A 57,671-nucleotide genomic window follows, 5' to 3' on the forward strand; every position below is an offset into this window, starting at 1 on the left:
CCCCGACGTGGGAGGACCTGATGGAGGCCGCCGTCGCCGCCATGGACGTCGCCCTGGCCGACCCCGAGCTGATCAAGTCGGTCTGCGCCGCCCCGTATCTGACGCGCGAGCGGCGTCGAAACTAAATAGAGGCCGTATTACCCATGTCCCCGGTCTATACAATGGCGAATGAGGGGGGGTGCCTCGATGAGCCTTCGCTTTCTTGATACATCCGCCTTGATGATCCCCCTCATCCGGCCCTTCGGGCCACCTTCCCCCACCAGGGGGGAAGGGGAAACATGTCGATCCTTGCCAGCGCGAGTCATGCATGAGTTCCATCGTCGAGTTGCTGGAGAAGGCCCGACAGGTCCTGGAGGCCCGGGACGTCGTCGAGATCGACCGCGAGTTGGAGGCGCTGGAGGGGCTGCGGACGCAGCTCGGCCGCAAGGGGGGCTCGATCCCGGCCGACCTGCTCGTCGGCCACGTCATGAAGATCGTGCCGGGCGACGAGCCGATGATCCGCGTCGACGCGGTCGACGCCCTGGCGCGACGGCTCGACTCGGCGCGCAAGGAGGAGCTGAAGGTCGAGTCCCGCCCCGCCGACGGCCGCGCCCTGGGCCTCTACGGCACCAAGCGAAAGGGCTCGTCGGCGCGACCCTATCGCACCTTGATCCGGGGCGTCGACCCGATCGACGGCCGTTGCGACTGCCCCGACTACCTCAAGAACGCGCTCGGCGTCTGCAAACACGTCCTGGCCGTGCTGGAGCACATCCACGCCAGGCCCCGGCTGCTCGCGAAGGCGGCCCGGGAACAGACCGAGTCCGCGCCGTCCGAGGGCCTCGCCTGGGACCCGATCCGCCCGCTCGTCGGCCGGGGCGACTCGCTCGACCGGGTGATCTACGAGAACGCGGCGAAGCTTCCGCGCGACTCCCAGGGGAAGGGCGACGTCCGCTACCTGTTCCGGGAAGAGTCCCCCGGCCGGGCCGTGCTCCGCAACGCCTACCCGGAGGCCCCCGAGAAGCGGCTGAATCTGGTGGAGTCGCTGCTGAAGGCCGTTCCCGCCGGCCCCGAGGCCCCGCGGTTCGACCCGGCCTTGCTCGCCGTCCTCACCCGCGAGAAGGCCCGGCTGGACCGCGTCGTCGGCGCCGCGGTCTGGCCGTCGGAGCTGAAATCCGCCTTCCGGACCCTGTCCCGTCCACTCTATCCGTACCAGAAGGAGGGCGTGGAGCGGTTCCTGCGAACCACCCGGATGCTCCTGGCCGACGACATGGGCCTTGGCAAGACGGCGCAGGCGATCGCGTGCTGCACGATCCTGAAGCGGCTGGGCCGGGTGCGGCGCGGGCTCATCATCACCCCCGCGAGCCTCAAGCCCCAGTGGGCCCGCGAATGGGCGCAGTTCACCGACCTGCCGATCCGGGTCGTCGAGGGCTCGGCCGCCGAGCGCCAGGCGCTCTACGCGCCACGGGCCGACGGCTTCCTCATCATCAACTATGAACAACTGCTGCGCGACCTGGACCTGGCGAAGGGCTGGGCCCCGGAGCTGGTGGTGCTCGACGAGGCGCAGCGGATCAAGAACTGGCAGACGAAGACGGCGCTCTCGGTGAAGGGGCTCGACCCGAAGTACCGCCTGGTGCTCACCGGCACGCCGATGGAGAACCGGGTGGAGGAGCTGGCGTCGGTCGTCGAGTGGGTCGACGACGACGCCCTGGAGCCGAAGTGGCGGCTCCCCTCCGTCCACGCGATCCGGGCCGAGGGCCGCAAGGAGACGACCGGCGTCCGCAACCTGGAGACGCTCCGCGAGCGCCTCGCCCCGTGCATGCTCCGCCGGATCCGCAAGGAGGTGCTCGGCCAGCTGCCGCCGAGGACCGACGTCCGGGTGCCGATCGAGATGACCGAGGCCCAGCGTCAGGAGCACGACGCGCTCAACCCGCCGATCGCGCAGCTCCTCGCCCGCGCCGCCAGGCGGCCGCTCCGGCAGCCCGAGTTCCTGCGGCTGATGAGCCTGATGACGGCCCAGCGGGTCGTCTCGAACGGCCTGGCGCAGCTCCGTTTCGACGACGTCTGGCCGTCGATCCGCCGCCGCAAGGCGGACGAGGCGACGCTCCAGAGCCTGGCCTCGCCCAAGCTCGTCGAGCTTCGCCAACTCGTCCGTCAGCTCGTGGTCGACCAGGGGCGGAAGATCGTGGTGTTCAGCCAGTGGCGGCGGATGCTCCACCTGGCGCACTGGGCCGTGGGGGACCTGCTGGCCGAGGCCGGCGCCCGCGCCGGCTTCTTCACCGGGGCCGAGGACTCGCGCAAGCGGACGCGGAACGTCGAGGAGTTCCACGACGACCCCGCCTTCCGCATCCTCTTCGCCACCGACGCCGGCGGCGTCGGCCTGAACCTCCAGCGCGCGGCCAACGGCGTCGTCAACCTGGAACTCCCCTGGAACCCCGCCGTGCTGGAGCAGCGAATCGGCCGGATCCACCGGATGGGCCAGGAATCCCCCATCGACGTCTACAACCTCGTCTCGGAGCAGGGGATCGAATCCCGCATCGCCGACCTCGTGGGCTCCAAGCAGGCGCTCTTCAAGGGGCTGTTCGACGGCGAGAGCGACGTGATCCACTTCGATCAGGCCGGCTCGTTCCTGAGCCGCGCCCAGAAGCTCTACGAGGCCGAGGCGGCCGACGCCGGACGCATCGACGGCGGCGGCGATGGGGAGATCGAGGCGTTCGACCCGTCCGACCTGGAGATCGCCGACGACGCGCCCGACCCCTTCGACGAGCTGGCCCGCGCGGCCGAGGACGTCGAGGGGCCCCCCGAGCCGGCCGACGCAACCGCGCCCTCGCCCGCGCCCGAATCGGAGCCGGCCGGGCCCGTCGCCTCGGAGCGCTGCGCCGCGACGCCGATGGCGGACGACGAGGTCCGCCGCCTCTTCTCGCAACTCCGGGTCAGTCGGAACGACGGCGGCGGGATCGTCATCGAGGCCCCCGCCGAGGCGGCGGAGACCCTTGGGGCCCTGTTCGAGGGCATGGCCGCGATGCTCCGGGCCTCGGCCCCGCCGAAGTGACGACGGAGCGGCGGCCGCTTGCGGCGGGATGGCGCGCGCGGCATCCTGATACCCAAGAACATCCGGCCTCGGCCGAGGCCGACCTCCCTCGCCTTACCAGGAGTCGTGCGCCGATGAAGCGACGTGATTTTCTGAGCCGGTCGGCCCTCGTGGGGGTTTCCGGGAAGTTCCTGAGCGGCGGCGCCCCGGCGATCGCCAGGGCCTCCGAGGAGTCGCCGAACTCCAAGGTCCGCTTCGCGTGCATCGGCGTCGGCGGCAAGGGGACCAGCGACACCGACGACGCCGGCAAGTACGGCGAGATCGCCGCCCTCTGCGACATCGACGAGAAGACCCTGGAGCGGATGGGGGCGAAGTACCCCAACGCCAAGCGGTACATCGACTACCGCACGATGCTGGAGGAGATGGGCGACAAGATCGACGCCGTCACCGTCAGCACCCCGGACCACTCGCACGCCCCGGCCGCCGTCATGGCCATGCGGATGGGCAAGCACGCCTTCGTCCAGAAGCCGCTCACCTGGTCCATCGAGGAGGCCCGGCTGCTCCGCAACCTGGCCGCCGAGAAGAAGCTCTGCACCCAGATGGGCAACCAGGGGACCGCCGAGAGCGGCCTCCGCGAAGGGGCCGAGCTGCTCCGCCACGGCGCCATCGGTCGCATCAAGGAGATCCACGTCTGGACCAACCGGCCGGTCTGGCCGCAGGGCATCGCCGGCTTCAAGGACTATCCCGGCATCCCCAACCACGTCCACTGGTATGAGTTCCTCGGCCCCGCCCACGACCGCGCCTATCACGCCGGATACCACCCGTTCAACTGGCGCGGCTGGCTCGACTTCGGCACCGGCGCCCTGGGCGACATGGCCTGCCACACCATCAACGTCGCCGCCAAGGGCCTCGACCTGTTCGACCCGATCGGGGCCGAAGTCGTCGACACCTCCGGCATCGTCGACAACCAGACCTACCCGACCTGGTCCATCATCAAGACCCACTTCGGCGAGCGCGAAGGCCGCGCGCCGCTGAGCCTCACCTGGTACGACGGCGGCAACAACCTGCCGAAGGAGAAGCGCGCCTACCGCGAGCTGCTCCACGGCGAGGACCCCAGCGGCAGCGGCCTCCTGATCGTCGGCGACAAGGGCTCGTTCTTCTCCAAGAACGACTACGGCGCGGAGTACACGCTCCTGCCCAAGGACAAGTTCGGCCCGGACTACAAGAAGCCCGAGGTCCAGTTCGAGAAGTCCCCCGGCCACTTCAAGGAGTTCGTCGAGGCCATCCAGGCCGGCGACCCGAAAAAGGCCCACTCCAACTTCGACTACGCCGGCCGGCTCACCGAGACCGTCCTGCTGGGCGTCGTGGCCCTCAAGGTCGGCTCCCGCATCGAGTGGGACGCCGAGGCCATGAAGGTCAAGGGAAACGCCGACGCCGACCAGTACATCCGCCGCGACTACCGCAAGGGCTTCTCGATCCACGCCTGAGCCGTCAGTTCGGATCGACCGAGGACCAAACCAGGGCCGCCGACGCCACCCGCGTCGGCGGCCCTCATCCTTTGCGATACTCCAGCCCGGGCTGATCCGCCCCGTCGCCGAGCCAGATCCACCAGAACCACCGGCTCACGACGAGGCGGCAGTCCGTCTGGTTGATCCCGGTCCGCCTCCCGGTCGAGGCGTCGCGGACGGGCATCCCCAGGCCGTGCAGGACGAGCCCCTCGCCCTCGAAACTCCAGCGGCTCCTCAGCTTGGTGGCCGCGGCCTCCCCCTCCCACGTCACCTCGCGCGTGTACGTCCCACCGGGATGGAGCGTGAGCCTGTCCGGCTCGGCCGACCTCCAGGCGATGTATGTCCCGGGCAACTCCGCCTCTTCCACTAACGCGAAGGCCGATGTCAGCAAGCCCAGCCCCGCGAAATACGCCAGGGGCGCCGACGCGACCAGCACGGCGAGCCGGTACAACCCTCGCCTCGACCTCGACCCCTCGGGCCGAGCCTCCCCTTCGCCATCGTTCATGACGCCCCCCTCGCCGTCGACGCATCCGACCCTGCCGACGACCCACGACCGGCCGAGGATCGAGGATCGATCCGTCCAGGTCTGATCCGAGGGCGGCGTCGGAACCAGCGGGGACCGGGCCGCCGGGTCGAATCGACCGAACGGTCGTCTGCGATCGGCGATCGCAGCCCATACTTCTGATAAGGGATGCTCCGCGCGGAGCCGAGCGGCCGGTGGATGGGACAACCTCGCGACTAGCCACGACCGCCAGCGAAAGCGCGCCGAACGAACCCAATCCGCGGGCCGAAATTCAGAACTCAAACCATTAACTTAATCAACCTTATGTCGAATGGCTTCGTTTTCGGGCCCCGCGAACGAAGCCAATCTCGGCCCCCTAGCGACGGCGGTCCGGGTGGACGCGCGAGCCTCGCCCCGGTTCGACGGGCGATGGCTCCTCATGACGAGCGGGCCATGGACCAAAGATGGCGAAAGCGCGCCGAATGAAGCCAATCCCGGAGGCCTGCAATCGACGCCAAGATATTCCTTAATAACGACTTAGGCCGATTGGCTTCGTTTCCGGCCCGGCGCGAACGAACCCGATCCGCTTCACTCGGGGTCGTGGCGACGATAGAAGGCGATCGCCTCCTGGACGGTGTCGAAGACGTCCCAGAAGTCGTCCATCCGCATCTCGTCGACGAGGCGGCGGATGGCGGGGCTGGGGTGGGCGAGGACGACGTCCCCCCGGCTCTTGCGGATCAGCCGGGTGAGGGTCACCAGCAGGCCGAGCAGCCCGGCACCGGTCTCGTGGACGTTGCTCATCTCCATCACGAAGTTCCGCTCGCCGAGGTCGAGCCGGTCCTCGACGTCGCGCGCGGCGTCGACGTGCCTGGGGTCGTTCATGAGCCGGGCGAAGTTGCTCAGGATGGTGACGTCGCCGTCGAGCCGGATGTTGATCGCCATGACGGGGGCCTCCGCGGTCGCCGGGTCGATCGATCAGCGCCGCTGCTTGAAGACGTAGCCGTAGGGGACCGGCCAGGCGACCTCGCGGCCGGCCTCCTGCATCGCCTTCAACGCCCAGTATGGCTCGCGGAGCAGCTCGCGGCCAAGCAGGACGAGGTCGGCGTCCCCCTCGGCGACGATCCGCTCGGCCTGCTCGCGCTCGGCGATCAGGCCCACGGCCCCGGTCGCGATCCCCGCCTCGCGGCGGATCTGCCGGGCGAACGGCACCTGATAGCCCGGGCCGATCGGGATCTTGACGTGGGGCACGAGCGCGCCCGACGAGCAGTCGATCAGGTCCACGCCCAGCGCCTTCAGCCCCTTCGCCAGCTCGACCGACTGGTCGACGTCCCAGCCCCCCTCGGCCCAGTCGGTCGCGGAGATCCGGACGAACAGCGGCATGGAGTCGGGGATGATCCCGCGGATCCGCTCGGCCACCCGGCGGACCAGCCGCGTGCGGTTCTCCAGCGACCCGCCGTACCGGTCGGTCCGCTTGTTGCTGAGCGGGGAGAGGAACTCGTGGAGCAGGTAGCCGTGGGCCGAATGGATCTCGATGAGCTGGAAGCCGGCGTCCAGGGAGCGGCGGGCGGCGACCTCGAAGGCGTGGACCACGCCGTCGATCTCGGCCTCGGTCAGCTCATGGGGGACGGGGCTCTGGTCGTCGAAGGGGATCGGGCTGGGGCCGACGACCGGCCAGCCCCCCCGGGCCGGGTCGTGGATCGCCTTGCCGCCGCGCCAGGGGACGTCGCAGCTGGCCTTGCGGCCGGCGTGGGCGAGCTGGATGCCGGCCGCGGCCCCCTGCGAGGTCACGAACCGGACGATCCGGGCGAGGGGCTCGACGTGGCGGTCGTCCCAGATCCCCATGTCGCCGGGGCTGATGCGGCCGTCGGGCGTCACGGCGGTCGCCTCGACGATCACCAGGCCCACGCCCCCCGACGCGCGGGTGCCCAGGTGGGTGAGATGCCAGTCGTTCGCCAGGCCGTCCTCGGACGAGTACTGGCACATGGGCGACATCACGATCCGGTTGCGGAGCGTGAGGCCCCGGATCGGGTGGGGGTCGTAGAGCGAGGCGGGGGGTGTGGTCACGTTCGGTATTCCTCGGGGAGTCTGCGGTTTCGGTCCGACGGGCGGCCGTGGCCCCGGACTCATTCTAGGCGGGCGAGCAACAGACCAGCCCGGGAACCTTGCCCGAAGGCCCCAGGACCCCTACAAATGCTTCAGGGGGTTCGCGGCGCGGGCCCGAGATGATCCAGGTACGGCGGAAGGAGCGGTCGAGATGGCGACGGCCACGTTCGGGGCGGGATGTTTCTGGGGCGTCGAGGAAGCCTTCCGGCGCCTCCCCGGGGTCCTCGAAGCGACCTCGGGCTACATGGGGGGCGACGTCGAGAAGCCCACCTACCAGCAGGTCTGCACCGGCCGGACCAACCACGCGGAGGTCGTCCAGGTGGAGTACGACCCTGCCCAGATCCCCTACGCCCGGCTCCTGGAGGCGTTCTGGAAGATCCACGACCCGACGACCCTCAACCGGCAGGGGCCGGACCGCGGCACCCAGTACCGCTCGGCCGTCTTCACCCACGACGACGAGCAGGCCCGCGAGGCGTCCGAGATGAAGCGCAAGCTCGACGAATCCGGCGGTTTCGGCCGGCCGATCGTGACCGAGATCACCCCGGCCGGGACGTTCTGGCGCGCCGAGGAATACCATCAGCGTTACGTCCAGAAGAACGGCGGGGCGGGCTGCCACATCTGAACCCGGCACCCCGCCCGTCGGGGAGATCGGACTCGACCCGCCCGACCCGCCGTTTCGCCCCAACCCGTCTAGGCCGACCCCCGCCGATCCGAGTAGGATGGCGGGGCCTGACACGGGAGGGAGCGACGTGGGACCCATGAGTTCGACCGGACGGATGGTCAGCCGCTACCTGATCGCGTTCCCGACCGTCGCCGCGGCGGTCGGCGTGACGTACGCGACGTGGCCGCTCTGCCAGCTGTCCCCCTGGGCCTTCTTCTTCGGGGCCGTGATGGCGACCGGCTGGTTCGGCGGCTTCGGGCCGTGCGCGCTGGCGACGGCGCTCTCGGCGGTCGCGGGGACCTATTTCTTCCTCCCGCCGTTTAACTCGTTCGAGGTCGGGCCGTCCGAGATGGGGTCGATCCTGGTCTTCGCGACGGTCTCGGCCCTGATCGGCCTCTGCGCGGCGGCCCGGTTCGCCTTCGAAGAGCGGGAGCGTGCGCTCCGCCAGCGCTTCGAGTGGATGGCGGAAAGCCTGGCCGACGCGATCCTCACGGTCGACGTCGAGGGCCGGGCGGCGTTCCTCAACCCGGCCGCCGAGAGGCTCACCGGATGGTCCCGGGGGGAGGCCCGGGGGATGCCGCTCCGCGAGGTCTTCGACCCGCGGCCCGGCCCGGAAGGCGGGGCCGACTTCGCCCCGCCGCGCGGCGAGGAGGCCGGCCCGCGTGACTTCCAAGGAATCCTGACCGCCCGCGACGGCGAGGCCCGCCCCGTGGAAGGGAGCGTCGCGCCGATCCGCGACGGCTCGCGGCGGGTCGGCGCGGTGCTCAGCTTCCGGGACGTCGCCGCCCGGCTCCAGGCCGAGGCCGCCCTGCACGAGTCCGAGGAGCTGAATCGGAAGCTCATCGACGGCAGCGTGGACCTGCTGGAGATGCTCGACCTGCAAGGCCGCCTGCTCTCGATGAACGACCACGGCCGCCGGCTGATGGAGGTGGACGATTTCGGGCCGCTCCGGGGCCGGGACTGGGCCTCGACCTGGCCCGAGGCCGTGAGGGCGACGGCCCAGGAGGCCGTCCGCAAGGCCGCGAAGGGCGAGCGCGCGCGGTTCGAGGGCCCGTGCCCCACGCTCCGGGGCGAGCCCAAGGATTGGGAGGTCGACCTCGCCCCGATCCTCGCGGCCGACGGCGCCCCCGAGCGGATCTACGTCATCCGCCGCGACGTGACGGAGCGGAGGCGCGCCCAGCAAGAGCTGCTGGCCGGCGAGGCCCGCTATCGGACGCTCTTCGAGTCGATCGACGAGGGCTTCTGCGTCATCGAGATGGTCTACGACGAGGCCGGAGAGCCGGTCGACTACGTCTTCCTGGAGACGAACCCCGCGTTCGAGACCCACACCGGGCTGGTCGGCGCCCGGGGCCGCCGGATGCGCGAGATGGTCCCCGGCCACGACGACCACTGGTTCCAGACCTACCACCGGGTGACGGCCGAGCGACGGCCGATCCGGTTCGTCGCCACGGCCGAGCAGATGGGCGGGAGCTGGTTCGACCTGTACGCCCTGCCGCTCGAGGGCCGCAAGGTCGCGGTGCTCTTCAAGAACATCACGGACAAGGTCCGGGCCGAGCAGGAGCGCGAGCGGCTGCTCCTCGACCTGAAGACCGAGAAGGGCCGGCTGGCCTCGGTGATCGAGAACGCCCCGGCGTTCATCTGCTCCCTCCGGGGGCCGGACCACGTCTTCGAGCTGGCCAACCGCCTCTATCAGGAGATGACGGGGGGGCGCGAACTGGTCGGCCGGTCGGTGCGCGAGGCGTTCCCGGACCTGGAAGGCCAGGGCTTCTTCGAGCTGCTGGATCAGGTGTACCGCACCGGCGAGCCGTTCCTCGGCAAGGAGATGCCCATCCGGTTCGGCCGCGACGGATCGGCCGGGGCGGAGACCCGGATCCTCAACTTCGTGTACCAGGCGGTCCACGACCCGGAGGGCGAGGTCTCGGGCATCTTCGTCCACGGCGTGGACGTGACCGAGACGGTGTCCGCCCGCGAGGCCGTGCGCGACAGCGAGGCCCGCTTCCGCCAGCTCGCCGACGCCATGCCCCAGGCGGTCTGGTCCGCCAAGGCCGACGGCACGATCGACTACTTCAACCGCAAGTGGCGCGAGTACGGCAGCTACCCCGAGGGCGTCCTGGGCGACGCCCGATGGGCTCGGCTGATCCACCCCGACGACCGCGAGCGGGCGCACGCCGCCTGGCTGGAATCCCTGCGCACGGGCCGTCCGTTCGAGATCGAGTACCGACTCCTGCGGGCGTCCGACGGCGCCTACCGCTGGCACCTGGGCCGCGCCCTGCCGGTGGAGGACTCGCGGGCCCGGATCGTCCGCTGGTTCGGGACCAACACCGACGTGGACGACGTGAAGCGGCTCTCCGAGGCGCTCAAGCAGGCCGACCGCCGCAAGGACGAGTTCCTGGCGACGCTCGCCCACGAGCTGCGCGGCCCGCTTGCCCCGCTCCGCAACGGCCTGCAGATCCTCCGCCTGAGCCAGGCCGAGGCGGCGGGCGCGGCGGGGACCCTCGACATGATGTCGCGGCAAGTCGGCCACATGGTCCACCTGATCGACGACCTGATGGACGTGGCCCGCGTGGGGAGCGGCAAGATCAGCCTCCGCAAGCAACCGGTGACGCTCCAGGGGATCGCCGCCGCGGCCGTGGAGTCCGTGCGTCAGGCGGCGGAGGCCGCCGGCCACACGCTGACGGTCGCGCTGCCGGACGAGCCGCTCCCGCTCGACGCCGACCCGACGCGGCTGAATCAGGTGCTGGCCAACCTGCTCAACAACGCCGTCAAGTACACGGAGCGCGGCGGCCGGATCGGCCTGGAGGCGCGCCGCGAGGGGGGGGAGGCCGTCGTGATCGTCCGCGACACCGGGGTCGGCATCGCCCCCGAGATGCTCCCGCGGATCTTCGACATGTTCACCCAGGTCGACGGCTCGCTCGACCGCTCGCAGGGGGGGCTGGGGATCGGCCTGACGATCGTCAAGAGCCTGGTCGAGCTGCACGGCGGCCGGATCGAGGCCCGCAGCGAGGGCGCCGGTCGCGGGAGCGAATTCGTGATCCGCCTCCCGCTCGCCGGCGGCGCCGAGGCCGAGCCCGGCGAAGAGGCCCCCGAGGACGACGACCGGTCGGCCGCCGGCGCGATCCGCGTCCTCGTGGTGGACGACAACCGCGACTCGGCGAACTCGCTCTCCCGGCTGCTCGCCCTCGACGGCCACGACGTCCACACGGCCTACGAGGGCGTCCAGGCGCTCGCCGAGGCCGCCGCGTTCCCGCCCGACGTCATCCTGCTCGACCTCGGCCTCCCCGACCGCAACGGCTTCGAGGTCGCCGCCGAACTCCGCGCCGCGCCGGACTTCCGCGACACCATGATCGTCGCCCTCACCGGCTGGGGACAGCCCGAGGACCGCCGTCGCTCCCGCGAGGCCGGCTTCGACCACCACCTGGTCAAGCCCGTCGAGATCGAAGCCCTGCGCTCCATCCTCGCCGCCGTCGCCGAGGCCGACCGTCGCGGCCGCGGCGACGCCGTCGCCGCCCGCGAGGGCTGAGACGGCCCCGCCCGGGGGCGCCGGGTCAGGTGTTGACCAGCCGCGACTCGCCCCGCACCATCTGGCCCGTCATGGTCGCGAAGTGCAGGTGCACGGCGCACTTCATGGCGAACTGGAACAGGTAGCGCGGCGGCCTGCGCGCGGCGATCAGCCTGCGGAGCGACCTCGCGTAGGCCTTGCGGAACGGCCGGGTCCGGGGGTCGAGCCAGACCCGGGCGAGCAGCCAGACGCCGGCGAGGGTCGTCAGCGTCTGGACCTTGAGGTACGACAGCGGCCGGTTCCGGCGCAGCCAGTTCATGCGGGCGCTGCCGAGTTGCAGGCGGCCCTCGATGAACAGGGACTCGAACCGCTCGAAGTAGTTCTCGGCGTCGTACAGCCGGTCCATCAGGTCGAGCCAGCCGTCCCGCATCGTCTCGACCGACATGAGCAGGGGGACGACGTTGGTGGCGACGTTCGGGTCGTCGGCCGCCGCGTTGTTGAGCCGGCCCTCGGCCTCCAGGCGGTCGTACAGCGGCGTCTTGGGGATCGCCGAGAGCATCCCCGCCATCGCGAACAGGATCCGATTCTCCTGGAGGAACCGGAACTGGCGGTCGAAGATCGTCGCGTCGTCGTTGTCGAACCCGACGATCATCCCGGCGTAGACCTCCAGCCCCGCGTCCTGGACCTTCTTCACCCGCGCCGCCATCCCGCCCCGGACGTTCTGGAACTTCTTGGTCTCGCGGAGGGCCTCCTCGTCGGGGCTCTCGATGCCGATGAACACGGCGATCAGGCCGGCCTCGGTCATCAGCCGCATCAGCTCCTCGTCCTCGGCCAGGTCGAGCGACGCCTCGGTGTACAGGGCGATCGGGTAGCCGTTGGCCTGCTGCCACGCGATGATGGCGCGGAGGATCGTCTTGGCCGCCTTCTTGTTGCCGATGAAGTTGTCGTCCACCAGGAAGATCAGCCGGACGCCCAGGCGGTACTGGGCGTCGATTTCGGCCACGACCATCTCCGGCGTCTTGATCCGGGGCCGGCGTCCGAAGATGACGATGATGTCGCAGAACTCGCACTGGAACGGGCACCCGCGCGAGGTCTGGACGCAGCCGGTGGCGTACTCGCGGAACTTCACGAGGTCGTACCGCGGCATCGGGACGCGGGCCATGTCCGTCTTGTCCGCCTGCTCGTAGCGGGACTTGTGCTCGCCGGCGGCCCACTCTTCGAGGAAGCGGGGCCAGGTCTCCTCCGCCTCGCCGACGAAGACGACGTCGACCAGCCCGTCGAAGGCGTCCTCCACCACGCTGACCCAGGGCCCGCCGACGACCGTGAAGATCCCCCGGGCCTGCAGCTCCTCCAGGATCTCGCGCATCCGCTCGCGCTGGACGGTCATCCCGGTCAGGCCGACGATGTCGAACGTGGCCAGGGCGTCGAAGTCGATTTCCTCGATGTTCTCATCGACCAGCACCACCTCGTGCTCGGGGGGGGTCAGCCCGGCGAGCACCGGCAGGGCCAGGACCGGCATGTTGGACTTCCGCCCCACCAGGGACATCGCGTGGTTCAGCCCCCAGAACGAGGTCTCGAACCGGGGGTTGAGCAGGCAGATCCGTGCCATGGAGGTCTCCGATCGGGGGTGGGGCGGGGGGGGCCACGGGACGAAACCCGGAGGAGAAGCGGAGTATGACAAATCCCGCCGTCTCGGGAATGCCGATCCGGACGCCTTCCCCGTGGGCCCCCTCCTCAGCCCGCCTCGCCCGACGCCGGCCCCCGAGGCCCCTGGCGGACCTCGCGCAGCAGGTACGTCGTCTTGTCCTGCGACTCGTAGTACGTCCGCATGATCAGCTCGGACTGGATGCCCAGCAGGATGCTCAGGCAGCCGGCGAGGAACAGCATGACGGCCAGCGAGGGGAGGGGGGTCTCCACGAACGTCTTGGGCGGCAGGTCGGCCGCCCAGAACAGGGCCGGCCAGGGGAACACATATTTGAAGTAGAGCATGGCCGCGACGCAGAAGAAACCCCCGGCGAACGACCAGAGCCCGAATCGGCCGTAGAAGTGGATCGGCCGCTGGGCGTACTTCTGGAGGAACCGGATGAGGATCAGGTCGAGCACGACGTTGAACGTCCGGCCCAGGCCGTACTTGGTCTTCCCCGCGGTCCGGGCGCGGTGGTTGACCACCTGCTCCGTGACCTTCGCCCCCTGCCACGCGGCGAAGATCGGGATGAACCGGTGCATCTCGCCGTAGAGCCGGACCCCGGCCAGCACGCGGCGGCGGTACGCCTTCAGCGTGCAGCCGTAATCGTGCAGCGGGATGCCCGACAGCCGGGCGACCAGCCGGTTGGCGATCTTCGAGGGGATCTTGCGGCTCAGGAGCGCGTCCTGCCGGTCCTTCCGCCAGCCCGAGACCACGTCGTAGCCCTTCTCGAGGGTCTCCAGCAGCTTGGGGATGTCGGCCGGGTCGTTCTGGCGGTCGCCGTCCATGGGGACGAGCACCTCGCCGCGCGCCAGGTCCAGGGCCGCCGAGAGCGCCGCGGTCTGGCCGCAGTTCCGCCAGAGGAACGCCGCGCGGACGTGTTCGGGGTCGCGCGCGTGGATGGCTTCGAGCTTCGCCGCGGTGCCGTCGGTCGAGCCGTCGTCGACGAAGATCAGCTCATACCGCCAGGGGGAGAGCCGGAGCACGGCGTCCAGTTCCTCGTACAGCGGGCCGACGTTGTCGACCTCGTTGTAGACGGGGATCAGGACCGAGAGGTCGACCGCCGCGCCGGGCTCGGCCGGTCCGGGCTTGGGGGGTTGTCGGAGGGTCGTCATGAGCGGACTTCGACGCCCCCGCGCTTGCCGATGATGAACTGCTCCAGGAACCGCCGGCTGATCACCAGCGAGTCCTGTCGGGCTTCCAGCGAGCCCTCGAAAGCCCGGTCCTCGACCTCGATGGCGACGTGGCCGTCGTACCCCGTATCCGCCAACGCGGCGAAGAACGCGCCCCAGCGGACGTCGCCCTGGCCGGGGAGCTTGGGGGAGTGCCAGGTCTTGGGGTGCGCGAAGACCCCCACGTCGTCCAGCCGGGCCTTGTCGATGCGGACGTCCTTGGCGTGGACGTGGAAGATCCGGTCCTTGAACTCGGCCAGCGGGGCGAGGTAGTCCATGTGCTGGAGGATGAAGTGCGAGGGGTCGAAGTTGAGCCCGAAGTTGGGGCTGGGGATGTCGGCGAACATCCGCCGCCAGACCGCCGGCGAGACCGCCAGGTTCTTGCCGCCGGGCCACTCGTCGGCCCCGAACGACATCGGGCAGTTCTCGATCCCGACCTTCACCCCCTTCGCGTCGGCGTGGTCGAGGATCGGCCGCCAGACCTCCAGGAATCGCGGCCAGTTGTCGTCGATCGACTTGGTCCAGTCCCGGCCGACGAACGTGTTCGCCCGGCCGACCCCGAGCGCCGCGGCCAGGTCGATGACCTTCCGGATGTGCGCCTGGGCGGTCTCGGCCTCCTCGGCGACGGGCGAGAGCGGGTTCGGATAGTAGCCGACGCCGGAGATGGCGACGCCGTACTTCTCCAGCAGGTCGTGCACCGACTTGATCGCGCCGGCCGAGAGGTCGGTGGCGTCCAGGTGAGTGACGCCCGCGTACCGCCGCTCCGCCTTCCCCGGCGGCCAGCACATCAGCTCCACGCTGGCGAACCCCGCCTTCGCGGCGAAGGCCAGCACCTGCTCCAGCGAGTACTCCGGCAGGATGGCCGACACGAATCCCAGTTGCATGATCGGACGCCTCGACAGGACCGACGTTCCCACGGTTTCGACCGTCCCAGCCTACCGCGCGGGGGGCGGCGAATCACCAGGGGCCGATGGAAGCCGGGCCGCGATTCGCCCGACGTGGCGAGGCGTTCTCGGATCAAAGGCCCTCCCTCGCCGCCGAATCCATTCATGATCGATCGATGGTATTGACATTCCGAAAGAGCCATTTAAATCGCGACGGGCGTCTGCCATGATCCTGGGACTCCGTCCACGACAACCACTCGCAGGAGCCCGCCGCATGCCGCGTCCGCTCGCAGTCCTCGTCGCCCTGGGAATCTCCGCCTTCGCCCCGGCGGCACACGCCGGGTTCCTCGGAGCCCAGATGACCGTCACCTATGAATACCCGGACCTGGGGACGTTCTACAGCGAAGCCTCGTTCGCGCCGAGCACGTTCACGGTGACGGACGGCCCCGGGTTCGAGACGGTCGGCACGGTGGAAGGCGCCACGACCCTTCCCGTCCAGTTCACGGACTCGACCCTCACGATCACGCTGAACACGAGGCTCACCGATCCCACCTGGCTCGTCGCGGCCTTCAACGGCGTCGTCTTCAGCAGTTCGGCCCCGCTGGGCGTCGTCGGCGCAACGGTCGAAGCCTCGACGACGCTCGCGGGCTTCGACGACTCGCGCGTGTCCTTCACGGCCGCCGACATCCGGATCGACTGGAACGGCCTGACCTATCAGGACGGCGATCAGGTGATGATCCGCTTCGCCTTCGCCCCCGCCGTGCCCGAGCCGGCCGGCGTCTGCTCGCTGGCCCTGGGCTGTATCGGCGGCCTCGCCGCGGCCCGATTCCGCCGCCGTCGCGCCGCCTGAGGTCCGCGAGGGCCAGCCGGTGGCGTCGGGCCGAGGCATCGGCTCTAATCACGAAGGGCGACGACTCACGGGATCGCCGGCGACCTCTCCGCCGACGGCCGTGTCGGTCGTGAAAGCGAGGACTCGCCATGCTGGACCTCTTCGACCGGGACGCTCGCAGCAATCGCCGATCGTTCCTCCGCATCGGCGGGGCGGCCGCGATCGGGGCGGGGGGGGTGAGCCTGTCGGACCTGGCCTCGCTTCGGGCCAGGGCCGAGACGATCCCGGGGGTGCTGACGGGGAAGTCGGTCATCTTCCTCTTCCTGCACGGCGGGCCCAGCCAGTTCGAGACCTTCGACCCGAAGATGGGGATGCCGTCGGGAATCCGCAGCGCCACCGGGGAGTTGCCCACGACCATCCCGGGGGTGACGTTCGGACAGTCGTTCCCCGGCCTGGCCGCGCGGGCCGATCGCCTGAACATCGTCCGCTCCTACGTCCCGGGCGACGCCAACCACGACCTCAAGCCGCTGGTGGGCCGCGACAGCTTCGGGTCGAACCTCGGCTCGGTCTACTCGCGGGTCGCCGGGGCCAACGACCCGGCCACCGGGATGCCGACGAACGTCGTCCTCTTCCCCCGCGCCGTGGACGACTCGACGCGGCCGGTCACCACGAGCTTCGGCCGGTTCAACGCCACCGGCCCGCTCTCCGCGGCCCACGCCCCGTTCGACCCCAGCCAGGGGGGCGACTCCGCCGGCTCGATGAGCCTGGCGTTCCCGCGCGAGCGGCTCGACGACCGCCGGGCGCTGCTCGCGTCGCTCGACGGGCTCGCGCGTCGGCTCGACCGCGACCGGGCGCTCGCGGGTGTCGATGGGATGTGGGACCAGGCCTGCCGCCTGCTCTCCGGCGGGCTGGCCGAGGCGTTCGACCTCGGTCGCGAGGACCCCCGGACCGTGGCCCGATACGACACCGCGCCGCTGGTCCGGCCCGACGCCATCGACAAGAAGTGGAAGAACCACAAGAACTACGCCGACAACGCCAAGTCGCTCGGCAAGCTCCTGCTGCTGGCCCGCCGCCTCTGCGAGCGCGGCTGCGGGTTCGTCACGGTGACGACCAACTTTGTGTGGGACATGCACGCCGACGAGAACAACGCCACGATGGAGGAGGGGATGCGCTACATGGGCCCCCCGCTGGACCACGCGCTCTCGGCGTTCCTCGACGACCTCCACGCCCGGGGCCTGGACGAGAAGATCCTGCTCGTCGCCTGCGGCGAGATGGGTCGCTCGCCCCGGATCAACGGCCAGGGGGGCCGCGACCACTGGGGGAACCTCGGCCCCTTGCTGCTCGCCGGCGGCGGCCTGCCCACCGGCCAGGTCATCGGCCTCTCCAACCGCGACGGCTCCGCCCCGCAGTCCCAGGCCGTGACCTCCCGCCACCTGATCGCCACGATCATGCACACGCTCTTCGACGTCGGCCAGCTCCGGCTCGTCCCCAGCCTGCCCCGCGAATTCTCCGAGACGATGATCGGCTGGGAGCCGATCCCGGGCCTGACCTCGTGAGGTGAGCCGCGGGGGTCGTCCTCGATCCGGCTCAGAACTTCAGCATCCCCAGCACCATGCCCACGCCCAGACCGGAGAGGTGGGCCATGTTGGCGACGGGGCCGAGCGCGCCGGTCATGCAGAAAACCAGCCAGCCGAGGAGGATCAGCGTGTTGGTGGGGTCCATGCGAAGCCCCTCCTCGGGGTGGTTCTCGCCCATCATCCAGACGTAGCCGAAGAGGGCGTAGTTGACCCCGGAGAGGCCGCCGAACACGACGTTCATCGCCCCGTCGGGGTCGCCGCGGAGGTGCTCCAGGTAGAAATACTCCGCGAAGTTGGAGAGGATCGCCGAGCCGACGACCATCGCCAGGAACTTGCCCGAGCCCCGGCGCACCTCGATCGGCGTCCCGAGCAGCAGCATCATCCAGCAGTTGAAGGCGACGTGCAGCAGGCCGAAGTGGAGGAAGATCGGCGTGATCAGCCGCCAGACCTGGCCGGCGAGGATCGGCGCGTCGAGGAACGCCAGGTAAGCCTCGGTCCGGTTCTGGGTGAGCGAGTTCTGGAGCAGGAACACGACGACCGCGATCGCGACGAGGACAGCCGTGACCGGGCGGCGGCGGAAGGTGGGGGCGGTCCACAACTCGCCGGCGTCGCGGTCGTTCTTGCGGAACTCGCGGTCGAGCTTCGCCTGCCGCTTGCGGGCCTCGCGGGCCGCCTGCGCGTTGGCCCGGAACTTCGGGTCGCCCGGCGCCGCGAGGTAGCCCGCCAGCTCCTCGCGGCATCGGGGGACGTGGTCCTCGTCGATGATCCAGACGGCCCAGCCGCCGTCGGGACGCCGATCGAACCGGGACTTCACGCCGAGGCCCAGCAGGTGGTCCTCCAGCACGGCGGGGTCGAGGTCCTTGGGCAGTTCGCCGATCTGGCGCAAGGCAGCGTCCTTCCGTCGTCGAGCGTTCGGTGAGGGCCGAGAGGGGGCCCATTATCGCACGCCCGCCGGCGTCGTCCCACCCCGTTCCGCGCTACTCGCGGCGGCGTTGGCGGGCGACCGCGGGCGCGTTACGATCGAGGGAACGCCCCCAGGCAGCCCGTCGTCGCGGAGATCCACCGGCCATGCCCAACACGCCGTCGTCGTACCGACTGGTGATCTTCGACGCGATCGACGACCCCAGGGAGCTGCGCGAGCTGATCTGCAAGACCACCGGCGCGCACCCGACCGACGCCGTCCAGTGGCTGGCGAAGACGCCCGGCACCTGGCCCTGGCCGCTCGACGAGCCGACGGCCAAGGCGCTCCTGGACGGCCTCTACGAGTTCGGCGTGGCGGCCGAGGCCCGGCGGGTCGACCAGTTCCCCGACCTCGGCCCCCCCCGGACCATCCATCGCGCCGCCTGCCTGGAAGAGGGGCTCCGGATCGAGGGCCTCCGCGGCGAGCCGACCCACTGGGTCCCCTGGGACCGGATCGAGCTGATCTGCGCCGGGAGGATCGGCGGCGAGGAGCCCGGGGGCTCGCCCCAGCCGAAATGGCCCTCGGCCGTGGTCTCGGGGGTGCGGGCGCTGGCCCTGCGCAAGCCCCGGCCGCTGAACCTCCGCACCGCGAAGACGCCCCGCGAGCCGGTCTCCGAGGTCCTGGTGGTGCGCCGCGACCCCCGGGTCACCTTCCGGTTCGTCGAGAACGAGATGAACTACGCCTACCTGGACGACCGCCTCCGGGGATCCGCCGCCGAGAACTTCCCGATCTTCCTGGCCGACCTCTGCGGCAAGGCGGCCTCCGCCTATCAGAGCGACTCCACGCGGTCGCTGCGGGAGGCCCGCGACCCCGGCGAGCACGACTTCCCCAGCTCGCAGGCGCTCCTGGAGCACGCGACCTTGCAGCTGCTGTGGAGCTGGTATCGCCGCGACCGTCAGGCCTGGCGGGAGCAGGCGTTGGGGGGCGAGGCGGAAGCCGACGAGGAGTCGCCCTGAGGGGCCGAAAGTCGGGGTTGCGCCCGTCCTTCCCAAAATTCGGGCTTACTGCTAGACTTGGTCCTCAGCCATGGCTATCGGCTCGCGCGTCTGAGTCCCGCCGGGGCCCGCCCCGCCGCCCGCCGCGAGGTGGGCCGGCTCGACCGGTTCGGGAGGCGTTCGCGACGGATTCCAACAGGTCCTGCAACCGGGGCGCCGCCGACTTCGAGCCGGCCGGGCGCGCGTCCGAGGCCGCATCGCGAGGAGACGATCGATCGTGTCACAGAAAGACCGCTACCTGTTCACCAGCGAATCCGTGTCGATGGGCCATCCCGACAAGATGGCCGACCAGATCTCCGACGGGATCCTGGACGCCATCCTGGAGCAGGACCCCCACGCCCGGGTCGCCTGCGAGTCGCTCCTGACGACCGGCCTGGTGGTCCTGGCGGGCGAGATCACCACCAAGGCGATGGTCGACTACCCGACGATCGTCCGCCAGGTCGTCCGCGACATCGGCTACACCTCCAGCGAGCAGGGCTTCGACGGCACCACCTGCGCCGTCATGGTGGCCCTGGGCAAGCAGTCGCCCGACATCGCCATGGGCGTGAACGAGGACGCCGAGAAGGGCAAGGACGTCGGCGCCGGCGACCAGGGGATGATGTTCGGCTTCGCCTGCAACGAGACGCCGGAGCTGATGCCCCTGCCGATCGCCCTGGCGCACCGGATCATCAACAAGATCACCGAGGTCCGCCAGAACGGCACGATCCCCTGGCTCCGCCCCGACGCCAAGAGCCAGGTCTCGGTCGAGTACGACGGGTTCAAGCCGATCCGGGTCGACACCGTGGTCGTCTCCACCCAGCACGACCCGGGCGTGACCCACGACGAGATCTGCAAGCTGGTCCAGGCCGAGGTCATCGACCCGTGCATCCCGACCGAGCTGATCTCGGGCAAGATCACCTACCACATCAACCCGACCGGCAACTTCGTGATCGGCGGCCCGCACGGCGACTCGGGCGTGACCGGGCGGAAGATCATCGTCGACACCTACGGCGGCATGGGCCGCCACGGCGGCGGCGCCTTCAGCGGCAAGGATCCCACAAAGGTCGACCGCTCGGCCGCCTACATGGCCCGCTACGTGGCCAAGAACATCGTCGCCGCCGGCCTGGCCGAGCGTTGCGAGATCCAGCTCGCCTACGCCATCGGCGTCTCCGAGCCGGTCAGCGTCCACGTCGACACCTTCGGCACCGGCACGATCGCCGACTCGCAGATCGCCGACCTGGTCCGCAAGACCTTCCCGCTGACCCCGGCGGGCATCATCAAGCACCTCGACCTGAAGCGGCCGATCTACCGGAAGACCGCCAGCGGCGGCCACTTCGGCCGGACCGAGGCCGACTTCACCTGGGAGAAGACCGACAAGGCCGACGCGCTCCGCAAGGCCGCCGAGGCTCTCGCGCCCGTCGCCGCCGGCGTCTGAGCCGGGTCGACCCCACGACGCCGATCGGGGGCCGCCCGCCGCGGCCCCCGATCGCCGCCCCAGAAGCACGCCAGGACCTCTCACGATGACCCCCCTCGAACTGGAAGCCGCCGCCGCGCGGGCCTTCGCGGCCGAGTACGGCGAGCCCGCCGAGGTCGCCGCCCGCGCCCCCGGCCGCGTCGAGCTGCTGGGCAACCACACCGACTACAACGGCGGCCTCGTCCTGGCCGCCGCCGTCGACCGCTACACGGCCGTCGTCGGCCGCGCCCGCCCCGGGCGCGAGGGCCGCGTCTACGCCGCCAACTTCGAAGGCTCCGCCCGCTTCCCCCTGGCCGACATCACCCGGGGCGCCGTCGGCACCTGGCCCAACTACGTCAAGGGCGTGGCCTGGGCCATGCAAGAGGCGCTCGGGGCCGAGCTGACCCAGGGCTTCGAGATCGCCGTGGCCGGCGAGGTCCCCCTGGGCGCGGGCCTCTCCTCGTCCGCCAGCCTCCAGGCCTCGGTCGCCTTCTTCCTGCTCCAGGCCGGCGTGGCCCCCGGCAAGACGATCGACGAGTACGTCGGCGAGCACTCCGACGCCGCCCGCATGGACCTCGCCATGGTCCTCCGGCGCTCCGAGAACGCGTTCGTCGGCGTCTCCTCGGGCCTGCTGGACCAGTTCTCCAGCCTCTTCGGCCGCGAGGACCACGCCCTGTTCCTGGACTGCCAGTCGCTCGAATTCGCCCGCGTCCCCCTGGGCTCGCCCGGCCCGGCGATCGTCGTCTGCGACTCCAAGACCTCGCGCCGCCTGGCCGACGGCATGTACAACCGCCGGTTCGCCGAGTGCAACGCCGTCGTCGACCATTTCAAGGCGAAGCGGGGCGACGACGTGAAGCTCCTGCGCGACGTGTCCCTCGCCGAACTGGAAGCCGACTGGGACGCCCTCGACCCGACCTGCCGCAAGCGGGCCCGGCACGTCCTGACCGAGAACGAGCGGGTCCGTCGGGGCGTCGCCGCGCTCCGGGCCGGCGACCTCGCGGGCTTCGGCAAGCTGATCTCCGCCTCGCACGCCTCCAGCCGCGACGACTTCGAGAACAGCTCCCCGGCGCTCGACGCCCTGGTCGAGGCGGCCGAGGAATCCCCCGGGTTCCTGGGCGGCAAGCTCTCGGGTGCGGGCTGGGCCGGCTGCACGGTGAACCTGGTCGAGGCCGACAAGGCCGACGCCTTCGCCGAGGCCGTCCGCCGCGGCTACTTCGAGCGCCAGAACCTGGAGCCGGAGGTCCACGTCTGCCGCGCCGCCGAAGGGGCGTCGAGCCGGCCGCTCGAAGCCTGAACGATCGACCTCGGCCGGGTTCACTCGACGGACACGGAGGCTCGCATGAACCCGGCGCTGCTCGCGAACCTGATCGCCCTGGTCCACTTCGCCTGGGTGGCGTTCCTGGTGCTCGGCCTGCTGGCGATCCTCCTGGGGATCGCCTTCCGCTGGGGCTGGGTGCGCAACAGGTGGTTCCGGCTGATCCATCTGGGGATGATCGCGATCGTCGTCGGCGAGGCGATGGCCGGCGTGCCGTGCCCGCTGACCATCTGGGAGCACCGCCTCCGCGTCTCCGCCGGCCAGACCACGTTCGAAGGCGACTTCATCGCCTACTGGGTCCACCGCCTCATCTTCTTCGAAGCGGAACCCTGGGTCTTCACGGTCGTCTACGTCCTGTTCGGGCTCGCCGTGCTGGGCACGTGGATCGTCGCCCCGCCGCGCTGGAGGGTGCAGGATGCAGCGTAGGCTGACGCAGGTCGGCGGGTGGCTGCTCCCGTTCTTCGAGGCATCGGCCGTCGGGCTGATCGCGGGGATCGGAGACGTCAATCGGTCGTCTTCGGCACCCATCGAGGACTTCGCATTCGTCGCTTGCGTCGTCTTCCTCGGCGCACGACACGCGGGCCGGGCCTGGGTTTGCTGGGCCCCCCTCGGTGCGAGCTTCTACCTCGTCCACCTGGCGGCCATCGCCCGCGGCTATCAGCCACCCTACGTCGAACCGGACGCGATGGCGGCGCGGGCGTGCCTGACGAACTTCTTCCCGGTCACGTTCCTCCTCGTCGTGGGCGTCCTGCTGCGCGCCGGTCTGTCGGCATGTGGTTGGTTCCGCCCTCGTGACGGCTCGCTCGTCCGCGTCTTCCCTCGGACGTCCCGGGGTTGACTCGCTTACGTCGCCGGAGTCGCGGTCCTGATCGCGACGTTGCGCTGGGTGTCGTTCGACAGGGAGACGGTCTACGCGCCCGGGTTTGATCAGGCCCGCTTCGACCGGATCGGGATGGGGACGCCCGCCGTCGAGGTCGAGGAGGCGCTCGGCCCGCCGCTGACCAAATATCCCGCCGGTGACGACGGCGTCGAGGTGTGGCTTTACACCAGGCAAGCCACCGCGACGAGCGACTACTGGAGGCGGTGGGTCGTCTTCAAGGAAGGCAGGGTCGACGACCTTATGAACGATTACTGGTATGATTGACCGGCGCGCCCACGACGGAGCCCCTGAACCATGGTCGATGCGCCCCGCGATGTGTTCACGATCGGCTACGGCGGTCGACCTCCCGAGGAGTTCGTCGGCCTGCTGAAAGCCCACGGCGTGGTGACGGTGGCCGACGTCCGCCTGCGGCCCGATCGGGCGAGCATGGGGGCCTACACGAAGGCGAAGACGGCCGACAAGGGGATCGAGAAGCTCCTGGCCGACGCCGGGATCGGCTACCGCTCGCTCCCGGAGCTGGGGAACGTCTTTCTGGACATGGACGACTGGACGGCGGTTTACGGCGAGTTGATCGAGACGGCGGGGGACCTGCTGACGCGGCGGCTGGTCACGCTGCCGAGGCCGTTCTGCCTGCTCTGCGCCGAGAAGCGGGTGGCGGAGTGCCACCGCGGACCCATCGCCGCGTACCTGGCGGCACGCGGCGGATGGCGCATCGAGCATATCGAGTGATCCGGCCCCGCGCGGGCCTCAGCCCTGCGGGGTGTGGCGGATGATGGTGCCTTCCTGGAGGAAGACGACGGTCTGGGCGATGCCCGTGGCGTGGTCGGCGACGCGTTCCAGGTTGCGGGCGGAGTTGAGCAGCAGCAGCCAGCCGTCGAGCTGGTCGGCGTGGGCGGCGAGCTGTTCCTTGAGCTGGCGACGCACGGCGCGGTAGCTCTCGTCGATCGCCTGGTCGCCGGCGATGACCTCGCGGGCCTTGGCGGCGTCGATCTCGGCGAGGGCGACGTAGGACGCCCGGACGTGGGCGTGGACGGCGCGGGCGAGTTCCTTGAGCGAGTCCGGGGCGACGATGTCGGGGAACTTGCGGCCGAGCTTGCGGACCCGACGCGCCACGCGGAGGGCCAGGTCGGCGATCCGCTCCCAGTCGCGGTTGACCTTCAGGACGGTGGCCATCCGCCGCAGGTCGGACGCGACGGGCTCGAAGAGGGCGAGGATCCGCAGGCACTCCTGCTCGATCTGGACCTCCCTGCGGTCGGTCTCCTCCTCCTCCTCCTTCACCTCGGCGATCAGGTCGATGCGGCCCTCGCAGACGGCCTGCACGCTCTTCTCCAGCGAGCCGACGACGGCCTCGCCCATCGCCAGCAGCTCGGCCCAGACGGCGTCCTGCTCGCGGAACGCGTGACGGGGCACGCCGCCCGTCGCGGATCGCCCCTCCTGAGATCGGCTCGGCATGAATCGCCCTCCTGGTGAAAGAGATCCGCGGGGCGGGACCAAGCCTCGGCGCGGCGTAAGCGGTGTCGCCATCTTCTGATTCCATTCTTTTCGCGGGGAGGGGCGCTTGCAAGGCGGATTCCCAGGCTACCTCGCCAGAGCCGGGCCGGCGGCCGCGAAATCCGCCGTCGCGGTCGATGGGGCCTTGACGCCGACCCGCCCGCAATTACTATGCAACGAAGTACTACAATCCGTAGTATTACACCCGTCCGGATCCCTGGCGAGAGGAGCTCGATGGTGGGTCGCGTCTCGATCGACGAGCTGGGGGAGCTTCAGAAGGCGGTGATGGAGTCCGTCTGGGAGCTGGGGGAGGGGACCGTGCAGCAGGTGCGCGACCGGCTCGACCGCAAGCCGCCGCCGGCCTACACGACGATCCTCTCGGTGATGCAGAAGCTGGAGAAGGCGGGGTGGCTGAGCCACCGGCCGGAGGGGAGGAGCTATGTCTACGTCCCGACCCGGAGCCGGGACGAGGCCGGCTCGTCCACGCTCCGGACGTTCATCGAACGGGTCTTCGGGGGCGACCCCTTGCTCCTGTTCCAGCGCCTGCTGGACGACAAGGAGCTGAGCGAGCGGGAACTGTCGGAAATCAGGCGGATGATCGACCAGAAACGGCGGGAGGAGGGGCGTCATGGTTGAGCTGGAAGCGATGCGATCGGCCGAGACCCTGATCTGGACCTTCGCCTGGCAGGCGTCGGCCTTCCTGGCCCTGGGCCTCGCCGCGAGCTTCGCGCTGCGAGGCCGCCCCGCGCGGGGGCACCAGGCCCTGCTGCTGGCGATGCTCGCGGCGGTCGCCGCGCCCACTTTGACGCAGGCCGGCCGGCGGCTCGGCTGGGGCCTCTGGAATGCGACGACGCCGACGGCCGTGAGGTCGACGGCCGCGCGAAGCCCCGTCGAGCCGGGCCCCGGGCCGATGCCCGCGGCCTCGCCCGAGCCGCGGTGGGTCGGCGCCCCCGTCCCGCCTTCGAGGACGGCGCCGACCCTCGCTCTCGCATCCGCGAACGACGCTCCCGTCGCGCGGGTCTCGGCGTGGTCGTTCCCCTGGCGGACGGCCTTCCTGACGGCCTGGGCGGTCGTCAGCGGCCTGCTCGGCGTCCGCCTGGCCGCGTCGTTCTGGAGGGGCTGGTCGCTGGCTCGGGGGGCGACCGTCGTGGAGGACGACTCCCGTCGGGCCGGGCTCGAAGCGGCGGCCCGCGGGCTGAGGCTGCACGTCAACCCGGCGGTCGGCCGATCGCCGGCCGTGCGCTGCCCCGCGGTCTGGTGCTGGGGCCGCCGACCGCTGCTCCTCCTTCCGGAAGGGCAGGGGAGTGAGCCCGTCGCGATCGATTGGGTCGCCGTCTTTCGCCACGAGCTGGCGCACTGGCGGCGCCGCGACCACCTCTCGTCGCTCGCGAGCGAGCTGCTCGTCTGCGTCCTTCCCTGGAATCCGCTGGCGTGGGGGGCCCGCGCCCGGCTGGCGCAGCTGGCCGAGCTGGCCTGCGACGATTGGGTCCTGGCCGCCGGGACGCCCGCGTCGGACTACGCGGCGACGCTCCTCGGCCTCACGCCGCAGCGGCTCTCGCCCGCGCTGGCCGCCGTGTCGGGCGGGAACGGGCTCCGAGGCCGCATCGTCCGCATCCTGTCCGACCGCCGCCGCGAGCCCGCCGCCGGCCGGCGTTGGACCGCCGCCGCATGCCTCGCCATGATCCTGGCCGCGTCGCTCGCCGCGCTCGCCCAGGCCCGGCCGAACGCGAAATCCGACGAGCCGCCGAAGGCGGCCGCGGCGCCCGGGCCGGGGCCCGACCTCACGCACGCCCGCGGCCAGGTCCTCGACCCGGACGGCAAGCCGGTGGGGAGGGCGAAGGTGTTCTGGATCGGCAATCGCAAGCCGCGACTGCCGTACGTCGCCTTGCCGCGCGGCGACCGCGACGCGCTCCCCCGGATCGAGACGATCGCGCTGGCCGAGACGGACGGCGAAGGGGGCTTCCAGCTCTCCGCCCCGTTCCGCGCGGAGGACTTCGTGAAGTACAACGGCGTCGAGGTCCAGATGGTCGTCGTCGCGCCGGGGCACGGGATCCTGAGCGAGAAGATCGCGGCGAAGGACCTGGACCGGGAATTGACGTTCAAGCTCGCGCGTCAGGAGGTGATCCGGGGCCGCCTGCTCACCCCCGGCGGCATGCCCGCCGCCGGCGTCCGGGTCCTACTCAACGGCTATCACAACGACGAGACGAAACAGGGGCTGTTCGTCGGCAGGGAGGCGCAGGGCGAGCCGACCCCCGACTTCTGGCCGCGACCGACGGAGACGGACGCCGACGGGCGGTTCACGGTCGAAGGGGTGCCGGTCGGGGTCTACGCCACGATCGCGTTCCATCATCCCGACTACGCCGTCGACGAGGTGACGGTCAACACGATCCCGGAGCGGACGCTCTCCCCGTCGATCAAGGGCTTCGAGATCGTCCCGGTCGAGCCGACGTTCACCCACGCCCTGGAGCCGGCCCGGCCGGTCGAGGGCCGGGTGACCGACAAGGCGTCCGGGGCGCCGCTGGCCGGGATCCTGGTGGAGATGATCCCGATGCGTCGGCACGGCGGCCAGGTGTTCACGACTCGCACCGACGCCGACGGCCGCTACCGCGTCTCCGGCCATTCGACGGACGGGACCTACTTCATCACCGCGTTCCCGCCGGCCGACTCGGGCTACCTCTCGCTCTCGGACCGGCGCGAGGGCTGGCCCGCCGGGGCGAGCACGATGACGGTCGACCTGCCGCTGGACGCCGGCCGTCTGGTCTCCGGCCGCGTCGTCGACCTGGAGGGGAAGCGGCCGGTCGCGGGGGCCGCCGTGATGTATCAGCCCGAACCCAGGAATCCGAACAACACCCGAGACTATGACCTGCGGAACTCGGTCGTCGCCGACGCCGACGGCCGGTTCCGGATCACGGCCTTGAAGGGCCGGGGATTCCTGGCCGTCGAGGGGAACTCCGACGTCTACGCCCGCAGGTCGAGGAAGTCGGCCTCTCGCGACGAAGCGATCCATCCCCACGGCCTCGTCGAGATCGACGTCCCGGAGCAGGGCGAGCCGGCCCCTGCGGAGATCGTCCTCCGGAGGGGCAAGCCGCTGGAGGCCCGGCTCCTCGGCCCCGACGGCCTCCCGGTCGATCGCGTCACGGCGATGTACGACGGGATCGACGCGGCCCTCGTCGACGTCTGGAACCAGGGACGTCCCTTCACCGGGGGGACGTTCCGCATCGCCGCCGCCGACCCGGAGAGGATCTATCGCGTCCTCTTCCTGAACGTCGAGCGCCGGCTCGGGGCCGTCGCCGAGCTGAAGGCCGATCCGTCCGGCAAGCCGCTGGAGGTCCGGCTCCTGCCGACCGCCACGATCAAGGGGAAGGTCGCGACGGCCGACGGCCACGTGATGGAAGGAGCTGGCGCGTCGATCCGGCTCCTCCTCCGATCGGAACGCAAGGAGTACACGCGTGACGAGTTGTTCGAACCGAGCGTCGCGCAGCACTACTCCAATTTCCTCGGGCAGGACGACTTCTACTTCCACGACCGCCAGCCCGGCCCCGACGGGAGCTTCTCGTTCGAGGCGATGATCCCGGGCGTGGGCTACAACGTCTCGGGCGGGCTCGGCGATCGTGAGGTGAGCGAGCTGGTGTGGGACCTGAAGCCGGGCGAGGTCCGCGACCTGGGGACGCTCACCCCGAAGGAGGTGGCCCGATGAGGAAGGCGCGATCTCCGTTCGACGACCCCCGGTCCGCGTGGGAGCCCTACCGGCCGACGCCCGAGGAACCCTGGAACGTCGCCAGGGTCGCCCACCTCCACCGACGGGCCGGCTTCGCGGCGACCTGGGGCCAGGTCGAGCGCGACGTGGCCGAGGGGCCGGAGCCCTCGATCCGCCGCGTGCTCGACGGCGAGGCCCGCGGGCCCGACGGCAGCGAGTCGTCGGAGTTCGAGTCGATCGTCGACACGATGGAGCAGTCGTTCCGCCGGCGTCCCTCGATGGAGCGGGTGTCGCTCCTCTGGGTCTATCGCCTCGTCTTCTCGCCGCACCCGCTGGAAGAAGTCATGACGCTCGCCTGGCACTCGCACTACGCGACGAGCCAGGCCAAGGTGCAGTCGCCCGAGGCGATGCTCGACCAGAACCGCACGCTCCGAGCCCACTGGCGCGCGAGGATGAGCGTGCTGCATTCGGCGATGCTGTCCGACGCCGCGATGCTCTCGTGGCTGGACGGGATCGGCAGCACGAAAGCCGCGCCCAACGAGAACCTGGCGAGGGAGTTCCTGGAGCTGTTCGCCCTGGGCGCGGGGAACTACGCCGAGGCCGACGTCCGCGAGACGGCCCGGGCGTTCACCGGATGGAGTCGCGTCGATTACAGCCCGTTGCGGGCCGTCCAGGAGGCGGGCGACATGGACGACGGCCCGAAGACGATTCTCGGCGAGTCCGGCGCCTGGCGGCAGGAGGACGTCGTGCGGATCGCCGTGCGACGGCCGGCCGCCGCGGAGCACATCGCCCGGCGACTCTACCGGACGTTCGTCGCGGACGTCGAGGAGCCGTCCCGCGAGTTGATCGCCCCGCTGGCCGACCTGATGCGCGTCGAGGGCGACGTGGACGTGGCGAAGGGGATCGAGACGATCCTCCGCTCCCGGATGTTCCACTCGGACGCGTGCCGAGGGCGCTGCATCAAGAGCCCGGCGACGCTGGCGGTCGGTGCGGTCCGCGTCTGCGAGGCGTTCCGGCCGCCGGTGAACCTCTCCGAGTTGGAGAACCACCTCGCCCGGATGGGCCAGCGCCTGTTCCATCCCCCCGGCGTCGCGGGGTGGCGGGGCGGGATCGGCTGGCTCGGCGACTCGACCGTCGTGGCCCGGGCGAATTTCGCCGCCTGGCTGACCGGGCCGGGCGCGGGGCTCGCCGCCGGCCATTTCCGCGACCTCGCCGACCGCCGGGGATGGACGACGCCGGAGGCCCGTTTCGAGGGGTTCGCGGCGCTCCTCCTCGCCACGCCCCTCGACCCGGAGGCCCGGGCGCGCGTCATCGCCGCGGACGACCCGGCCGGGATCGTCCGGCGGCTCCTCGCCTCGCCCGAAGGGCAGCTCGGATGAATCGAACAGGCCCCATTCCCGGACCGGAGGCTTCGCCATGCGTTCACGTCGAGCGTTCCTGAAAGAGTCGGGTCTCGCCTGCGCGGTCGGCGGGACCGTCCCGTCGTTCTGGGGCCGGGCCGCGGCCGCGGCCGAGGCCCGTCGCGACGGGACGATCCTCGTCGTCGTCGAGCTGACCGGCGGCAACGACGGGCTGAACACGGTCGTCCCGCACGGCGACGACGCCTATCGCAAAAATCGTCCGACCCTCGCCGTGAGTCCGGACAAGGTCCTCAAGCTGGACGACCGGGTCGGCCTCAATGACGCGCTCAAGGACCTGCTCCCGTCCTGGGAGCGCGGCGAGTTGGCGGTGGTGCAGCAGGTCGGCTATCCGGACCCCAATCGCTCGCACTTCGAATCCATGGCGATCTGGCAGGGGGGCCGGCCGGGGCCGGCCTTGCCGACGGGATGGCTGGGTCGGGCCGCCGACGCCCACCCCGCGCTGGCCGCGCTGCACGTCGGACCAGCCGAGACGCCCCTCGGCGTGCGCGGAATCCGGGCCGTCCCCCGGTCGATCGCCGGGCTGGCCGACTTGCGGCTGGAACCGGAGGCCGAGCTCAACCTCACCATGGGGGCGGCCGGCGACCCGGCGCTGGACGCCGTCCGCGCCCGGTTCCGGGGTGCCGACGGCTTGATCGCGAGGCTCGGCGGACTGGCTCGTGAGGCGAAGCCCGCCGAAGAGCCGTTCGAGACGCGCCTGGAGGCCGTCCGTCGCCTGATCGTCGCCGACTCCTCGGCCCGGGTCTACTACACCTCGCTCGACGGATTCGACACCCACGCCGCGCAGCTCTACACGCACCGAAACCTGCTGGCGACGCTCGGGAAAGGGGTCGCGGGCCTGCTGGCCGGGCTCCGGGAGCGGGGCCTGGCCGAGCGGACGGCTGTGATGATCTTCTCGGAGTTCGGCCGACGGCTCAAAGAGAACGGCAGCGGGGGGACCGACCATGGTGCGGCCGGGCCGGTGGTGCTCGTGGGCCCGGGCGTGAAGGGGGGGCTGCACGGCCCCCATCCGGACCTGGGGCGGCTGGATGAGGCGGGGGATCCGCTGTTCGGGGTCGACTTCCGCGACGTGTACGCGGCCGTCCTGCGCGACTGGTTGGGGGTCGACCCGGCCCCGATCCTCGGGGAGCGGCCGGCGACGCCCGGCCTGTTTTCCTGATCGCGAAGGCCCGGCCTCGGCTCAGCAGAAGGGCTTCAGCGCGCGACGCATGGAGGTGGCGTCGGGGAACCGTTCGTCGGGATCCCGGGCCAGGCAGCGGCCGACGACGGCGGCGAGGCCGGGGGGGACGTCGTTGCGACGCTCGAGAATCGGGACGGGGTGCTCCTCCAAGAGCATCTTGATCAGGTCGCCGCCCCCTTCGGGCTCGTCGTAGATGTACTGGCTGGTGAGCAGGTAATACAGCGTGGCGGCGGTGGCATACAGGTCGGCCTGGGGGCGGACCGTCTTGAAGTCGGTCATCTGCTCGGGGGGCATGAACGGGATGGTCCCGCGCATCTCGCCGGAGAACGTCAGGCCCGAGAGTCCGACGCTGCGGAAGCTCTTGGCGAGGCCGAAGTCGGAGATCTTGGCGACCGAGCCCTCGTTGGTCTGGCCGATCAGGATGTTCTCGGGCTTGATGTCGCGGTGGACGAAGCCGCCGTTGTGGGCGTGCTCCAGCCCCTTGAGGATCTGGCAGGCCAGCCGGCAGGCCTGATCGGTGGGGTAGCGGCCGGGGTCCATCTTGGCGAGGGCTTCGAGGTTCGAGCCGGAGACGTACTCCATCGCGAACCAGAACTGGCCCCGCGACATCCCCTGCTCGTACCACTCCACGATGTTCGGGTGCCGGAGCTGGCTGATGACCGACATCTCGCGCTGGAAGCGCTCGATGGCGGCGCGGGTGGTGGCGACCTCAGGGGTGATGAGCTTGAGGGCGACCATCCGGCCGCTGCTGTTGTGGCGGGCCTGATAGACCACGCCCATCGCACCGCGGCCCAGCTCGCGGATCGTGGAGTAGTGCGGGACCGGCTGGGGGAGGGCGGCCGCCTCGGTGCGGCAGGCCGAGCACCACCATTCGATGGGCTCATGCGGGTTCGCCCCGACCACGTTGTTAATCGTGAGGTTCAGCGGCGCCGGGCTCCGGCAGCCGGCGCAGAGGATCGGGTCACGCGCCGGGATGGCGACGCTCGACGAGGGCGCGGGGCCCTTCTTGGCCGCTTGGCCCGGCTCCACCAGGACCCGGAAGACGCTCTGGCCCGCCGCGATCAGGTCTCCGGAGGCGAGCCGCGCCCGATCGATCCGGGTGCTGTTGACGAACGTCCCGTTCGTGCTGTCCAGGTCACGAAGCTCGCACTGCGGGGGGTTGATCTCGATCAGGAAGTGGTCTCGCGAGAGGGCCGGGTCGTTGATCGGGCAATGGACGAACTGGGATCTCCCCACGATGAACGTGTCGTGGCGGTCGAAGACGAAGGTCCGGCCGGACCTCGGGCCTTTCACGACCTCCAGGATCACGCGTGTGGTGGAATTACGTGAGATCATCGACGGCCCTTCGGAGCCCCGAGAAGTGCAAGTCGTCGGCACGGCCTCGACCTCCCATCCCCATGAAGGGGCGCGGACCCGAGGCGTCAGGAGTCGACCGAGCGAGCGACTCCGCCCGTCCGACCACGCTCCGCGCCCGGCCGAGTCCACGTCGCCCGCCCGATATCGGGGCGGCCGCTTCCCAGGAAACCCTTGAAAAATCGGCCCTCTTTCATAGTATCCCGGCGTCGAGATTCCGAGCCTCGTCCCGCTTATTTTCTCAACCCAGGCAAGCATTCATCGACCCGGCGAACGGGGGCGACCCTGGGGGTTCCGAAGGGTTGCCCCCCTGACTGAAGCGAGCAAGCTCCGCCCGGCGACGGGAGCGGGATCAGGGGACGGCCGGGAGGGTGGAGGCGTCCGGGGCCCGTCCGCCCTCGTCGGGGGCCTCCGACGCGCGGGCGCCGCCCTCGGAGGGGCCGAAGGTGAAGCTCTTGATCAGGGCCTCGACCTGGTCCCGGAACGGGACGTGGGGGTCGCGGGTGGTCATCGCCGTGACGATCAGGGTCTGGTTCCGGGTGAACTGGACGATGTAGCGGTCCAGGTAGATGCGGTTGCCCCGGACGACCGGCGCGTCGCCGGCGGGCTTGAGCGCGGCTTCGATCCGGTAGACCTTGCGGTTCAGCGGCCCCCACACCTCCTCCTTCAGCCAGCCGGAGTCGCCCATGAGGACCTCCTGGCCCTGGGACCGCCACTGCTCCACGAGCGCCTTGCGCTGCTCCTGGGGGTCGGCGACGAGGCGGTCGCGCGCGGCGTCGCCGGACTTGGCCGCGAGGGCCACCGAGACCACGTCCTGGCCGTCGAACCGGCGATCGACCAGGTCGACGCCCCCCTCGGGGTAGGCCCGGGCGATCCGCAGGCCCTGGGGATGGGCCAGGTGGAACCGGCCCTCGGGGTCGTCGTAAGTCACCCAGGTGTGGGCCTCGTCCTGGGGAGGGGCCCCGGGAGCCACCAGGGGGAGGGACGCCTCGGGGCCGATCTCGGACGGGCCGACGCGACGGGCGACGATCAGCTCGCGGGTCTGGGTTTGATTAAGCCGGTCGGTCTCGTCGTCGGGGAGGGGGGTGGTCATGACTTCCGCCATCCGGATCTCGGAGATCCAGCCCTCGGCGTCGACCACGCCCGCCTGACCCTTGGGCTGGGGGGCGCCGGGCTGGGCCGGCTTGGGGGTGGGGAAGGTGAAATGCACCCGGGCGTTCAGGGCGATCGGCCCTTCGATCAGGTTGAGCTGCCCCTTGATCCCGAAGACGGCCGTCATCGTACCGGCCTCTGGGGCCGTCGTGCGGACGTCCACCAGCTCGGCGTCGATCTGGTAGTCTTCCTCCAGGGGCGTCTCGCCGAGCAGGGCCGCCGTCGAGCTGCGGGGGACCGGCCAGACGTCGCCCACGCGGCGGGGAGTCGTCGGCAGCAGGGTCGCGAGCTGGGGCAGGAAGGGGTTCTTGACGATCCGGTCGAACTCGATCTGGCGGAGGACCCGGCCGTCGGTCAGGTTGTACAGCTCGACGGCCTTGCCGGGCTGGAGGCGATACCAGAGGCTTAACTGCTCCAGGAGCCTCGGGTTCTGAAACTCGCGGCGCATCGGCAGCGTCGTCGAGACCACCGCCCGGTCGTAGCGCCGGACGACGTCGGTGGCCACCCGGCTCGGGTTGGACTTCATGACCCGCTCGGTGTAGATCGTCTGGAGCGACGTCTCGGCCCGGTCGGGGGCGCCCTGCGGCTTCTCGCGGACGACCTTGACCTTCTCGCGGACGCCGACCTGATACTGCGTCAGCCACTCCGGATGGGCGGGATCGGGGGTCTCGATGTAACGCTCGGCGAAGCGGTAGCGGAGGCTCAGGGGTTGGACCTCGCCCCGCGACGCGTCCTCCACGACCGCATCGTCGACGGCCGGCGGGTCGGCCGGCGGCGTCTGGGCGGACGAGGGCCGCGACGCGGCCCCGGCGGCCAGCAGCAACCAGGCGAGCCCCAGGCGGGCCCAGAGTCCCAGGCCGACCCCCGACCCGACCCGCAACGGCCCTCGACTTCGCGAATCGCCCATCATGCCGGCGCCCCTCCAGGTTGAAATTCCGGGTGTCGTCGGGGTCGCTTCCCCGGTTCCACCATAGCTTTCCGGCCGGGCTCGGGGGAACCCCCGCCGCCCTTTTCGGGCTCAGCGGCCGACGGGGAGCGGCGGATCGTTCCACTGGAGCGAGCCGACGATCGTCTCATCCTCGCTCCCGAAGGCCCCGGCGTCGGAATCGACCAGCGTGAACGTGGCCAGCAGCTGGTCGCCGGCGGGGCTGGCGATCAGGTAGTAGTACCAGAGGAGCCCCAGGTCGTTGTACCGGCCCTGCACCCCCAGCTTGTAGCGGAAGCCCCCGTCGCCCTCGCCTTCGACCTCGCCGGCCCCCAGGAACTGGCCGAACCGTTCCTTGAGAGCCCGCCGCACGTCCTCGCGGAACGACTCCACGTCCTGATGCTTCCCCTTGCCGGCCGGCGGCCCGTAGGCGAGGTTGCACTGGGCCGTGACCCGGCCCTTCTCGTACCGCTTCAGGACCACCAGCTTCTTGTCGTCCCAGTACGTGTGCCAGCTCCGATCGTGGAGCAGGTTGTAGCGACCGTCGGGCGCGATCAGCTGGAGCAGGAGCCGGCCCGACGTCAGCTCGGGCGAGAGCGACGCCAGGGCGGCGTCGGCCAGCTCCGGCGGGACGCCGGTCGAAGCGCGTCGGACGACGGTCAGGGTGCTCTTGAGGTCCAGGCCCGCCTCGACCGCCCCCGGCAGTCGGCTCTCGGTCCGATTCAACTCCAGGCCGTCGACCAGCCCGGCCTTGCGGTCGAAGGTCAGCCAGCCGTCGCAGGTCAGCGTCCCCTCGGCCCCCATCACCGAGCCCTTCACCTCCCCCTTGATCGTGATCCGGACACGCTGCTCGTCGGACGATTCGATCTGGGCTTCGACCGTCGTGGAGGCGATCGCGTCATAGCCGGTGAGCGCCCAGAGGGCCGACTTGCGGACGGGCCAGGGCTTCGCCTTCGCCGTCGGGCCTTCCGGCAGGAGGTCCGCCAGGCAGAGGGAATCGCCGAGCCCCTCCACCAGCTCCAGCTCGCCCCGAGTCAGCGAGCCGGCGGGGCTGGCCACCGTCACCGAGCCGTCGAGGTCGCGACGCTCGGCGATCAGCAGGGCCAGCTCCGGGCGCAGCTCCAGGGCGATCGGCCGGATCTCGCCGTTGATCGCCGAGGCCGCCTGCCGGACCAGCCGGACCGCCCTCCGCTTCGGCCCCTTGAGGGTCCGCTCCCAGTAGACGACCCGAGTCTGGATGTCGACGTCCAACGGCTTGGGCATCTTGGCGTCGGGCGTCATGGCGTCCGGAGGGAGGGGAGGGCGGTACAAACCGCTCGCCTTCAGCTCGATCCGGGCCGCGGTGACCGCGTCGGGCGAGACGGACTCCGCGATCGTGATCGCCCCCTCCTCGGCCGCGATCGCCCCCCCGGCCCAGGTCGACAAGGCCATCACCACGCCGAGGAGGCCCCCGACCGGCGCCGGCATCCTGATCGTCGCTCGTCCGCGCAGGTCCATTTTCGACCTCCCCCGGCGGGCGGCCGTCGCCCGTCCCGGATAATTCTCGACCGATCCATGAAGGCTCCGACCGGCGAAACCCGCGACCATTATGTGAGGCGGCCCCGACCTGTCAATTTCGGCCGAACGACGGCGACGACCGCGGACCGGCCTCACGCGAAGGGAGCCGCAAGCGAGCAATCTCGCGTCGAACTCGAAATGAGGGAACCACTTCCCATTTCCTGCGTCTGAATTCATGCAATCGTCCGTAATCATCCTGGGCCTCGCGAGCCTCGCCCGCTTTCCCAGGAACAACTGCGAACTCGACGTCCCGTTCCCGAGTCCGTCCCGGTGAACGAAGGCCCTCGACCAGATCTCTGCACAAAAACGACGAGAATCGGCCCAGGAATTGCTGAGGGCGGGGTCATGACCCTTCCTGCTCCGGGAAGCCGGAATGATCTCGGATTTATTTTTCGTCGATAACGACGAGCAACGCGAAAATTTCGATCCTTATCCGCCGAATGGACGTATCTAGGTTTGTGGTGAAACCGAATTCCACGAAATTTCGGGAATGATCGCTTCCACAAGCTGGGCATCTTCGCCCATCTCCGCCCCGCGAGGGGTGCCGTCTCCGAGGGGACGGCCGACGGATCGGGAGCGGGGCGGCGAGCGGCCGGGAAGTTCACACGGCGTTTTCCGGAAGTTCCAAGGCCCCCGATCCGGGGCCTCGAGCGGGGAGGTGGACGATGGGACGGGCCTACTGCCACCCCGCGATGAAGCAGCTCAAGGATCAGCAGACGCGATTCGCGCCGAAGGAGAAGCGGCTCGAGCAGGTTGAGCGGGCCGAACAGCTCCTGGGCGAGATCGACCGCAATAAACTGTACCCCTACGACTACCTCTGCTTCCGGATCACCGGGTTCCGCCCCGACAACGGGTCGGTCCTGATGCTGGAAGGGGACGAGGCGCGACGCGACCTCCGGCAGTTCGTGGAGGACCTCTCGGCGACCGTCCGACAGCCGGTCGAGCAGGCGACCGAGCCGGTGCTCACGGTCGACGAGGTGAGCAAGAAGTACAACGTCTCCACGCGTACGGTGACGCGGTGGCGGCGGCAGGGCCTGGTGGCGCGTCGTTTCGTGATCGACGGGCGGGCCAAAGTCGGGTTCTTGGAATCCAGCCTGCAACGGTTCGTGGCCGAGCATCGCGGCCAGGTGGAACGGGGCTCGAGATTTCGACAACTGACCGACGCGGAGAGGGATGAGATCATCCGCCGCGCCCGTCGCATGTCGCAATTTCGATCGGGCGAGGTCGGCCTGATCGAGATCGCGCGGAGGATCGCTACGAAAATGGCACGCTCGACCGAGACGGTGAGATTGACCCTCAAGGCGTACGATCGCGAACACCCCGACCGGGCGATCTTCGGCCCCTCCACGACGCCGCTCGACGACGACGCGAAGGCCCAGATCTATCTCCGGCACCGCATGGGCGTCTCCGCCGAGAACCTGGCGATCGAGTACGGCCGCACGCGATCCAGCGTCTATCGCCTCATCAACGAGGTGCGCGCCAAGCGACTCCTCGAAACCAAGCTGGAATTCATCGGCAACGACTCGTTCGACGATCCCAAGTCCAAGTCCGTCATCATGGCCCCGCTCCCCGCGCCGGCCGACGGCAAGGCCCCGCGCCGGCCCAAGGCCCCCAAGGGGCTGCCGCCGTACCTGGCCAGCCTGTATGAAGTGCCGCTCCTCGACCGCGAGCAGGAAGCCCACCTGTTCCGCCAGATGAACTACCTGAAGTCCCAGGCCGTCAAGCTCCGCGAGCAGCTCGACCCGGCCAAGGCCAAGACCGCCGCCCTCGACAAGATCGAGGCCCTGCAAGAGCAGGCCCTGGCGGTCAAGAACCAGATCATCCGCGCCAACCTTCGGCTCGTCGTCTCCATCGCCAAGCGGCACGTCGGCCCCTCGAACAACTTCTTCGAGCTGGTCTCCGACGGCAACATGAGCCTCATCCGCGCCGTGGAGAAGTTCGACTACGCCCGCGGCAACAAGTTCAGCACGTACGCCTCCTGGGCGATCATGAAGAACTACGCCCGGACCATCCCCGAGGAGAACTACCGCCGCGACCGGTTCGTCACCGGCCACGAGGAGATGTTCGAGGCCGCGGCCGACAATCGGATCGACGAACACGAATACGAAAGCGCCCTCAAGCGCATGCAGGAGGCCATCCGGGGCATGCTCGACCGCCTGGACGATCGCGAGAAGCTGATCATCACCAGCCGGTTCGGCCTCGGCGGCGCCTCCGAGCGGACCCTCGAACAGCTCGGCCGCGAGCTGGGCATCACCAAGGAACGCGTCCGCCAGATCGAGTCGCGGGGCGTCGACAAGCTCCGACGCATCGCCGGCGAGCAGAAGCTCGACCTTCCGATGCTCTGATTCGACCGCCCCGGAGACCCGCGCCGAAGAAACGACGGCCGGACCCGGATCGAGCCCCAGGCTCCTGTGCGTCCGGCCGTCGCTGTTCATCCGCGGCGACCGCCCCTCAGGACGCCCGGCGCGTCGGCCGACGGCGAGAAACCTGATAGCCGACGCCGAACGCCCCGGCGACCGCCAGCAGGATCACGGAGGAAGGCTCCGACACGGCGACGAACTGACCGGTCAGGTTGCCGCCGTTGAACGCGCCGGTCCCCTGGATCTTGCCGCCGTTGTTCTTGTAGACGGTGTTGCCCGAGCCGTTGATGATGTCGATGATCCCATTGTTCGGGACCGGGGGCGGGTAGACGGGGGCCGGAGGCGTGGGCGGCGTCGGAGGCGTCGGCGGGGGCGGGGGAGGCGTCAGGCTGTCCACCACCTCGTAGACGATGTCGGAGATCGTCCAGGCCGCCAGGGCCCCCGTGAAGGCCCCGGCCCAGCCCGCGATCCAGCCCCCCACCCCCGCGCCGATCACCAGTTCCGCCCCCCGGACGACCCAGCTCCGGCTGCCCGTCCCGAACGTCCCCTGGTCCGCATACTGCATCTCTTGATAGTCGCTGATCCCCGCGTCGTAGACCCAGAAGGTCTGACCGTTCGTGGAAATCGGCTCCAGACCCCAGGATCCCCCGCCGGCGATCGAGACCGTGATGTCCTCGCCGATGTCGCCGACCAGCACCGTCGAGAGGTCCAGCGCCAGCTGCTGGCCGCCGACCAGGCCCGAGAGCGAGAGCGTGGCCGAGGTGTCGGTGTAGCTCCCCGTGAACTCGATCACATCCTGCGTCGAGAACGGGGTCGTCTCATTCAGGATCCGCAACGTCATCGAAGCGGACTGCAGCAGCGAGGTGGCGTTCATCCCCTCCCGGGGCGTCATCATGATCTCCGCCCGGGCGAACCCGGCCGTCATCGACGCGAGCAAGATCGACGACGCGATCATCCTGGCCAGTCGACTCATAAGTGCCTCCCTGGAACCGACGATCGGAACCGCTCGGCCAAGCGAAGGAACACGACCCGATCGGCCCCGCCCCGACGACGCACAGCCACGCGGCGTCGCCGGGCGGAACCAGGACCTTCGAGCCCCCCGCGTCACGATTGCGAGACATCGCCCCGGAACCGGGCCTCCCGACGTCGCACGCGAACCGTTTTCAATCCAACTTGAACGCGCCCGCTCGCAATCCGGCCGCTCCCGTGCGCTCCCGACGACGAATGGACGCGATCGCAGACCGCAACGCCGCCGCCCGAACTTATGCAAGCGAATTCCACATATTTCTTGGTTTCTTTCCCCTCGATTCATTGGAGAAGCCCCCGGACGCGGGCCGCGGGGGCCGAAACGAGGGGCACGTCGACGAGGCCGCCGCGAACATCCGGCTCCCGACCGTCGGGACCGCGCCCCGGCTCGGGGGACGCCGGGCGTGACGCGGGGCGGAGGCCGCGGCGGCGATTTTTCCGCCCACCCCTTGCCCCCGGGGACGGGGGTCGCTACATTGATCCAACGCGCCGACCGTGGTCGTCACGACGTCGGCGAGTGAATCAAGCTTGAATCCGGACGGCCGCCCGCTAGAATGGGGACTTGCCGGCCTGAACGCCGCTGGCGTAGCTCAACCGGCAGAGCAACGGTTTTGTAAACCGTAGGTTGTGAGTTCGACTCTCACCGCCAGCTCTCCCGGGGCCCGCTTCGCGACGGCGGCCGACCAAGCGAATGACGGGTGGATACCCAAGCGGCCAAAGGGGCCAGACTGTAAATCTGGTGGCTCAGCCTTCGCAGGTTCGAATCCTGCTCCACCCACTCGGAACGTCGAGGATCAAGACAGGGAGGCTTGCAGGAGGGGATCGAGAGGGTCGCCGGGGCGAGGGACGCACGCGGGTGTAGCTCAATGGTAGAGTCCCTGCCTTCCAAGCAGGTCGTGTGGGTTCGATTCCCATCACCCGCTCTGGCCCGGAGAGACCGGCCGAACCACCCTGGTGGCGAGGCCCGCCCGCTCGGTCGTCCGTGAGAGGCCCTTGACGTTCCTTGCGAACACGCTGCCGTGGCTCAGTTGGTAGAGCGCGTCCTTGGTAAGGACGAGGTCCTGGGTTCAAATCCCAGCGGCAGCTTTCGGGTCGGTCGCCCGTGATCGGGCGTAGAGGAGTTTGCCCCGCGACCAGCCCCGGTCGTCGGGGAGGCCGTCCGAAACGGACCTGGCCGGCGGGTGGGGCTTGGTGATGGATCCCCGCCGAAGACTTGACTTCGAGATTGCCGAAAAGGCGCTGAGCACATGGCCAAGGAAACTTTCACCAGAACCAAGCCTCACGTCAATGTGGGCACGATCGGGCACATCGACCACGGCAAGACCACGCTGACGGCCGCCCTGCTGGCCGTGCTGTCCGCGCGCGGCCAGGCCAAGAGCAAGTCCTACGCCGACATCGCCAAGGGCGGCACGGTCCGCGACGCCTCGAAGACCGTCACGATCGCGGTCTCGCACGTCGAGTACGAGAGCGACAAGCGGCACTACGCCCACATCGACTGCCCGGGCCACGCCGACTACATCAAGAACATGATCACCGGCGCCGCCCAGATGGACGGGGCGATCCTGGTGGTCTCCGCGGCCGACGGCCCGATGCCACAGACCCGCGAGCACATCCTCCTGGCCCGCCAGGTCGGCGTGCCGGCCCTGGTGGTCTTCCTCAACAAGATCGACCTGGTCGACGACGAGGAGCTGCTGGAGCTGGTGGAGATGGAGCTTCGCGAGATGCTCAGCCACTACAAGTTCCCCGGCGACGAGATCCCGATCGTCCGCGGCAGCAGCCGCCCGGCGCTCGAGAACCCCTCGGACCCGACCGCCGCGAAGCCGATCCTCGACCTCGTCCAGGCCATGGACGAGTACATCCCGGACCCGGTCCGCGAGATCGACAAGCCGTTCCTGATGCCCATCGAAGACGTCTTCTCGATCAAGGGCCGCGGCACGGTCGGCACCGGCCGCGTCGAGCGCGGCCGCTGCAAGGTCGGCGACCAGATCGAGATCATCGGCTTTGGCGTCAAGAAGCCGACGACGGTGACCGGCGTCGAGATGTTCCAGAAGACGCTCGACGAGGGCGTCGCCGGCGACAACGTCGGCGTGCTGCTCCGCGGCGTGGAAAAGAACGACCTCGAGCGCGGGCAGGTCCTCTGCAAGCCGGGCTCGATCACGCCCCACACCAAGTTCGAGGCCGAGGTCTACGTCCTCAGCAAGGAAGAAGGGGGCCGCCACACCCCGTTCTTCAAGGGCTACCGGCCGCAGTTCTACATCCGCACCACCGACGTGACCGGCTCGATCCTCAACCTGCTGTCCGAGGACGGCAGCGAGGCCGAGATGTGCATGCCGGGCGACAACATCAAGATGACGGTCGAGCTGGGCAGCCCGATCGCCATGGAAGACGCCCTCCGGTTCGCCATCCGCGAAGGCGGCAAGACCGTCGGCGCCGGCGTCGTCACCAAGATCCTGGAGTGACCTCGGGATCGGGGGGCTTCCGGCCCCCCGAGACCCGTCTCTCCCATCCGACGGCCCTCTCCGCCCGGCGATCCATCCGGATCGGGAGGGTCGCCGCGATCTCCGCCCGCGAACGAAATTGAAGTCGGTTTCCAAAGGTGCGGCCGCCCGCACTCCCCGGTGATCCGGGGCGGCGGGCCCCGCGCCTCGAGTTTTCCAGGGGATGTCCGGCGGAGTCCGAGACGACGGCCGGTACCGGGGTGTTATCGCGATGCGTGAATACGTCTGGCTCGAGTGCACGGCCTGCGGCGACAAGAACTACCGCGTCCAGAAAGAGACCCGCGGGGCCAACCGCCTGGACCTCAAGAAGTACTGCCGCCGCGAGCGCAAGCACACGGCGCACAAGGAATCCCGCAAGAAGTGACCGGCCCGGAGCGGTCGTGAATCGGCCCGCGGGCCCGAAGTCTCGACGCGAGAACGCCCACCCTCATGGTCCTATCTTCGATAGACTTGGGGGTTCCCCCGGACGGCCCTTTCGGGGAGTCGTCCCGACCCACACGAGCGTAGCTCAATTGGCAGAGCACCGGTTTCCAAAACCGGCGGTTGGGGGTTCGATTCCCTCCGCTCGTGCTTCGACCGCCGCCGGGAGTCGCGGCGGTCCTTGGGGATGGGGTGGCGGTCGAGGCCGTCGGGGCCTTGCGGGCCCTCAACTCTCCATCCCCGGCCCGGGTCTTCGGCGAAGGCTCGCCACGGACCTCGTCCCCCTCGATCCCGGCCCGCTGGAGCCTGCGGTTTCCCCATTCCGAATGGAACGGTCGACATGGGTAAAGTGAAAGACGAAGTTTCGGGGCAGAAACCGACCAAGCCCCCCCAGGGGAAGCCGAGGGGCGGGACGCTGGGCGCTCTCTTCGTGTTCCTCGCGAATTTCTTCAGCACCAAGTTGTACAAGCCCATGCAGGGCTGGTACGCCCGCCTTTACACCGCCGTGGCGCTGGGCTTGATGGCGTTCGGCGCGGTCTGGCACGTCTACCAGAGCTCGCTGGAGTACCCGCCCGCCTGGAGGTTCGCGATCCCCGCCGGCCTGGCCGCGGTCCTGGGATGGGCGATCTTCCGGATCGTCCACTATCCGGTCTTCGCCGAGTTCCTGATCGCGACCGAGGCGGAGATGAACAAGGTCTCCTGGACGTCGAAGGAAGACCTCTACCGGTCGACGATCGTCGTCCTGGCGACGGTCCTGGTCCTGGCGGTCTATCTGTTCGTGGTCGACTGGTTCTGGCTGTTCCTCCTGCGGGTGATCGGCGTGCTCCAGTTCAGCGGCGGGGGCAGCTTCGGTTCGACGGCCTGACCTGAGCCGTCGTCCGGACGGCGAAAACGCCCGGGCGCGAGCCCCCCGCGGCTCCCCGGGACTCTTCGCAGGGCCTTCGCACGACAATCTGGGCTTCCCTCGACGACCGCTCCTCGTGTATCTTCGTGGATTCCCCGCCTCCCGCCCCGTTCCCGGACGCTTGCCGCAGGCGGCGACCCTTTGACCGACGATCGGGGCCGACGGCTGCGAACGCCCCGGCCCCGACCCTCCGACCCGTACACCGAAACGCGCCGTATTACGTTCCATGAGCCAACCGACGCACGAGTTCGACGAAACGACCCCGCAGCCCGAATCTCCCGACACCTCGGCTTCGGACGACGCCCCGTCGGATGAACCGGCCGTCGAGGTGGAGGAGGAGACGCCGGACGGCGGCGTCGCGCGCGGCGGGAGGGCCTCCGCCAGGACCCGGACCCCCGCCCCGGAGCCCGAGCCGGTCGACGAAGACGTCGAGGCCGACGAGGAACCCGCGGTCGAGGTGGACGAGGACGCCGATCCCCCGCCCGATCTGGTCTGGTACGTCCTCAAGGTTCAGAGCTCTCGCGAGGACACCATCGCGCAAGCCCTCCAGCGTCGGGTGAAGATCCAGGGCCTGGAGCGCTTTTTCGGCGTGACCCCGGAGGGGAGCCCCCGGATCGTCGTGCCGACCGAGAAGATCACCGAGATCCGCAACAACAAGAAACGCATCGTCGAGCGCAAGACGTATCCCGGCTACATCATGGTGCAGATGGAGCTGAACGAGAAGACCTGGTTCCTGGTGCGGGAGACGCCCGGCGTCGGCGACTTCGTGGGGGCCCACGGGACCCCGACGAAGATGACCGAGGCCGAGGTCAACCAGATGCTCAACCACCAGGAAGAGCAGACGACGGCCAAGTCGCCGACCGTCCGCATCGACGTCGAGCGGGGCGATCGCGTGAAGATCAAGGACGGCCCGTTCGAGAACTTCGAGGGGACGGTGGAAGAGGTCATCGAGGGTCGCGGCCTGGTCAAGGTGATGCTCATCATCTTCAACCGCCCCACCCCCGTCGACCTGGAGTACTGGCAGCTCGAACGGCTGTGAGCCGTCCCCCCCGGGGTCGCGAGGCGGCCCGTCGGGGGGATCGAGTCCGAGACGAGAACGATCCGAGCAAGGGACCCAAGGGGAGCGAGAATCCGCGATGGCCAAGGTGATGACGGCGAAGGTCAAGCTGCAATGCCCGGGGGGACAGGCGACCCCGGCGCCCCCGGTCGGGCCCGCGCTCGGTCAGCACGGCGTGAACATCGGTCAGTTCGTGATGCAGTTCAACGAGCGGACCAAGGACATGAAGGGGACGACGATCCCCATCGAGATCACGATCTACTCGGATCGGACCTTCGAGTTCATCACGAAGAGCCCCCCGGCCGCGGTCCTGCTGAAGCAGGCCGCGGGGATCGCCGCGGGCTCCGCCGTGCCGAACAAGACCAAGGTTGGGACCGTGACTGCCGAGCAGGTCCGGAAGATCGCCGAGACCAAGTTCCAGGACCTGAACGCCCGCGACCTGGACCACGCCTGCCGCGTGATCGCCGGCACCGCCCGGAGCATGGGGGTCGAGGTCAAGGGCTGATCGAAGCGAAGGCGACTCAGACACGGCCGCCGCGCGGGGAAGGGCCCCGGGCGGCGGCCATCGGTCGGGGGTCGGGGCGGGGCTAGGCCCTCCCCAGCCCCGCGTCCCGGCCTCGCCGGGGCGTCGACCGTCTCCTCATGGCGCGACCGCCCGCCGAGGGACGGACGGATTTCTTGACGACGAAGGCGGCAGCTCTCCTGCGAGGGGGGCGAAAGGGGTGACGACTTGGCTTACCGTTCGAAACGCTATCGCGCGCTTACGGGGAAGGTGAAAGACACCGCCCTCATGGCGCTGCCCGAGGCGGTGAAGATCCTCAAGGGGTTCAACACCACCAAGTTCAACCAGACCGTCGAGGTCTCCACCCACCTGGGCATCGACCCGAGGCAGAGCGACCAGAACGTGCGCGGTTCCGTGGCCTTGCCCCACGGCATCGGCAAGGACGTGCGGGTGGCCGTGTTCGCCCAGGGCGACAACGCCGAGAAGGCGCGGGCGGCGGGCGCCGACATCGTCGGCGCCGACGACCTGGCCCAGCAGATCAAGGGGGGGACGATGGACTTCGACGTCGCCCTGGCCACGCCCGACATGATGGGCGTCGTCGGCCCCCTGGGCCGGGTGCTGGGCCCTCGCGGCCTGATGCCCTCGCCCCGGTCCGGCACCGTGACGACCGACATCGCCTCGGCGGTGCGGGAGTTCAAGGCGGGCAAGATCGAGTTCCGCAACGACAAGGGGGGCAACGTGGCGGTCCCGGTCGGGAAGATCAACTTCTCGGAGGACCAGCTCGTCGAGAACATCGTCGCCTTCCTCGCCTACCTGCGGACGATCAAGCCGGCGACCTCGAAGGGGACGTACATCCAGACGGTCACGATCTCGGCCACGATGAGCCCCGGAATCCGGGTTTCCGCGTGATCGGGCCCTCGGCCCATCGCCGGAGGCGTCGCAACCCACCGAACACGACGAGACGGGAACCACGGTCCCAGCCATGAGTAAATACGTAAAAGAAATGATGATGGATCAGCTCCGCGACGATCTCGCGGGGAGTCGGTCCATGCTGATCCTCGACTTCAAGGGGCTGGACGCGGTCAGCGAGCACCAGTTCCGGATGGACCTCCGCAAGAAGTCGATCAAGGTGCGGACCCTGAAGAACACGCTGGCGCGCCGGGTCCTGACGGACATGGGCGTGGACGGGCTGTCGAAGTACCTGGAGGGGCCGTCTGTCCTGGTCTGGGGCGGAGACGGCCCGGCCGAGCTGGCGAAGGAGATCTCGGCGCAGCTCAAGAAGCTGAAGAAGCCGCAGATCAAGGGGGGCGCCGTCGACGGCGTGGTGATCGGCCCCGAGCAGGTCGAGGACATCACCAAGCTCCCCAGCCGCGAGGAGCTGATCGGCCGCGTGGCGGCTCTGGCGCTCGCGCCGGCGACCCGCGTGGTCAGCCTGGCCAACGCGCCGATCTCTTCGATCGCGAGCCAGCTTCAGACGATTTGCGAAGGGGCCCCGGCGGACGACGCCGAAGCCCCGGCCGAGGCCGCCCCGGAAGGGGCCTGACCCGGCCGACCGGGCCGCCCCTCGGGGCCCGCGAACCATGACGACCCGGCGGGGGCCCCGGGGATCCCGAGCCGCCCGCCCCGCAGGCTTACCTTCATTTTCCATCGGGCGCGTCCGACGACGCACGCCGACGACCGACTCGCCTTATCTCGATCGAGGAAGAAAGGATCGTTCCCGCTATGGCCACCGCCGAAGCCCCGACGTTCGCCGACAACATCAAGACCCTGGGTGATTCGATCGTCCAGCTGACCGTCCTCGAAGCCAAGGCCCTCGGCGACTACCTCGAGGTCGTGCACGGCATCAAGCCGGCCGCCGCGGCCGTCGCCGTCGCCGCCGCCCCGGCCGCCGGCCCGGCCGAGCCGGTCGCCGAGAAGACCGAGTTCGACGTCAGCCTGGAAGCGGTCGGCGCGAACAAGATCAACGTGATCAAGGTCGTCCGCGCCGCCACCAGCCTGGGCCTCAAGGAGGCCAAGGACCTGGTCGAGGCCGCCCCGAAGGAGGTCAAGACCGGCCTCTCGAAGGACGACGCCGAGAAGCTCAAGAAGGAGCTCGAGGAAGCCGGCGCCACCGTCAAGCTCAAGTGAGCCCTCGGGGGCGGCCCGCCGCCCCCGCGTCCTCCCGCACCCGCCGCCCGGGCGTTCGATCGCGAGCGTCCCGGGCCGTTTTCTCCCCCGCATGGTCCCGAAACACACGAGGGGCGCGGGCGACGGCGAGACCGCCGTACCGCTCGACGCCCCCGTCGCCGTCCCTCTACGCTGTGCTCTGCTCGGACCGCGATCACGACGCGAACGCGACGGCCCCCGGCCCGGAACATGATGCGCCACCGACGACCAGCACTCGCCGACGCCGTCTCGGGCCCCCCCCGGATCGATCGCCCCCCCGCGCACGCTTCCCCGGCCCCGTCGTCCGTCCTGGAACGTCTCGAGACCCCCGACCGCCCCCAGGCCGAGTCGCCCGCGGACCCCCGCGGGCCGTCGCCGTTTGGGGAGGCCGCCCGCCGCCGCCGGCCGGCCCGGATGGATTCGGGAGCGTCCCCGGCGAGATCGACGACGACCGTGACCTCGGCCCGTGCCCCTTTCTCTACTCGAGGAGCGCGACCTTAATGCCCACTCCGACGACCGTGCGGAGGATCGTCCCCGCCCAGAGGCGGAATTTCGGACGAATCCACGACGAGTTCCAGGTTCCCGACCTCACGCAGATCCAGACGCGAAGCTACGAGCGGTTCCTCCAGGCCGACGACCCGGTGGAGAGCCGGCTCGACTCGGGCCTCGAGGGGGTCTTCCGCGAGATCTTCCCGATCGAGAGCTATGACAAGACGCTGAAGCTGGAATACCTCCGCTACGATCTGGGCAAGCCCCGCTACGACCCCGACGAGTGCCGGCAGCTCCGGCTCACGTTCGGGCGGCCCCTGCACGTCTGGCTGCGGCTGAACAAGGGCGAGACGACCCTCGAAGAGTCGGTCTACCTCGGCGACATGCCGGTCATGATCGGCGGCGGCGAGTTCATCATCAACGGCGCGGAGCGCGTCGTCGTCAGCCAGCTGCACCGCTCGCCGGGCGTGGACTTCGTGGTCGAGGTGGAGTCCACCGACAAGAAGCTGCACGCCTGCCGGGTCATCCCCGAGCGCGGCAGCTGGATCGAGCTGCAGGTCACCAAGAAGGACACGCTGGGCGTCCGGATCGACCAGTCGGGCAAGTTCTCGGCGATGACCCTGCTGCGCGCCATGAGCCCGGCCTTCTCCTCCGACGAGGCGATGCTGGAGGCCTTCTACGAGTCCGAGGAGATCGATTCCTCCGACTCGAAGGCCGCGTCGCGGCTCGAGAACAAGGTCGCCTGCGGCGACGTGGTCGACCCGACCACGGGCGAGGTCCTGGTCGACAGCGGCGCGACGATCTCCAAGGCGCTGGCGCAGGTGCTCGCCGACGCCGGCGGCCTGGGGCCGATCCGCGTGCTCAAGGAGGCGAAGGACCCGCTGATCCTGCAGTCGCTGCAGGAAGACCCGACCACCGACCACGAGAGCGCGCTCCTGCGGATCTACCAGCGGCTGCGGCCGGGCAATCCGCCCCAGCTGGAGAAGGCGCGCGAGCTCTTCCACGAGAAGTTCTTCGACACGAACCGCTACCGCCTGGGCAAGGTCGGCCGGTTCCGGATCAATCGCAAATTCAACCAGTCGATCCCGGACGACCAGATGACCCTGGATCCGCTCGACTACGTGAACGCGATCCGGTACATCCTCGCGCTCCGCAAGGGGACCGACGCCCGGGTCCACATCGACGACATCGACCACCTGGGCAACCGCCGGCTCCGGACGATCGACGAGCTGGCCGCCGACGAGCTCCGCAAGGGCTTCCTCAAGCTCCGCCGCACGGTCCAGGAGCGGATGAGCCTGAAGGACGCGGAGGACATGACCCCGCGTTCGCTGATCAACCCCAAGAGCATCAGCGCGGCGATCGAGTACTTCTTCGGCCGCGGCGAGCTGTCGCAGGTCGTCGACCAGACGAACCCGCTGGCGCAGCTCACGCACGAGCGACGGCTTTCGGCGCTGGGCCCCGGCGGCCTCAACCGGAAGCGGGCGGGGTTCGAGGTGCGCGACGTGCACATCTCGCACTACGGCCGCATCTGCCCGATCGAGACGCCCGAAGGGACCAACATCGGGCTCATCAGCTCGCTGGGCATCTACGGCGGGGTCGACGAGTACGGCTTCCTGATCACGCCCTACCGCGAGATCAAGCACGGGCGGTCGACCGAGAACGTCGTCTGGATGCGGGCCGACGAGGAGAGCGAGAACTACCTCGCCCCGGCCGACGCCCCGGTCGACGACGCCGGCAAGCTCAAAGGGCCGGCGACCATCGCCCGCTACCAGACCGACTTCGTGTCGGTGCCGGTGGAGAGCATCCAGTACCAGGACATCTCGCCCAAGCAGATGGTGGGCGTGTCCGCCGGCCTGATCCCGTTCCTGGAGCACGACGACGCCAACCGCGCGCTCATGGGTTCGAACATGCAGCGCCAGGCGGTGCCGCTCCTGGTGGCGGAGCCGCCGATCGTGGCGACCGGCCTGGAGACGGCCGTGGCGACCAACTCCGGCATGGTCGTCAAGGCCCAGCAGGACGGCACGGTCACCTACGTCGACGCGACCCGGGTGATCATCGACCACAACCACATCTACAAGCTCCGCAAATACGTCGGCCTGAACGAGCGGACCTGCCTGAACCAGAAGCCGATCGTGAAGGTCGGCCAGCAGGTGCAGCGGGGCGCGATCCTGGCGGACGGGGCCTCGACCTTCAAGGGCGAGCTGGCGCTGGGGCGGAACGTCCTGGTGGGCTTCCAGGCCTGGGACGGCTACAACTTCGAGGACGCCATCATCATCAGCGAGAAGCTGGTGCGGGAGGACGTCTACACCTCGATCCACATCGAGGAATTCGAGATCGAGATCCGCGAGACGAAGCTGGGCCGCGAGGAATTCACGCGGGACATCCCGAACGTCTCGGAGAAGGCGCTGCGGAACCTGGACGACAGCGGCGTGGTGCGGATCGGCACCTACGTCAAGCCGGGGGACATCCTGGTCGGCAAGGTGGCGCCGAAGAGCAAGAGCGAGCTGACGCCGGAAGAGAAGCTGCTGCACGCGATCTTCGGGAGGGCCGGCGAGGACGTCAAGAACGACTCGCTGGAGGTCCCCTCGGGGGTCGAGGGCATCGTCATCAACACCCAGCGGTTCAGCCGCCGGATGAGCCTCAGCGAGGACGAGCGCAAGGCCTTCGAGAAGGAGCTGAAGGACACCGAGGCGGGCGAGAACGTCCGGATCGCCGACGAGTACCGCCAGATGGTCAAGTCGCTGGAGACGGCGGTCGGCGGCCCGGTCGCCGACCCGTCGAGCGGCAAGCCGCTGGGGCGCTCGAAGGACGCCAAGGACCTGGTGGACGAGAGCGACCGCTTCAAGCTCGAGGCGCTCGACCTCCGCAGCCCCGAGGCCGCGGCCAAGGCCCGCGAGGTGGTGCGGGAGTACTCGCCGCGGATCGAGGCCCTGAAGGACGAGAAGGAGCGTCGGCTCAACAGCCTGAAGCGGGGCGACGAGCTCCCGTCGGGCGTCCTGCAGATGGTCAAGGTCTACATCGCGACCAAGCGGGTGATCTCGGTCGGCGACAAGATGGCCGGCCGCCACGGCAACAAGGGCGTGATCTCGAAGATCCTCCCCGAGGAGGACATGCCGTTCCTGGCGGACGGCACGTCGGTCGAGATCCTGCTCAACCCGCTGGGCGTGCCGAGCCGCATGAACGTGGGCCAGATCCTGGAGATCCACCTGGGCTGGGCCGCGGCCAAGCTCGGGTTCCAGGCCGTCTGCCCGGTGTTCGACGGCGCCAGCGAGGCCACCATCCGGCAGTGCCTCAAGGACGCCGGCCTGCCCGAAAACGGCAAGGCGGAGCTCTACGACGGCCGCACCGGCCAGAAGTTCGACCAGCGGGTCACGGTGGGCTACCTCTACATGCTGAAGCTCCACCACCTGGTCGACGACAAGATCCACGCCCGCGCCACCGGCCCGTACTCCTTGATCACCCAGCAGCCGCTGGGCGGCAAGGCCCGGTTCGGCGGCCAGCGGTTCGGCGAGATGGAAGTGTGGGCGCTGGAGGCCTACGGCGCGGCCTACATCCTCCAGGAGCTGCTGACCGTCAAGTCGGACGACGTCGAGGGCCGGACGAAGATCTACGAGAGCATGGTCAAGGGGGAGAACACCCTCGAGGCCGGCACCCCGGCGAGCTTCGACGTGCTCACGAACGAGATCCGCGGCCTCGGGCTCAACATGCAGCTCGAGAAGAAGCGGGTCTGACCGCCCCCTTCGGCCCGATCGACGACGCCGCCTCGGCGGTCCTCCGGGACCGCCGAGGCGGGACGGTCGGCGTTCCCGAATGCAAGGTCGGGCCGGAACTTCGGCATTTTCCCGAGATTCCGCTTGGAAACGGCCCTGGGATTGCTTAGGATCAGAGGATGCGACATTGTCGCGAAACGATCTTCCGCGCCTTGGGAACGCCTTCGCGCGTGGCCAGCGAGGGCGGCAGCATCACGGGAGACGCCGGGATCCGGCGGATCCCGGTCAGGGAGGAGCCGACCTTGGCGATCCGGGTCCCAGGACGACCTACATAAGAACCGCGGGGCCGTCCCGACGCCATCGGGGGGCCTGTCCGCGGGTTTTTTTTGTTCGGAGCGACGAGGGACGGGACGGGGCGCCCCGGCCCCGCCCGATCGCACTCCCTGACGTGACCATGGGCTTGGATTGAATTCGTCCGGGAGGCCGTCCCGGCGAGGAGACGACGAAGGCGACCGTCGCTCCCCGCCCGCCGGCCACCCCGCCCCGGACTCGCCGGAACCGCGGAGGAGAGTGTCTCGTGAGCATGGGCGAAAGTGCCTACGATCGTATTAACGACTACGGGGCCGTCAAGGTCGGCTTGGCGAGCCCTTACGACATCCGGAGCTGGTCGTTCGGCGAGGTCAAGAAGCCCGAGACGATCAACTACCGGACCTACCGTCCCGAGAAGGACGGCCTGTTCTGCGAGCGGATCTTCGGCCCCGAGAAGGACTGGGAGTGCGCCTGCGGCAAGTACCGCGGGATGAAATACAAGGGGATGATCTGCGACCGCTGCGGCGTCAAGGTGACCCACTCCCGGGTCCGCCGCAAGCGCATGGGCCACATCGAGCTGGCCGCGCCGGTCGTCCACATCTGGTTCTTCAAGGCCATGCCCAGCCGCCTGGGCACGCTCCTGGACATGAAGACGTCCAGCCTGGAGCGGATCATCTACTTCCAGGACTACGTCGTCGTCGACGCCGGCGACACGCCCCTGAAGGAGTGCCAGCTCCTCACCGAGGAGGACTTCCGCAAGGCCCGCGAGACCTACGGCGAGACCTTCCAGGCCGACATGGGCGCCGAGGCCGTCCGCAAGCTCCTCATGCGGCTCGACCTGGTCAGCCTCTCCAAGCAGCTCCGCGAAAGCCTGGTGGAGACCACCAGCAAGCAGAAGATCAAGGACCTCACCAAGCGGCTGAAGGTCGTCGAGGCCCTGCGCGACAGCGACAACCGCCCCGAGTGGATGGTGCTGGAGTGCATCCCGGTCATCCCGCCGGACCTCCGCCCGCTCGTGCTCCTGGACTCGGGCAACTTCGCCACCAGCGACCTGAACGACCTGTACCGCCGGATCATCAACCGCAACAACCGGCTCAAGAAGCTGGTCGACCTCAACGCCCCCGAGGTCATCATCCGCAACGAGAAGCGGATGCTCCAGCAGGCCGTCGACGCGCTGTTCGACAACAACCGCTGCAAGCGGCCCGTGCTCGGCAGCTCGAACCGCCCGCTCAAGTCCTTGACCGACATGATCAAGGGCAAGCAGGGCCGGTTCCGCGAGAACCTGCTGGGCAAGCGCGTCGACTACTCGGCGCGGTCGGTCATCGTGGTCGGCCCCGACCTCAAACTCCACCAGTGCGGCCTCCCCAAGAAGATCGCGCTGGAGCTGTTCCAGCCGTTCATCATCCGTCGGCTCAAGGAGCTGGGCCACGCCGACACGATCAAGTCGGCGAAGAAGATGCTCGAGCGGCGGACCGACGAGGTGTGGGACATCCTCGAAGAGGTGATCCGCAACCACCCGGTCCTCCTGAATCGCGCCCCGACCCTCCACCGGATCGGCATCCAGGCGTTTGAGCCGGTGCTGGTGGAAGGCAACGCCATCCGGATCCACCCGCTGGTCTGCCGCGGCTTCAACGCCGACTTCGACGGCGACCAGATGGCCGTCCACCTGCCGCTCTCGATCGAGGCGCAGGTCGAGGCCATGACGCTGATGATGGCGACCAACAACATCTTCAGCCCGGCCAACGGCAGCCCGATCATCAGCCCGACCCAGGACATCGTCATGGGCTCGTACTACCTGACGGTGGCGCGGGCCGGCGAGACCGGCGACGGCATGACCTTCGCCTCGCCGAACGAGGTGTTCCTGGCCCAGAGCCAGGGGAAGGTGGCCGTCCACGCGCTCATCAAGCTGCGACTGCCGGCCAGCCGCAAGCTCAAGGGGGACGGCGAGAAGGAGTTCACCCCCGGCATGGTGGTCACCACGACCGTCGGCCGCGTTGTGTTCAACGACATCCTCCACCCCAAGATGCCGTTCTACAACCTGACCCTGGGCCAGAAGCAGCTCCAGGGGATCATCGCCGACTGCTACCAGATCCTCGGCCGCCGCGAGACCATCGCGCTCCTGGACCGGATGAAGGACCTGGGCTTCCGCGAGTCGACCCGGTCGGGCCTGTCGTTCGCCACCGACGACCTGCGGACGCCGGCGACCAAGGATACGATCATCGCCGACGCCGAGAAGGAGGTGCAGCGCAACAACAAGCTGTACCACCGCGGCATCATCACGGACCAGGAGCGGTACAACAAGGTCCTGGACGCCTGGACCCACGCCCGCGAGCGGATCACCACCGAGATGATGGAGGCCCTCAAGAACGACACCCGCGAGAACGAGGGCCAGAAGGGCTACCACAACCCGATCTTCCTGATGGCCGAGTCCGGCGCCCGCGGCGGCGTCGAGCAGATCCGCCAGCTGGCCGGCATGCGAGGCCTGATGGCCAAGCCGTCGGGCCAGATCATCGAGACGCCGATCAAGGCCAACTTCCGCGAAGGCCTGAGCGTGCTGGAGTACTTCTCCTCCACGCACGGCGCCCGCAAGGGCCTGGCCGACACCGCGCTGAAGACGGCCGACTCCGGCTACCTGACGCGCAAGCTCGCCGACGTGGCCCAGAACGTGGTCATCACGATCGAGGACTGCGGCACGTCTCAGGGCATCACCAAGGGCGTGATTTACAAGGGCGAGAAGGTCGAGGTGAGCCTGGCCCAGTCGATCCGGGGCCGGGTCAGCCGCGTCAACATCATCGACCCGATCACCGACGAGGTCATCGTCCGCGAGAGCGAGATGGTCACCCTGGCGGCGGCCCGCAAGCTCGAGGAGATGCAGGTCGAGAAGATCCAGGTCCGCAGCCCGATGACGTGCGAGGCGTCGCTGGGCGTCTGCCGCCGCTGCTACGGGATGGACCTGTCGACGGGGCAGCTCGTCGAGCAGGGGATGGCCGTGGGCATCATCGCCGCCCAGTCGATCGGCGAGCCGGGCACGCAGCTGACGATGCGGACCTTCCACATCGGCGGCGTGGCCACCCGCGCCGTCGAGGAGAAGGACGTCAAGTCGAAGCGCGAGGGCAAGGTCAAGTTCGTCGGCCTGAACATCGTCGTCAACGACGAAGGGAAGCGGATCGCCCTCTCGCGCAACGGCGAGCTGCAGATCCTCGACCCCAAGGGCCGGGAGCTGGAGAAGTACGACGTCCCCGACGGCGCCGTGATGATCGTCGAGGACGGCCAGGAGATCAAGCGGGGCCAGATGCTCTGCGAGTGGGACCCGCACAACATCCCGATCCTCGCCGAGGTCGGCGGCAAAATCCGCTTCGACGACATCGTCGAGAACGAGACGATGAAGGTCGAGGCCGACCCCTCGGGTCACATCCGCCGCACGATCATCGAGCACAAGGGCGACCTCCACCCGCAGGTCGTCATCGTCGACGCCGAGGGCAAGACGCTCGACTACAAGTACATCCCCGAGCGGGCCACGATCGAGGTCGAGGACGGCCAGCAGATCACCGCCGGCACCCTGCTGGCCAAGACCCCCCGCGAGGTGGGCGGCACCCAGGACATCACCGGTGGCCTCCCCCGCGTCACCGAGCTGTTCGAGGCTCGGCGGCCCAAGGAGCCGGCGGTCATCGCCGAGATCGACGGCCGCGTCGAGCTGCTCGAGGAGAAGCGCCGCGGCAAGCGCACCATCGTCGTCCGCAACGAGAGCGGCATCGAGCGCGAGCACCAGGTCCCCCACGGCAAGTACCTCCGCGTCCACGGCTCGGACCGCGTCCGCGCCGGCGACCCGCTGGTCGAAGGGCCGCTGGTGCCGCACGACATCCTCCGCATCTCGGGCGAGGAAGTGGTCCAGCGCTACCTCCTCCGCGAGATCCAGAACGTCTACCGCTCCCAGCGCGTCGAGATCGACGACAAGCACCTGGAGATCATCATCTCCCAGATGCTCCGCAAGGTGCGCGTCGACAGCCTCGGCGACACCGGGTTGCTCCCCGGCTCGGTCATCGACAAGTTCGAGTTCCGCCGGGTCAACAACGAGCTGATGGGCTGCGTGAAGATCAAGGACCCCGGCGACACCGACTACCGCGTCGGCGACATCGTCCCCCGCGACCACTTCGAGCAGGAGAACCTGCGCGTCGAGGCCGGCGGCGGCAAGAAGGCCGAGTGGACCCGGACCAAGCCGGCCGCGGCCAGCACCCAGCTCCTCGGCATCACCAAGGCGGCCGTGCAGTCCGAGAGCTTCATCTCGGCCGCGAGCTTCCAGGAGACGACCAAGGTCCTCACCGAGGCCGCCCTGGCCGGCAAGAGCGACTACCTCGTCGGCCTCAAGGAGAACGTCATCCTGGGCCACCTCGTCCCCGCCGGGACCGGGTTTAAGGCCCACCTCGACGCCGAGGTCCGCATCCACCCCGACGCCCTCGAGGCCCTGGCCGAGAAGGGCTCCCCGTACTCCCGCTACCGCGACGAGGCCCCCGCCGTCGCCGGCAAGGAGTAACCCCCGGCCTCGCCGGAACCGCCCAAGAACCGCGACGGCCCGCCCCGATCCCGCATCGGCGCGGGCCGTCCGCTTTTCCCGCCTTTCGGCTCCGCGATACAATGCTGATGGAACGATCCCTCCGGACTTCGAGGAGCGCCGCCATGTCGACCGCGACCCGGCCGAGCGTCACGCCGGCGATCCCCCCGCTGGAGAACGGCGACCGCCTCTCCCGCGACGAGTTCGAACGCCGCTACGAGGCCATGCCCGGCGTGACCGCCGAGCTGATCGAGGGAGTCGTCTACATGGCCTCGCCCGTCCGCCACCCGCAGCACGGCCGTCCCCATCTCCACGTCTCCACCTGGCTCGGCGTGTATGAGGCCGGGACGCCGGGCGTCGAGGCGGGGGACAACGGAAGCGTGCGGCTCGACCGGGGTAACGAGATCCAGCCCGACGTCTACCTGATGATCCAGGCCCGTGCGGGCGGCCAGTCGCGGATCTCGGCGGACGGATACGTCGAGGGGGCCCCGGAGTTGGTCGCCGAGGTCGCCTCCAGCAGCGTCAGCCTCGACCTCGGCCCCAAACTGGAGGCCTACCGCCGCAACGGCGTCCGCGAGTACCTCGTCTGGCGGGTGCTCGACGCCGCGTTCGACTGGCTCGTCCTGGTCGACGGCCGTTACGAGCCGCTGCCGCCCGACGAGGACGGCCTCCTCAGGAGCCGCGCCTTCCCCGGCCTCTGGCTGGACCCGACGGCCCTCCTGAGGAGCGACCTGGCCGGCGCGATCGCGGCGCTGAACCGCGGCCTCGCCTCGCCCGAGCACGCCGCGTTCGTCGAGCGGCTGAAGGGGGCGTCGGCATGAAGTCGGACGCCTCCGTCCACGCGTCCGAGCGAACACGCCGACGGCTCGTGACTCTCAACGCCGCCATCCGCGACTGCCGGCGATGCCACGCGGCCGGGTTCCTCGACGAGATCGAATCGGTCCCGATCGCGCGCGACCCCGAGCCCGACGCGCCGGCGCCTCGGATCCTGCTGGTCGGCCAGGCGCCCGGACTTCGAGCCACGATCACCGATCGGCCGTTCGCCGGCGCGGCCGGGAACAAGCTCCGCGACTGGTTCGAGCAAGGGGGGATCGCTCGCGAGGACTTCTGGCGGAAGATCCACTTCGCCGCCGTCACCCGGTGCTACCCCGGCCGGCTCCCGGGGGCCAAGGGGGACCGCGTCCCCTCGCCGCCGGAGCAGGCCCTCTGCCGGCCGTGGCTCGACGACCTGACGGCGGTCGTCCGCCCGCGGGTCGTCCTCCTGGTCGGCCTGCTGGCCGTCCGCACGTTCCTCGGGCCCGTCAAGTCGCTGGCCGCCGTCGTCGGCACGTCGACCATCCGCGACGGCGTCCTCTACCTCCCGCTTCCCCACCCCTCCGGCGTCAGCCGATGGCTCAACGAGCCTGCCAACGTGGCCGCCGTCGGCCGCGCGATGGGCCTCCTCCGCGAGGCCGTCGAAGCCCATCGGCTCTGAGCCGGCATCAGGCCGCTTCGGATTCCGACTCGCCCCCCTTGACAGCCGTCTGACCCACGTCAACACTGTACTAGTTGACTATCACACCAGGAGGCCCAGTCGATGCTCATCGATCTGAGCGAGTCGGACGGGCGGCCGATCTACGGGCGGATCGCCGACGGGATCAGGTTCGCGATCGCGGGGGAGGTCTTGCGGCCGGGGGAGCTGGCTCCGTCGGTCCGCGAGCTGTCGAAGCAGCTGGTGGTGAACCCGAACACCGTCGCGCGGGCGTATCGGGACCTCCAGGCGGAGGGGTTGCTGGAGCCGGTGCGGGGGACGGGGTTGCAGGTCGCCTCGGGGGCGACCGACCGCTGCCGCCTGGCGCGGGTGGAGCACGTCCGGGGACGGCTCCGGGCGGCGATCGAGGAGGCGCGCGAGACGGGCCTCGCCGCCGCCGAGATCGAGGC

The 57,671-nt window shown here is 69.7% G+C and carries 43 protein-coding genes and 5 tRNA genes (1 of these 48 running past the window's edge); 36 read left to right on the plus strand and 12 right to left on the minus strand.

What is annotated here, in order from left to right; all coding sequences use genetic code 11:
* Positions 1-307 precede the first annotated feature (307 nt).
* Entirely contained in the window at positions 308-3,028 is a 2,721-nt protein-coding gene (locus G6O68_RS26150; RefSeq protein WP_165251705.1) for an SNF2-related protein, read from the plus strand.
* A gap of 113 nt (positions 3,029-3,141) precedes the next feature.
* The gene (locus tag G6O68_RS26155; protein WP_165251707.1) at positions 3,142-4,494 is read left to right on the plus strand and encodes a Gfo/Idh/MocA family protein; all 1,353 of its coding nucleotides are present in this window, start codon (positions 3,142-3,144) and stop codon (positions 4,492-4,494) included.
* Between the two features lie 64 nt (positions 4,495-4,558).
* On the opposite strand, the gene G6O68_RS26160 is transcribed toward G6O68_RS26155, so the two are convergent.
* From G6O68_RS26160 to G6O68_RS26170, 3 genes are all read right to left on the minus strand, one after another.
* The gene (locus G6O68_RS26160; protein WP_165251709.1) at positions 4,559-5,020 is read right to left on the minus strand and encodes a hypothetical protein; all 462 of its coding nucleotides are present in this window, start codon (positions 5,018-5,020) and stop codon (positions 4,559-4,561) included.
* Positions 5,021-5,605: 585 nt separating this feature from the next.
* Positions 5,606-5,959 (minus strand): STAS domain-containing protein, encoded by a 354-nt coding sequence (locus G6O68_RS26165; RefSeq protein ID WP_165251711.1) that lies wholly within the window; start codon positions 5,957-5,959, stop codon positions 5,606-5,608.
* Between the two features lie 33 nt (positions 5,960-5,992).
* Positions 5,993-7,090, minus strand: coding sequence for an NADH:flavin oxidoreductase/NADH oxidase (locus tag G6O68_RS26170; RefSeq protein WP_390625394.1), 1,098 nt, complete (start codon positions 7,088-7,090; stop codon positions 5,993-5,995).
* A gap of 181 nt (positions 7,091-7,271) precedes the next feature.
* Between G6O68_RS26170 and msrA the strand changes: the two genes are divergently transcribed.
* Complete coding sequence (gene msrA / locus G6O68_RS26175) at positions 7,272-7,742, plus strand: peptide-methionine (S)-S-oxide reductase MsrA (protein ID WP_165251716.1); 471 nt, start codon at positions 7,272-7,274, stop codon at positions 7,740-7,742.
* A 136-nt stretch (positions 7,743-7,878) separates the two neighbouring features.
* On the plus strand, positions 7,879-11,301 hold the full coding sequence (locus tag G6O68_RS26180) for a hybrid sensor histidine kinase/response regulator (RefSeq protein WP_165251718.1): 3,423 nt from the start codon (positions 7,879-7,881) through the stop codon (positions 11,299-11,301).
* A gap of 25 nt (positions 11,302-11,326) precedes the next feature.
* On the opposite strand, the gene G6O68_RS26185 is transcribed toward G6O68_RS26180, so the two are convergent.
* The 3 genes from G6O68_RS26185 to G6O68_RS26195 form a co-directional block, all read right to left on the minus strand.
* The gene (locus tag G6O68_RS26185) at positions 11,327-12,889 is read right to left on the minus strand and encodes a B12-binding domain-containing radical SAM protein (protein ID WP_165251720.1); all 1,563 of its coding nucleotides are present in this window, start codon (positions 12,887-12,889) and stop codon (positions 11,327-11,329) included.
* Between the two features lie 125 nt (positions 12,890-13,014).
* Complete coding sequence (locus tag G6O68_RS26190) at positions 13,015-14,079, minus strand: glycosyltransferase family 2 protein (RefSeq protein ID WP_165251722.1); 1,065 nt, start codon at positions 14,077-14,079, stop codon at positions 13,015-13,017.
* On the minus strand, positions 14,076-15,020 hold the full coding sequence (locus tag G6O68_RS26195; RefSeq protein ID WP_165251724.1) for a sugar phosphate isomerase/epimerase family protein: 945 nt from the start codon (positions 15,018-15,020) through the stop codon (positions 14,076-14,078). The genes G6O68_RS26190 and G6O68_RS26195 overlap by 4 nt, the downstream gene beginning before the upstream one ends.
* A 274-nt stretch (positions 15,021-15,294) precedes the next feature.
* On the opposite strand from G6O68_RS26195, the gene G6O68_RS26200 reads away from it, so the two are divergent.
* Both G6O68_RS26200 and G6O68_RS26205 read left to right on the plus strand, forming a co-directional pair.
* Positions 15,295-15,870 (plus strand): hypothetical protein, encoded by a 576-nt coding sequence (locus G6O68_RS26200; RefSeq protein WP_165251726.1) that lies wholly within the window; start codon positions 15,295-15,297, stop codon positions 15,868-15,870.
* A 128-nt stretch (positions 15,871-15,998) separates the two neighbouring features.
* The gene (locus tag G6O68_RS26205; RefSeq protein WP_165251729.1) at positions 15,999-17,405 is read left to right on the plus strand and encodes a DUF1501 domain-containing protein; all 1,407 of its coding nucleotides are present in this window, start codon (positions 15,999-16,001) and stop codon (positions 17,403-17,405) included.
* 31 nt (positions 17,406-17,436) lie between these two features.
* Here G6O68_RS26205 and G6O68_RS26210 read toward each other — a convergent pair whose 3' ends face one another.
* On the minus strand, positions 17,437-18,312 hold the full coding sequence (locus tag G6O68_RS26210; RefSeq protein ID WP_165251731.1) for a rhomboid family intramembrane serine protease: 876 nt from the start codon (positions 18,310-18,312) through the stop codon (positions 17,437-17,439).
* 182 nt (positions 18,313-18,494) lie between these two features.
* Here G6O68_RS26210 and G6O68_RS26215 point away from each other — a divergent pair, with 182 nt between their 5' ends.
* From G6O68_RS26215 to G6O68_RS26245, 7 genes are all read left to right on the plus strand, one after another.
* Positions 18,495-19,343 carry a hypothetical protein gene (locus tag G6O68_RS26215; RefSeq protein ID WP_165251733.1) on the plus strand — a complete coding sequence of 283 codons (849 nt, stop codon included), beginning with the start codon at positions 18,495-18,497 and terminating at the stop codon, positions 19,341-19,343.
* A 301-nt stretch (positions 19,344-19,644) separates the two neighbouring features.
* Positions 19,645-20,796 (plus strand): methionine adenosyltransferase, encoded by a 1,152-nt coding sequence (metK, locus tag G6O68_RS26220; RefSeq protein WP_240911519.1) that lies wholly within the window; start codon positions 19,645-19,647, stop codon positions 20,794-20,796.
* A gap of 85 nt (positions 20,797-20,881) precedes the next feature.
* Complete coding sequence (gene galK / locus G6O68_RS26225) at positions 20,882-22,108, plus strand: galactokinase (protein WP_165251737.1); 1,227 nt, start codon at positions 20,882-20,884, stop codon at positions 22,106-22,108.
* Positions 22,109-22,153: 45 nt separating this feature from the next.
* Complete coding sequence (locus G6O68_RS26230) at positions 22,154-22,555, plus strand: DUF2784 domain-containing protein (RefSeq protein WP_165251739.1); 402 nt, start codon at positions 22,154-22,156, stop codon at positions 22,553-22,555.
* Entirely contained in the window at positions 22,545-22,967 is a 423-nt protein-coding gene (locus G6O68_RS26235; protein ID WP_165251741.1) for a hypothetical protein, read from the plus strand. Before G6O68_RS26230 ends, G6O68_RS26235 begins: the two co-directional genes overlap by 11 nt.
* A 48-nt stretch (positions 22,968-23,015) precedes the next feature.
* Complete coding sequence (locus G6O68_RS26240; RefSeq protein WP_165251743.1) at positions 23,016-23,273, plus strand: hypothetical protein; 258 nt, start codon at positions 23,016-23,018, stop codon at positions 23,271-23,273.
* Between the two features lie 30 nt (positions 23,274-23,303).
* Positions 23,304-23,738, plus strand: coding sequence for a DUF488 domain-containing protein (locus tag G6O68_RS26245; protein ID WP_165251745.1), 435 nt, complete (start codon positions 23,304-23,306; stop codon positions 23,736-23,738).
* Between the two features lie 18 nt (positions 23,739-23,756).
* On the opposite strand, the gene phoU is transcribed toward G6O68_RS26245, so the two are convergent.
* On the minus strand, positions 23,757-24,461 hold the full coding sequence (phoU, locus tag G6O68_RS26250) for a phosphate signaling complex protein PhoU (protein ID WP_165251747.1): 705 nt from the start codon (positions 24,459-24,461) through the stop codon (positions 23,757-23,759).
* 273 nt (positions 24,462-24,734) lie between these two features.
* On the opposite strand from phoU, the gene G6O68_RS26255 reads away from it, so the two are divergent.
* Genes G6O68_RS26255 through G6O68_RS26270 form a run of 4 tightly spaced genes read left to right on the plus strand, consistent with a single transcriptional unit; the run spans position 24,735 to position 30,774 of the window.
* Positions 24,735-25,136 (plus strand): BlaI/MecI/CopY family transcriptional regulator, encoded by a 402-nt coding sequence (locus tag G6O68_RS26255; protein ID WP_165251749.1) that lies wholly within the window; start codon positions 24,735-24,737, stop codon positions 25,134-25,136.
* Positions 25,129-28,197: a carboxypeptidase regulatory-like domain-containing protein gene (locus G6O68_RS26260; RefSeq protein WP_165251751.1), complete on the plus strand. Its 3,069-nt coding sequence runs from the start codon at positions 25,129-25,131 to the stop codon at positions 28,195-28,197. The genes G6O68_RS26255 and G6O68_RS26260 overlap by 8 nt, the downstream gene beginning before the upstream one ends.
* Positions 28,194-29,576 (plus strand): DUF1800 domain-containing protein, encoded by a 1,383-nt coding sequence (locus G6O68_RS26265; protein WP_165251753.1) that lies wholly within the window; start codon positions 28,194-28,196, stop codon positions 29,574-29,576. The genes G6O68_RS26260 and G6O68_RS26265 overlap by 4 nt, the downstream gene beginning before the upstream one ends.
* A gap of 37 nt (positions 29,577-29,613) precedes the next feature.
* Complete coding sequence (locus G6O68_RS26270; RefSeq protein ID WP_165251755.1) at positions 29,614-30,774, plus strand: DUF1501 domain-containing protein; 1,161 nt, start codon at positions 29,614-29,616, stop codon at positions 30,772-30,774.
* 21 nt (positions 30,775-30,795) lie between these two features.
* Here the strand turns inward: G6O68_RS26270 and G6O68_RS26275 are convergent, their stop codons facing one another.
* The 3 genes from G6O68_RS26275 to G6O68_RS26285 all read right to left on the minus strand — a co-directional run bounded on the left by G6O68_RS26275 (position 30,796) and on the right by G6O68_RS26285 (position 35,692).
* Complete coding sequence (locus G6O68_RS26275; RefSeq protein WP_165251757.1) at positions 30,796-32,130, minus strand: FHA domain-containing serine/threonine-protein kinase; 1,335 nt, start codon at positions 32,128-32,130, stop codon at positions 30,796-30,798.
* Between the two features lie 370 nt (positions 32,131-32,500).
* The gene (locus G6O68_RS33025) at positions 32,501-34,210 is read right to left on the minus strand and encodes a hypothetical protein (RefSeq protein WP_240911518.1); all 1,710 of its coding nucleotides are present in this window, start codon (positions 34,208-34,210) and stop codon (positions 32,501-32,503) included.
* Positions 34,211-34,318: 108 nt separating this feature from the next.
* A complete protein-coding gene (locus tag G6O68_RS26285; RefSeq protein WP_165251759.1) occupies positions 34,319-35,692 on the minus strand; it encodes a hypothetical protein in 1,374 nt (457 codons plus the stop codon).
* Positions 35,693-36,447: 755 nt separating this feature from the next.
* Here G6O68_RS26285 and G6O68_RS26290 point away from each other — a divergent pair.
* Complete coding sequence (locus G6O68_RS26290) at positions 36,448-38,127, plus strand: sigma-70 family RNA polymerase sigma factor (RefSeq protein ID WP_165251761.1); 1,680 nt, start codon at positions 36,448-36,450, stop codon at positions 38,125-38,127.
* A gap of 106 nt (positions 38,128-38,233) precedes the next feature.
* Here G6O68_RS26290 and G6O68_RS26295 read toward each other — a convergent pair whose 3' ends face one another.
* Complete coding sequence (locus G6O68_RS26295) at positions 38,234-39,115, minus strand: hypothetical protein (protein WP_165251763.1); 882 nt, start codon at positions 39,113-39,115, stop codon at positions 38,234-38,236.
* 632 nt (positions 39,116-39,747) lie between these two features.
* Here G6O68_RS26295 and G6O68_RS26300 point away from each other — a divergent pair.
* From G6O68_RS26300 to G6O68_RS33380, 18 genes are all read left to right on the plus strand, one after another.
* Positions 39,748-39,820, plus strand: a tRNA-Thr gene (locus G6O68_RS26300).
* Positions 39,821-39,864: 44 nt separating this feature from the next.
* Positions 39,865-39,946 (plus strand) — tRNA-Tyr (locus G6O68_RS26305).
* 74 nt (positions 39,947-40,020) lie between these two features.
* Positions 40,021-40,091, plus strand: a tRNA-Gly gene (locus G6O68_RS26310).
* Between the two features lie 90 nt (positions 40,092-40,181).
* Positions 40,182-40,254, plus strand: a tRNA-Thr gene (locus tag G6O68_RS26315).
* 161 nt (positions 40,255-40,415) lie between these two features.
* A complete protein-coding gene (gene tuf, locus G6O68_RS26320; RefSeq protein ID WP_165251765.1) occupies positions 40,416-41,627 on the plus strand; it encodes an elongation factor Tu in 1,212 nt (403 codons plus the stop codon).
* Between the two features lie 250 nt (positions 41,628-41,877).
* Positions 41,878-42,030, plus strand: coding sequence for a 50S ribosomal protein L33 (gene rpmG / locus G6O68_RS26325; protein WP_165251767.1), 153 nt, complete (start codon positions 41,878-41,880; stop codon positions 42,028-42,030).
* A 133-nt stretch (positions 42,031-42,163) separates the two neighbouring features.
* Positions 42,164-42,236, plus strand: a tRNA-Trp gene (locus G6O68_RS26330).
* Positions 42,237-42,426: 190 nt separating this feature from the next.
* A complete protein-coding gene (secE, locus tag G6O68_RS26335; RefSeq protein ID WP_165251769.1) occupies positions 42,427-42,951 on the plus strand; it encodes a preprotein translocase subunit SecE in 525 nt (174 codons plus the stop codon).
* Between the two features lie 265 nt (positions 42,952-43,216).
* Positions 43,217-44,029 carry a transcription termination/antitermination protein NusG gene (gene nusG / locus G6O68_RS26340; RefSeq protein WP_165251771.1) on the plus strand — a complete coding sequence of 271 codons (813 nt, stop codon included), beginning with the start codon at positions 43,217-43,219 and terminating at the stop codon, positions 44,027-44,029.
* A 97-nt stretch (positions 44,030-44,126) separates the two neighbouring features.
* Positions 44,127-44,552, plus strand: coding sequence for a 50S ribosomal protein L11 (rplK, locus tag G6O68_RS26345; RefSeq protein WP_165251773.1), 426 nt, complete (start codon positions 44,127-44,129; stop codon positions 44,550-44,552).
* 225 nt (positions 44,553-44,777) lie between these two features.
* A complete protein-coding gene (gene rplA / locus G6O68_RS26350) occupies positions 44,778-45,458 on the plus strand; it encodes a 50S ribosomal protein L1 (RefSeq protein ID WP_165251775.1) in 681 nt (226 codons plus the stop codon).
* Between the two features lie 73 nt (positions 45,459-45,531).
* Positions 45,532-46,092 carry a 50S ribosomal protein L10 gene (rplJ, locus tag G6O68_RS26355; protein ID WP_165251777.1) on the plus strand — a complete coding sequence of 187 codons (561 nt, stop codon included), beginning with the start codon at positions 45,532-45,534 and terminating at the stop codon, positions 46,090-46,092.
* A gap of 179 nt (positions 46,093-46,271) precedes the next feature.
* Positions 46,272-46,676 carry a 50S ribosomal protein L7/L12 gene (gene rplL / locus G6O68_RS26360; RefSeq protein ID WP_165251779.1) on the plus strand — a complete coding sequence of 135 codons (405 nt, stop codon included), beginning with the start codon at positions 46,272-46,274 and terminating at the stop codon, positions 46,674-46,676.
* Between the two features lie 518 nt (positions 46,677-47,194).
* On the plus strand, positions 47,195-50,914 hold the full coding sequence (gene rpoB / locus G6O68_RS26365; protein ID WP_165251781.1) for a DNA-directed RNA polymerase subunit beta: 3,720 nt from the start codon (positions 47,195-47,197) through the stop codon (positions 50,912-50,914).
* 556 nt (positions 50,915-51,470) lie between these two features.
* Positions 51,471-55,733, plus strand: a complete 4,263-nt coding sequence (rpoC, locus tag G6O68_RS26370) for a DNA-directed RNA polymerase subunit beta' (RefSeq protein ID WP_165251783.1) — start codon at positions 51,471-51,473, stop codon at positions 55,731-55,733.
* Between the two features lie 143 nt (positions 55,734-55,876).
* A complete protein-coding gene (locus G6O68_RS26375; RefSeq protein ID WP_165251786.1) occupies positions 55,877-56,572 on the plus strand; it encodes a Uma2 family endonuclease in 696 nt (231 codons plus the stop codon).
* On the plus strand, positions 56,569-57,225 hold the full coding sequence (locus tag G6O68_RS26380) for a uracil-DNA glycosylase family protein (protein ID WP_165251788.1): 657 nt from the start codon (positions 56,569-56,571) through the stop codon (positions 57,223-57,225). Before G6O68_RS26375 ends, G6O68_RS26380 begins: the two co-directional genes overlap by 4 nt.
* 102 nt (positions 57,226-57,327) lie before the next feature.
* On the plus strand, positions 57,328-57,671 hold the 5' portion of the coding sequence (locus G6O68_RS33380) for a GntR family transcriptional regulator (protein WP_165251790.1). The gene runs 61 nt beyond the window's last position; the window shows 344 of its 405 coding nt (coding positions 1-344); it begins with the start codon at positions 57,328-57,330; its stop codon lies off the right edge, out of view.

The organism is Paludisphaera soli (assembly GCF_011064595.1).
GTDB lineage: Bacteria > Planctomycetota > Planctomycetia > Isosphaerales > Isosphaeraceae > Paludisphaera > Paludisphaera soli.

Excerpts from the sequence above, each read along its gene's own strand:
- rpmG (WP_165251767.1), top strand. The coding sequence starts at position 41,878 with ATGCGTGAATACGTCTGGCTCGAGTGCACGGCCTGCGGCGACAAGAAC.
- G6O68_RS26265 (WP_165251753.1), top strand. The coding sequence starts at position 28,194 with ATGAGGAAGGCGCGATCTCCGTTCGACGACCCCCGGTCCGCGTGGGAG.
- G6O68_RS26155 (WP_165251707.1), top strand. The coding sequence starts at position 3,142 with ATGAAGCGACGTGATTTTCTGAGCCGGTCGGCCCTCGTGGGGGTTTCC.
- G6O68_RS26180 (WP_165251718.1), top strand. The coding sequence starts at position 7,879 with ATGAGTTCGACCGGACGGATGGTCAGCCGCTACCTGATCGCGTTCCCG.
- msrA (WP_165251716.1), top strand. The coding sequence starts at position 7,272 with ATGGCGACGGCCACGTTCGGGGCGGGATGTTTCTGGGGCGTCGAGGAA.
- phoU (WP_165251747.1), bottom strand. The coding sequence starts at position 24,461 with ATGCCGAGCCGATCTCAGGAGGGGCGATCCGCGACGGGCGGCGTGCCC.
- G6O68_RS26245 (WP_165251745.1), top strand. The coding sequence starts at position 23,304 with ATGGTCGATGCGCCCCGCGATGTGTTCACGATCGGCTACGGCGGTCGA.
- rpoB (WP_165251781.1), top strand. The coding sequence starts at position 47,195 with ATGCCCACTCCGACGACCGTGCGGAGGATCGTCCCCGCCCAGAGGCGG.
- G6O68_RS26290 (WP_165251761.1), top strand. The coding sequence starts at position 36,448 with ATGGGACGGGCCTACTGCCACCCCGCGATGAAGCAGCTCAAGGATCAG.
- G6O68_RS26380 (WP_165251788.1), top strand. The coding sequence starts at position 56,569 with ATGAAGTCGGACGCCTCCGTCCACGCGTCCGAGCGAACACGCCGACGG.
- G6O68_RS26185 (WP_165251720.1), bottom strand. The coding sequence starts at position 12,889 with ATGGCACGGATCTGCCTGCTCAACCCCCGGTTCGAGACCTCGTTCTGG.
- G6O68_RS26150 (WP_165251705.1), top strand. The coding sequence starts at position 308 with ATGAGTTCCATCGTCGAGTTGCTGGAGAAGGCCCGACAGGTCCTGGAG.
- G6O68_RS26275 (WP_165251757.1), bottom strand. The coding sequence starts at position 32,130 with ATGATCTCACGTAATTCCACCACACGCGTGATCCTGGAGGTCGTGAAA.
- galK (WP_165251737.1), top strand. The coding sequence starts at position 20,882 with ATGACCCCCCTCGAACTGGAAGCCGCCGCCGCGCGGGCCTTCGCGGCC.
- G6O68_RS26255 (WP_165251749.1), top strand. The coding sequence starts at position 24,735 with ATGGTGGGTCGCGTCTCGATCGACGAGCTGGGGGAGCTTCAGAAGGCG.
- G6O68_RS26160 (WP_165251709.1), bottom strand. The coding sequence starts at position 5,020 with ATGAACGATGGCGAAGGGGAGGCTCGGCCCGAGGGGTCGAGGTCGAGG.
- tuf (WP_165251765.1), top strand. The coding sequence starts at position 40,416 with ATGGCCAAGGAAACTTTCACCAGAACCAAGCCTCACGTCAATGTGGGC.
- G6O68_RS26375 (WP_165251786.1), top strand. The coding sequence starts at position 55,877 with ATGTCGACCGCGACCCGGCCGAGCGTCACGCCGGCGATCCCCCCGCTG.
- G6O68_RS26260 (WP_165251751.1), top strand. The coding sequence starts at position 25,129 with ATGGTTGAGCTGGAAGCGATGCGATCGGCCGAGACCCTGATCTGGACC.
- G6O68_RS26165 (WP_165251711.1), bottom strand. The coding sequence starts at position 5,959 with ATGGCGATCAACATCCGGCTCGACGGCGACGTCACCATCCTGAGCAAC.
- G6O68_RS26270 (WP_165251755.1), top strand. The coding sequence starts at position 29,614 with ATGCGTTCACGTCGAGCGTTCCTGAAAGAGTCGGGTCTCGCCTGCGCG.
- G6O68_RS33025 (WP_240911518.1), bottom strand. The coding sequence starts at position 34,210 with ATGATGGGCGATTCGCGAAGTCGAGGGCCGTTGCGGGTCGGGTCGGGG.
- G6O68_RS26285 (WP_165251759.1), bottom strand. The coding sequence starts at position 35,692 with ATGCCGGCGCCGGTCGGGGGCCTCCTCGGCGTGGTGATGGCCTTGTCG.
- rplL (WP_165251779.1), top strand. The coding sequence starts at position 46,272 with ATGGCCACCGCCGAAGCCCCGACGTTCGCCGACAACATCAAGACCCTG.
- G6O68_RS26230 (WP_165251739.1), top strand. The coding sequence starts at position 22,154 with ATGAACCCGGCGCTGCTCGCGAACCTGATCGCCCTGGTCCACTTCGCC.
- secE (WP_165251769.1), top strand. The coding sequence starts at position 42,427 with ATGGGTAAAGTGAAAGACGAAGTTTCGGGGCAGAAACCGACCAAGCCC.
- nusG (WP_165251771.1), top strand. The coding sequence starts at position 43,217 with ATGAGCCAACCGACGCACGAGTTCGACGAAACGACCCCGCAGCCCGAA.
- G6O68_RS26215 (WP_165251733.1), top strand. The coding sequence starts at position 18,495 with ATGCCCAACACGCCGTCGTCGTACCGACTGGTGATCTTCGACGCGATC.
- G6O68_RS26235 (WP_165251741.1), top strand. The coding sequence starts at position 22,545 with ATGCAGCGTAGGCTGACGCAGGTCGGCGGGTGGCTGCTCCCGTTCTTC.
- G6O68_RS26200 (WP_165251726.1), top strand. The coding sequence starts at position 15,295 with ATGCCGCGTCCGCTCGCAGTCCTCGTCGCCCTGGGAATCTCCGCCTTC.
- G6O68_RS26195 (WP_165251724.1), bottom strand. The coding sequence starts at position 15,020 with ATGCAACTGGGATTCGTGTCGGCCATCCTGCCGGAGTACTCGCTGGAG.
- G6O68_RS26295 (WP_165251763.1), bottom strand. The coding sequence starts at position 39,115 with ATGAGTCGACTGGCCAGGATGATCGCGTCGTCGATCTTGCTCGCGTCG.
- G6O68_RS26205 (WP_165251729.1), top strand. The coding sequence starts at position 15,999 with ATGCTGGACCTCTTCGACCGGGACGCTCGCAGCAATCGCCGATCGTTC.
- G6O68_RS26190 (WP_165251722.1), bottom strand. The coding sequence starts at position 14,079 with ATGACGACCCTCCGACAACCCCCCAAGCCCGGACCGGCCGAGCCCGGC.
- rplJ (WP_165251777.1), top strand. The coding sequence starts at position 45,532 with ATGAGTAAATACGTAAAAGAAATGATGATGGATCAGCTCCGCGACGAT.
- rplK (WP_165251773.1), top strand. The coding sequence starts at position 44,127 with ATGGCCAAGGTGATGACGGCGAAGGTCAAGCTGCAATGCCCGGGGGGA.
- metK (WP_240911519.1), top strand. The coding sequence starts at position 19,645 with ATGGGCCATCCCGACAAGATGGCCGACCAGATCTCCGACGGGATCCTG.